This is a genomic window from Pseudomonas sp. CFBP13509 (assembly GCF_005233485.1).
GTDB lineage: Bacteria > Pseudomonadota > Gammaproteobacteria > Pseudomonadales > Pseudomonadaceae > Aquipseudomonas > Aquipseudomonas marginalis.
In genome coordinates this window covers 1-57,671 of the sequence record NZ_QGAA01000024.1, presented here as the reverse complement: position 1 = coordinate 57,671, position 57,671 = coordinate 1, and the positions used below count along the sequence as shown (strand labels likewise).

General features: G+C 60.3%; 47 protein-coding genes, 4 tRNA genes, 1 pseudogene and 1 riboswitch (1 of these 53 running past the window's edge). Of the genes and pseudogenes, 14 read left to right on the top strand and 38 right to left on the bottom strand.

Annotated features, from left to right (window positions below; translation table 11 throughout):
• Positions 1 to 750, bottom strand: partial view of an XdhC family protein gene (locus PspCFBP13509_RS27980; protein ID WP_065926172.1) — the 5' portion only. 237 nt of this gene lie to the left of the window's left edge; 750 of the gene's 987 nt are visible here — the first part of the coding sequence; it begins with the start codon at positions 748 to 750; its stop codon lies off the left edge, out of view.
• 170 nt (positions 751 to 920) lie between these two features.
• Positions 921 to 2,252: a dicarboxylate/amino acid:cation symporter gene (locus PspCFBP13509_RS27975; protein ID WP_074847492.1), complete on the bottom strand. Its 1,332-nt coding sequence runs from the start codon at positions 2,250 to 2,252 to the stop codon at positions 921 to 923.
• A gap of 339 nt (positions 2,253 to 2,591) precedes the next feature.
• On the opposite strand from PspCFBP13509_RS27975, the gene PspCFBP13509_RS27970 reads away from it, so the two are divergent.
• Positions 2,592 to 3,590, top strand: coding sequence for an AraC family transcriptional regulator (locus tag PspCFBP13509_RS27970; RefSeq protein ID WP_137212979.1), 999 nt, complete (start codon positions 2,592 to 2,594; stop codon positions 3,588 to 3,590).
• 151 nt (positions 3,591 to 3,741) lie between these two features.
• Here the strand turns inward: PspCFBP13509_RS27970 and PspCFBP13509_RS27965 are convergent, their stop codons facing one another.
• From PspCFBP13509_RS27965 to PspCFBP13509_RS27955, 3 genes are read right to left on the bottom strand one after another with little or no spacing between them, the layout of a single operon-like run.
• A complete protein-coding gene (locus PspCFBP13509_RS27965) occupies positions 3,742 to 5,088 on the bottom strand; it encodes an ATP-binding protein (RefSeq protein ID WP_065926175.1) in 1,347 nt (448 codons plus the stop codon).
• Complete coding sequence (locus PspCFBP13509_RS27960) at positions 5,085 to 5,762, bottom strand: response regulator (protein WP_017138377.1); 678 nt, start codon at positions 5,760 to 5,762, stop codon at positions 5,085 to 5,087. The genes PspCFBP13509_RS27965 and PspCFBP13509_RS27960 overlap by 4 nt, the downstream gene beginning before the upstream one ends.
• Before the next feature lie 18 nt (positions 5,763 to 5,780).
• Positions 5,781 to 6,089 (bottom strand): hypothetical protein, encoded by a 309-nt coding sequence (locus tag PspCFBP13509_RS27955; protein ID WP_065926176.1) that lies wholly within the window; start codon positions 6,087 to 6,089, stop codon positions 5,781 to 5,783.
• 136 nt (positions 6,090 to 6,225) lie between these two features.
• Between PspCFBP13509_RS27955 and PspCFBP13509_RS27950 the strand changes: the two genes are divergently transcribed.
• Positions 6,226 to 6,951, top strand: coding sequence for a 4'-phosphopantetheinyl transferase family protein (locus tag PspCFBP13509_RS27950; protein WP_065926177.1), 726 nt, complete (start codon positions 6,226 to 6,228; stop codon positions 6,949 to 6,951).
• Positions 6,952 to 7,056: 105 nt separating this feature from the next.
• Here PspCFBP13509_RS27950 and PspCFBP13509_RS27945 read toward each other — a convergent pair whose 3' ends face one another.
• Positions 7,057 to 8,667: an ATP-binding protein gene (locus PspCFBP13509_RS27945; RefSeq protein ID WP_065926178.1), complete on the bottom strand. Its 1,611-nt coding sequence runs from the start codon at positions 8,665 to 8,667 to the stop codon at positions 7,057 to 7,059.
• On the bottom strand, positions 8,664 to 9,389 hold the full coding sequence (locus PspCFBP13509_RS27940) for a response regulator (RefSeq protein ID WP_065926179.1): 726 nt from the start codon (positions 9,387 to 9,389) through the stop codon (positions 8,664 to 8,666). The genes PspCFBP13509_RS27945 and PspCFBP13509_RS27940 overlap by 4 nt, the downstream gene beginning before the upstream one ends.
• Before the next feature lie 736 nt (positions 9,390 to 10,125).
• On the opposite strand from PspCFBP13509_RS27940, the gene PspCFBP13509_RS27935 reads away from it, so the two are divergent.
• Positions 10,126 to 13,020: a ribonucleoside-diphosphate reductase subunit alpha gene (locus PspCFBP13509_RS27935; protein ID WP_065947763.1), complete on the top strand. Its 2,895-nt coding sequence runs from the start codon at positions 10,126 to 10,128 to the stop codon at positions 13,018 to 13,020.
• 138 nt (positions 13,021 to 13,158) lie between these two features.
• Here the strand turns inward: PspCFBP13509_RS27935 and PspCFBP13509_RS27930 are convergent, their stop codons facing one another.
• The 7 genes from PspCFBP13509_RS27930 to PspCFBP13509_RS27900 all read right to left on the bottom strand — a co-directional run bounded on the left by PspCFBP13509_RS27930 (position 13,159) and on the right by PspCFBP13509_RS27900 (position 19,361).
• Positions 13,159 to 14,244, bottom strand: coding sequence for a hypothetical protein (locus PspCFBP13509_RS27930; protein WP_137212978.1), 1,086 nt, complete (start codon positions 14,242 to 14,244; stop codon positions 13,159 to 13,161).
• 140 nt (positions 14,245 to 14,384) lie between these two features.
• A complete protein-coding gene (flgE, locus tag PspCFBP13509_RS27925; protein WP_065926182.1) occupies positions 14,385 to 15,689 on the bottom strand; it encodes a flagellar hook protein FlgE in 1,305 nt (434 codons plus the stop codon).
• A 31-nt stretch (positions 15,690 to 15,720) separates the two neighbouring features.
• Positions 15,721 to 16,446 (bottom strand): flagellar hook assembly protein FlgD, encoded by a 726-nt coding sequence (flgD, locus tag PspCFBP13509_RS27920; protein ID WP_027607786.1) that lies wholly within the window; start codon positions 16,444 to 16,446, stop codon positions 15,721 to 15,723.
• 16 nt (positions 16,447 to 16,462) lie between these two features.
• Positions 16,463 to 16,906, bottom strand: coding sequence for a flagellar basal body rod protein FlgC (flgC, locus tag PspCFBP13509_RS27915; protein WP_024076985.1), 444 nt, complete (start codon positions 16,904 to 16,906; stop codon positions 16,463 to 16,465).
• Positions 16,907 to 16,909: 3 nt separating this feature from the next.
• Positions 16,910 to 17,317, bottom strand: coding sequence for a flagellar basal body rod protein FlgB (gene flgB, locus PspCFBP13509_RS27910; protein WP_003175633.1), 408 nt, complete (start codon positions 17,315 to 17,317; stop codon positions 16,910 to 16,912).
• 242 nt (positions 17,318 to 17,559) lie between these two features.
• Positions 17,560 to 18,387: a protein-glutamate O-methyltransferase CheR gene (cheR, locus tag PspCFBP13509_RS27905; RefSeq protein ID WP_027607785.1), complete on the bottom strand. Its 828-nt coding sequence runs from the start codon at positions 18,385 to 18,387 to the stop codon at positions 17,560 to 17,562.
• 41 nt (positions 18,388 to 18,428) lie between these two features.
• A complete protein-coding gene (locus PspCFBP13509_RS27900; RefSeq protein WP_027607784.1) occupies positions 18,429 to 19,361 on the bottom strand; it encodes a chemotaxis protein CheV in 933 nt (310 codons plus the stop codon).
• A 93-nt stretch (positions 19,362 to 19,454) separates the two neighbouring features.
• Between PspCFBP13509_RS27900 and flgA the strand changes: the two genes are divergently transcribed.
• The 4 genes from flgA to PspCFBP13509_RS27880 all read left to right on the top strand — a co-directional run bounded on the left by flgA (position 19,455) and on the right by PspCFBP13509_RS27880 (position 22,048).
• A complete protein-coding gene (gene flgA / locus PspCFBP13509_RS27895; RefSeq protein WP_065926183.1) occupies positions 19,455 to 20,219 on the top strand; it encodes a flagellar basal body P-ring formation chaperone FlgA in 765 nt (254 codons plus the stop codon).
• Positions 20,220 to 20,359: 140 nt separating this feature from the next.
• A complete protein-coding gene (gene flgM / locus PspCFBP13509_RS27890; RefSeq protein WP_065939081.1) occupies positions 20,360 to 20,683 on the top strand; it encodes a flagellar biosynthesis anti-sigma factor FlgM in 324 nt (107 codons plus the stop codon).
• Between the two features lie 48 nt (positions 20,684 to 20,731).
• Positions 20,732 to 21,202, top strand: a complete 471-nt coding sequence (locus PspCFBP13509_RS27885; RefSeq protein WP_074847497.1) for a flagella synthesis protein FlgN — start codon at positions 20,732 to 20,734, stop codon at positions 21,200 to 21,202.
• Between the two features lie 96 nt (positions 21,203 to 21,298).
• Positions 21,299 to 22,048, top strand: coding sequence for a flagellar brake protein (locus PspCFBP13509_RS27880; protein WP_065926185.1), 750 nt, complete (start codon positions 21,299 to 21,301; stop codon positions 22,046 to 22,048).
• Between the two features lie 58 nt (positions 22,049 to 22,106).
• On the opposite strand, the gene PspCFBP13509_RS27875 is transcribed toward PspCFBP13509_RS27880, so the two are convergent.
• Both PspCFBP13509_RS27875 and PspCFBP13509_RS27870 read right to left on the bottom strand, forming a co-directional pair.
• Positions 22,107 to 23,489: an MFS transporter gene (locus PspCFBP13509_RS27875; RefSeq protein WP_065926186.1), complete on the bottom strand. Its 1,383-nt coding sequence runs from the start codon at positions 23,487 to 23,489 to the stop codon at positions 22,107 to 22,109.
• 288 nt (positions 23,490 to 23,777) lie between these two features.
• A tRNA-Arg gene (locus PspCFBP13509_RS27870) sits at positions 23,778 to 23,854 on the bottom strand.
• A 326-nt stretch (positions 23,855 to 24,180) separates the two neighbouring features.
• Here PspCFBP13509_RS27870 and PspCFBP13509_RS27860 point away from each other — a divergent pair.
• The 3 genes from PspCFBP13509_RS27860 (at position 24,181) to PspCFBP13509_RS27845 (ending at position 25,327) form a co-directional block, all read left to right on the top strand.
• A complete protein-coding gene (locus PspCFBP13509_RS27860; protein ID WP_137212977.1) occupies positions 24,181 to 24,411 on the top strand; it encodes a hypothetical protein in 231 nt (76 codons plus the stop codon).
• Positions 24,412 to 24,422: 11 nt separating this feature from the next.
• Positions 24,423 to 24,602 (top strand): PA3371 family protein, encoded by a 180-nt coding sequence (locus PspCFBP13509_RS27855; protein WP_027607777.1) that lies wholly within the window; start codon positions 24,423 to 24,425, stop codon positions 24,600 to 24,602.
• 398 nt (positions 24,603 to 25,000) lie between these two features.
• Positions 25,001 to 25,327, top strand: a complete 327-nt coding sequence (locus PspCFBP13509_RS27845; RefSeq protein WP_003175643.1) for an Arc family DNA-binding protein — start codon at positions 25,001 to 25,003, stop codon at positions 25,325 to 25,327.
• Positions 25,328 to 25,434: 107 nt separating this feature from the next.
• On the opposite strand, the gene mgtE is transcribed toward PspCFBP13509_RS27845, so the two are convergent.
• The 8 genes from mgtE to ltaE form a co-directional block, all read right to left on the bottom strand.
• Positions 25,435 to 26,877 (bottom strand): magnesium transporter, encoded by a 1,443-nt coding sequence (mgtE, locus tag PspCFBP13509_RS27840; protein ID WP_065926188.1) that lies wholly within the window; start codon positions 26,875 to 26,877, stop codon positions 25,435 to 25,437.
• A 340-nt stretch (positions 26,878 to 27,217) separates the two neighbouring features.
• Positions 27,218 to 27,294, bottom strand: a tRNA-Arg gene (locus tag PspCFBP13509_RS27835).
• 72 nt (positions 27,295 to 27,366) lie between these two features.
• Positions 27,367 to 27,443 (bottom strand) — tRNA-Arg (locus tag PspCFBP13509_RS27830).
• Positions 27,444 to 27,551: 108 nt separating this feature from the next.
• Positions 27,552 to 27,642 (bottom strand) — tRNA-Ser (locus tag PspCFBP13509_RS27825).
• A gap of 62 nt (positions 27,643 to 27,704) precedes the next feature.
• Entirely contained in the window at positions 27,705 to 27,893 is a 189-nt protein-coding gene (gene csrA, locus PspCFBP13509_RS27820; RefSeq protein ID WP_003233512.1) for a carbon storage regulator CsrA, read from the bottom strand.
• Between the two features lie 175 nt (positions 27,894 to 28,068).
• Entirely contained in the window at positions 28,069 to 29,310 is a 1,242-nt protein-coding gene (locus tag PspCFBP13509_RS27815) for an aspartate kinase (protein WP_027607775.1), read from the bottom strand.
• A gap of 94 nt (positions 29,311 to 29,404) precedes the next feature.
• Positions 29,405 to 32,023 (bottom strand): alanine--tRNA ligase, encoded by a 2,619-nt coding sequence (alaS, locus tag PspCFBP13509_RS27810; RefSeq protein WP_065926189.1) that lies wholly within the window; start codon positions 32,021 to 32,023, stop codon positions 29,405 to 29,407.
• 145 nt (positions 32,024 to 32,168) lie between these two features.
• On the bottom strand, positions 32,169 to 33,173 hold the full coding sequence (ltaE, locus tag PspCFBP13509_RS27805) for a low-specificity L-threonine aldolase (protein WP_137212976.1): 1,005 nt from the start codon (positions 33,171 to 33,173) through the stop codon (positions 32,169 to 32,171).
• A 191-nt stretch (positions 33,174 to 33,364) separates the two neighbouring features.
• Positions 33,365 to 33,534, top strand: a riboswitch (FMN riboswitch).
• 113 nt (positions 33,535 to 33,647) lie between these two features.
• Here ltaE and PspCFBP13509_RS27800 point away from each other — a divergent pair.
• A complete protein-coding gene (locus PspCFBP13509_RS27800) occupies positions 33,648 to 34,157 on the top strand; it encodes a 6,7-dimethyl-8-ribityllumazine synthase (protein ID WP_065926190.1) in 510 nt (169 codons plus the stop codon).
• Positions 34,158 to 34,228: 71 nt separating this feature from the next.
• Here PspCFBP13509_RS27800 and astE read toward each other — a convergent pair whose 3' ends face one another.
• The 7 genes from astE to PspCFBP13509_RS27765 form a co-directional block, all read right to left on the bottom strand.
• Entirely contained in the window at positions 34,229 to 35,233 is a 1,005-nt protein-coding gene (gene astE / locus PspCFBP13509_RS27795) for a succinylglutamate desuccinylase (protein ID WP_065926191.1), read from the bottom strand.
• 11 nt (positions 35,234 to 35,244) lie between these two features.
• The gene (locus tag PspCFBP13509_RS27790) at positions 35,245 to 35,535 is read right to left on the bottom strand and encodes a hypothetical protein (protein WP_027607770.1); all 291 of its coding nucleotides are present in this window, start codon (positions 35,533 to 35,535) and stop codon (positions 35,245 to 35,247) included.
• A gap of 38 nt (positions 35,536 to 35,573) precedes the next feature.
• Positions 35,574 to 36,920: an N-succinylarginine dihydrolase gene (gene astB / locus PspCFBP13509_RS27785; RefSeq protein ID WP_065926192.1), complete on the bottom strand. Its 1,347-nt coding sequence runs from the start codon at positions 36,918 to 36,920 to the stop codon at positions 35,574 to 35,576.
• Positions 36,921 to 37,076: 156 nt separating this feature from the next.
• Positions 37,077 to 38,546, bottom strand: a complete 1,470-nt coding sequence (astD, locus tag PspCFBP13509_RS27780; protein ID WP_161985743.1) for a succinylglutamate-semialdehyde dehydrogenase — start codon at positions 38,544 to 38,546, stop codon at positions 37,077 to 37,079.
• Positions 38,543 to 39,568: an arginine N-succinyltransferase gene (astA, locus tag PspCFBP13509_RS27775; protein WP_027607767.1), complete on the bottom strand. Its 1,026-nt coding sequence runs from the start codon at positions 39,566 to 39,568 to the stop codon at positions 38,543 to 38,545. The genes astD and astA overlap by 4 nt, the downstream gene beginning before the upstream one ends.
• Positions 39,569 to 39,617: 49 nt before the next feature.
• The gene (aruF, locus tag PspCFBP13509_RS27770; protein ID WP_003175655.1) at positions 39,618 to 40,637 is read right to left on the bottom strand and encodes an arginine/ornithine succinyltransferase subunit alpha; all 1,020 of its coding nucleotides are present in this window, start codon (positions 40,635 to 40,637) and stop codon (positions 39,618 to 39,620) included.
• A gap of 244 nt (positions 40,638 to 40,881) precedes the next feature.
• Positions 40,882 to 42,102, bottom strand: coding sequence for an aspartate aminotransferase family protein (locus PspCFBP13509_RS27765; RefSeq protein ID WP_027607765.1), 1,221 nt, complete (start codon positions 42,100 to 42,102; stop codon positions 40,882 to 40,884).
• A gap of 303 nt (positions 42,103 to 42,405) precedes the next feature.
• On the opposite strand from PspCFBP13509_RS27765, the gene PspCFBP13509_RS27760 reads away from it, so the two are divergent.
• A complete protein-coding gene (locus PspCFBP13509_RS27760; RefSeq protein WP_161985742.1) occupies positions 42,406 to 48,333 on the top strand; it encodes a leucine-rich repeat domain-containing protein in 5,928 nt (1,975 codons plus the stop codon).
• A gap of 10 nt (positions 48,334 to 48,343) precedes the next feature.
• On the opposite strand, the gene argR is transcribed toward PspCFBP13509_RS27760, so the two are convergent.
• The 7 genes from argR to acs all read right to left on the bottom strand — a co-directional run bounded on the left by argR (position 48,344) and on the right by acs (position 56,275).
• Positions 48,344 to 49,324: a transcriptional regulator ArgR gene (argR, locus tag PspCFBP13509_RS27755; RefSeq protein ID WP_065947832.1), complete on the bottom strand. Its 981-nt coding sequence runs from the start codon at positions 49,322 to 49,324 to the stop codon at positions 48,344 to 48,346.
• Between the two features lie 218 nt (positions 49,325 to 49,542).
• On the bottom strand, positions 49,543 to 50,307 hold the full coding sequence (locus PspCFBP13509_RS27745; RefSeq protein WP_010208310.1) for an ABC transporter ATP-binding protein: 765 nt from the start codon (positions 50,305 to 50,307) through the stop codon (positions 49,543 to 49,545).
• A 27-nt stretch (positions 50,308 to 50,334) separates the two neighbouring features.
• A complete protein-coding gene (locus PspCFBP13509_RS27740; protein WP_065926196.1) occupies positions 50,335 to 51,447 on the bottom strand; it encodes a succinylglutamate desuccinylase/aspartoacylase family protein in 1,113 nt (370 codons plus the stop codon).
• Between the two features lies 1 nt (position 51,448).
• Complete coding sequence (locus tag PspCFBP13509_RS27735; protein WP_053140043.1) at positions 51,449 to 52,147, bottom strand: ABC transporter permease; 699 nt, start codon at positions 52,145 to 52,147, stop codon at positions 51,449 to 51,451.
• Positions 52,144 to 52,833 carry an ABC transporter permease gene (locus PspCFBP13509_RS27730; RefSeq protein WP_010208305.1) on the bottom strand — a complete coding sequence of 230 codons (690 nt, stop codon included), beginning with the start codon at positions 52,831 to 52,833 and terminating at the stop codon, positions 52,144 to 52,146. Before PspCFBP13509_RS27730 ends, PspCFBP13509_RS27735 begins: the two co-directional genes overlap by 4 nt.
• A gap of 91 nt (positions 52,834 to 52,924) precedes the next feature.
• Positions 52,925 to 53,710 carry an ABC transporter substrate-binding protein gene (locus tag PspCFBP13509_RS27725; protein ID WP_065926197.1) on the bottom strand — a complete coding sequence of 262 codons (786 nt, stop codon included), beginning with the start codon at positions 53,708 to 53,710 and terminating at the stop codon, positions 52,925 to 52,927.
• A 609-nt stretch (positions 53,711 to 54,319) separates the two neighbouring features.
• The gene (gene acs, locus PspCFBP13509_RS27720; RefSeq protein WP_053140037.1) at positions 54,320 to 56,275 is read right to left on the bottom strand and encodes an acetate--CoA ligase; all 1,956 of its coding nucleotides are present in this window, start codon (positions 56,273 to 56,275) and stop codon (positions 54,320 to 54,322) included.
• A gap of 411 nt (positions 56,276 to 56,686) precedes the next feature.
• Here acs and PspCFBP13509_RS27715 point away from each other — a divergent pair, with 411 nt between their 5' ends.
• Together PspCFBP13509_RS27715 and PspCFBP13509_RS27710 are read left to right on the top strand one after the other, a co-directional pair.
• On the top strand, positions 56,687 to 56,956 hold the full coding sequence (locus tag PspCFBP13509_RS27715; protein ID WP_027607759.1) for a DUF2790 domain-containing protein: 270 nt from the start codon (positions 56,687 to 56,689) through the stop codon (positions 56,954 to 56,956).
• 510 nt (positions 56,957 to 57,466) lie between these two features.
• A pseudogene (locus tag PspCFBP13509_RS27710) lies at positions 57,467 to 57,671 on the top strand (ribonucleotide-diphosphate reductase subunit beta); the annotation flags it as partial.

Here is a 57,671-nt window from a genome sequence, read left to right as displayed (position 1 = left end):
GGAGTTCAGCGCCGTCAGCAACGCCATATCATCAAGGCGCGGATCATGGGTCAGACAGACGATGGCCGTGCGCTCGTCGGTCTGGATATTCAGCACCGCCTCATCAGGCATACCCGGCACGAAGCGGCCGTGCTGCTCTTCCCAGCCGTAGACAAACTCGCTACGCGGATCGCATATCAATACTTCGAAATCCAGCAGGCGCGCCATTTCCGCCACGTAGCGCGACAGTTGCCCGGCACCGATCAACAGCAGGCGCCAGCGCGGGCCGTAGATAGCCCGCAGGCGTTCGCCATCGAAGGTGACCACATCGGTCTTGTTCGCACTGCTCAACGTGACTTCACCGGAGACCAGGTCCAGTTCCCGCGCGACAATTTCATGCGCCTCGCAACGCTCCAGCAACTGCGCGACCCAGGCCCAGTCTTGCACCCGCTCCTCGGTCAAGCGCAGGGTGCCGCCGCATGGCAGGCCGAAACGCGCCGCCTCGTCGCGCGTCACGCCGTAGGTCACCAACTGCACCGGCGGCCCGTCGTGCGTCAGACGGCCATCCTGCAAGCGGGCGATCAAGTCGTCCTCGATGCAACCGCCGGACACCGAGCCGATCACCACGCCATCCCCCCGCAACGCCAACATGGCGCCCGGTGGACGCGGCGCGCTGCCCCACGTCTGCACAACGCTATACAACACCACCTGCTGCCCGGCGCGGCGCCATTCGAGCACGCTGCGCAGGACATTTAAATCAACACTGTCCATATATCCTCCTGCCAGTCTGCGTTTGGAACATGCTGCGTAGCGCGAATTTCATCAGTCGCTGACTCTAAGTGAAAATATTGCAAAAAAGTAATCCCGCACAAACGCAAACGCCCCGAACCAGTCGGGGCGTTTGCGGATAGCTGTCAGCGTGGGTTCACGCCATCAGCGGCTTACTTGATCACCGGTGCAGGGCCTTCGGCCACGCCCAGGTCATCTTCTTCACGGGTGTCGGAGATACTCCGACCACCGGAAGCCAACTCGCTTTGCAGTTGGTCGGTGTCCAGTTCCTTGACCCACTTGGCCACAACGAGGGTGGCAACGGCGTTACCCACCAGGTTGGTCAGTGCACGGGCTTCGGACATGAAGCGGTCGATACCCAGGATCAGCGCCAGGCCGGCAACCGGCAGGTGGCCGACAGCCGACAGGGTGGCTGCCAGTACGATAAAGCCGCTACCGGTCACGCCAGCAGCACCTTTGGAGGACAGCAGCAGCACCAGCAGCAGGGTGATCTGGTGGGTGATGTCCATGTGGGTGTCAGTCGCCTGGGCGATGAACACGGCCGCCATGGTCAGGTAGATCGAGGTACCGTCGAGGTTGAACGAGTAGCCGGTCGGGATCACCAGGCCGACTACGGATTTCTTCGCGCCCAGACGCTCCATCTTGATCAGCATGCGTGGCAGTGCGGACTCGGAGGAAGAAGTACCCAGTACGATCAACAGTTCTTCACGGATGTAGCGGATCAGTTTGATCACGCTGAAACCGTGGGCGCGGCAGATACCGCCCAGCACCACCAGCACGAACAGCAGGCAAGTGATGTAGAAGCAGATCATCAACTGGCCCAACTGCACCAGGGAACCTACACCGTAGGCACCGATGGTGAACGCCATGGCGCCCAGGGCACCGATTGGCGCGAGCTTCATGATCATGTTGATGATGTTGAACATCACGTGGGCGAAGCGATCGATGAAGTCCAGCACCGGCTTGCCGTAGGCACCCAGGCGATGCAGGGCGAAACCGAAGATCACCGAGAACATCAGCACTTGCAGGATGTCGCCGTTGGCGAAGGCGCCGACGATGGTGTTCGGGATCACATTGAGGATAAAGCCAACGATGCTCTGGTCTTTACCGGCAGTGACGTAGGCCGCCACTTTGGAGGCGTCCAGGGTTGCCACGTCGATGTGCATGCCGGCGCCCGGTTGCACGACGTTCACCACGATCAGGCCGATCAGCAGTGCGATGGTGGAAACGATTTCGAAGTACAGCAGCGCGTAGCCACCGGTTTTGCCGACCGATTTCATGCTTTGCATGCCGGCGATGCCGCTGACAACGGTGCAGAAGATGATCGGGGCAATGACCATTTTGATCAGCTTGATGAAGCCGTCACCCAGTGGCTTGAGCGCCACACCGGTCTGCGGGTAGAAGTGACCGAGCAAAATACCGATAACGATTGCAACGATCACCTGGAAATACAGGGATTTGTAGATTGGCTGACGAGTCGTCATTGCAAAATTCCTCAATCGTCCCGTGTGGCAAATATCCGCCATTGCCCACGACACTTGAATTGCGAACCCTCCTGCACTGGAGGGATTTGTTGTTTGCGAAGCCTGTAGGACCAGGCCTGCGCTGTAATCCTTATCGCAAACGCCGTGCCACTTTGCTGAAAACCCCTGGGGGCCTTAAGACATCAGGGCTGCGGATTTCAAAGCCCCCTCCGAAGAGCCGAATCGGCTGGCGGATTTCCGCCGCGCTGCCCAATCCCGTCCTACAATTTGGCGGATATCCGCCTTGTCGCCCTGCCAGGTGATGACTACCATCCGCCCTTCCATGGACGAGGGCCCCGCATGCGTGAACGTACCATCGCCAGCCATTACGCCCGGGCAGCCCTGGGCGGTGCGCGTCGAGCCGGTTACGACTATTCGGGCCTGTTGCAACAGCTGAGCATCCCCCCGGAACTGTTGACCGAACCTCGCGCCCGCATTGCGCCGGAGCAATTCACCCGGCTGCTGCAAATGCTCTGGCTGGCTTTGGACGATGAATACCTGGGGTTCGCCGACGGCCCGAGCAAACGCGGCACCTTCGCCATGATGTGCCATGCGCTGATCCACTGCCGCACCCTGGAGAAGGCTCTGGAACGCGGCTTATTATTTTATAGCCTATTCCCACAAGGCCCGCGCTGGCAGCTGACACGAGAAGGCGAAATGGCCCGCCTGAGCCTGGATGATTCTCACCTGTGGGACCCGGATCACTTCCTCAGCGAATGCCTGCTGGTGATCTGGCACCGCCTGGGCAGTTGGCTGATCGGCCAGCGCATTCGTTTGCACCAGGCCACGTTCAGCTACCCGATGCCGGCCCACGCCGCTGAATATGACCTGCTGTTCCCCTGCGCCCAGGTGTTCGGTGCCCCGCACAGCAGCCTGGTGTTTCCCGCCCGCTACCTGAGCCTGCCATTGTTGCAGGACGAACGTACCCTAAAGCATTTCCTTGAGCGTTCCCCCGCCGACCTGCTGTCACGCCCGGATGAAGGCGACAGCTTGAGCAGCCAGCTGCGACGCTTGTTGAGCCGCGACCGCACGCCTTGGCCAGACCTGGAGGCCATCGCCCAGCACTTGCACGTCAGCCCGCAAACCCTGCGCCGACATTTGCGCGAAGAAGGCACCAGCTTTCAGGCGCTTAAGGATGAATTGCGGCGGGACATCGCCATCTACCACCTGGGGCGGGCGGATTTGTCCTTGCAGGCGATCGCCGAGCAGCTGGGGTTCTCCGAACCGTCGGCGTTTCATCGGGCGTTCAAGAAGTGGACGGGACTGACACCGGGGGCCTATCGGGCGCAGGAGAATTAGAGGGGTGTTGTTTGTGAGGGCCTCATCGGGGTGCAAGCCCCCGATAGGCATAAGTATCTACACAACTTCAGCAGGATAACGCGTAGCAGGGGGCTCGGCTCAAGATGTGTAGATACTTATGCCCCGACAGGGCCAGCCCAGCCACTGAAGATCACACAGACGGAAAGTGAATCTTGAACGCCGCTCCACCCAGCGGCGAATCCCCCAGGGTCAGTCGTGCGCCGTAGCTTTCTATGATGTCCTTGACCACCGCCAACCCGATCCCCTGCCCCGGATGCTGACGGTCCAGGCGCTCGCCCCGTTGCAGAATCCGTGCACGCTGGTCCGGCGGCACCCCGGGGCCGTCGTCCTCGATGCACAACTCGAGCCCTTCGGAATTTTCCACCAGGCTGACGCGCACTTCACTCAGGCACAACCGATAGGCGTTTTCCAGCAGGTTGCCGAGCAATTCAAGCAGGGCGCCCTTCTCGATCGGTACATCGCATTCGTCCGGCAGTTCAAAGGACACCGCGACGCCCTTGTCGCGGTAGACCTTGCCCAGGGTATCGCAGAGGCTTTGCACTACCGGTTCCAGGCGCACCTGATGGCGCACCAGGCCGCTTTTGCGCAGGCTGGCACGCTGCAGCTGGTAGCCGATCTGCTGGCTCATGCGTTCGATCTGGGATTGCAGCACCCAGGCCTGGTCGCGATCTTCCGGACGTTGCGCCATGTCTTCGCTCACGCTTTGCAACACGGCGAGTGGCGTTTTCAGGCTGTGGGCCAGGTCATCGAGGGAGTCGCGGTAACGTGCCCGTTGTTCGCGCTCGCTGTGCAGCAGGCGGTTAAGGGAGCCGGTGAGACGCAGCAATTCGCGAGGGTGTTGCTCGGAGAGGCTTTCGCGGGTACCGCCTTCGATCTGGTCAAGCTCCTGGCTCAATCGCCGCAGGGCCTGCAGACCCCAGGTCAGGCCCAGCCACAGCAAGGTCAGCAGCACCAGCAGTGCCGCGCCGAAGCCCAGGTAGAGGTTTTCGCGCAGGCCTTCGAGGGTCAATTGGTATTCGCGCACCGGTTGCAGGGCCACGATACTGAACGCCGCACTCTTGCCGCCGAGCAGCCTGACCTCGACGTCGTAGACGAAGAACTCCTGGCCGTCGGCCTCGCGAATCCGCGCAAACTCATTGCCGCGCCCGTCATAGCGCGGCTTATAGTTGATGTTTTCGTCCCGGGTGGCCCGCGAACGCCACACCAGGTGGCCTTCGCGGTCATAGATATAGCCGAGCAACCGGCTATCGGTGAGGTTGAAGCGTTCATCCGGCAACTGCGCCGGCATCAGCAGGCGATTGTTTTCCACCCGCGCGGCGGAGATCAGGGTGGTGACGTCCGACGCCAGGCGCTGCTCGATGGAATCCTGCAATGCCAGGCTGAACGCGCCCTGCATGGCGGGCAACAGGCCCAGCATAAACAGCACGGCCAGGGTGGCGGCCGCCAGCATCAAGCGCACACGGAGCGAGCGAATCAACGGCAGCGCTCATTGAACAGGTAGCCCAGGCCGCGCACAGTGTCGATCGGCTTGAACCCCGCCGGGCCTTCCAGCTTGCGGCGCAGGCGGCCGACCAGCACTTCAATCACATTCGGATCGCGCTCATCGTCGTCGGGGTAGAGCTGCTCCATCAGACGGTCCTTGGCGACGACCTGCTGGTGATGGCGCATCAGGTATTCGAGGATGCGATATTCATAGGCGGTCAATGCCAGGGGCTGTTCATCGAGGGACGCCTGCTTGCGGTTGAGGTCCAGCAGCAAGGGCCCGGCGACGATGGTCGACTGGGTAAACCCGCTGGAGCGGCGCAGCAAGGCGTTCATCCGCGCCTCCAGCTCTTCGAACTGGAACGGCTTGACCACATAGTCGTCGGCCCCGGCGGCCAGGCCTTCGACCTTGTCCTGCCAGTTGCCGCGCGCGGTGAGGATCAGGATCGGAAAGGTCTTGGCCTGGCTGCGCAGTTGGCGGATCAGGTCCAGGCCGCCCATGCCGGGCAGGCCCAGGTCGATGATCGCCAGGTCATGGTTGAATTGACCGGTCTGGTACAGGGCCTCTTCGGCATTGGCCACGGCCTCGACCACGTGGCCGCTGTCGGTCAGGCGGGTAAACAGGTGATGGCGCAACAGCGCCTCATCTTCCACCACCAGCAATTTCATAAGGCTCTCCAAAGCAAATCAACTGTCCGACAGAGGGATATCATAGCGGCCCTGCAGGTCTTGCGGGCGCAGTTTAATACCGTTGAACCGGCCGCTCAGGTGTTCATAGCCGGCGCGATAGCTCGGCTGCGGGGTGGCCTGGCCAAGGGACTGCCCCCAGGGCGTGGGCTGACTGCCAGCATCTTCGATGCTGACGCGCTGCATCAAGATGCTGGACTTCTTGGTTTTCTCACGACCGAATGCGGCAAAGGCACCGTCGGAGGCCTGAACCCCGACGGTGGCACTGAGCATGGTTAAGGCCAACATCAGCTTCTTGATCGCAGTCATGGTGTTACCTCATTACGCGTTTGGCTGTGAGGCCAGACTACGCAAGCGCCCCTGAACTCCCCCTGAACAGGCTTTGAACCTCGCCTGAATCACGGCGGGCTATCCTCTTGCCCATCAACTCGGCAAAATACCGCCCATGACGCCCCTACCCGCTTGCTGCACCCCACTCGACGCCCATTGGCCGCTGCCCGACCCCTTGCCGGGCACGGTGTTTCTCAGCACCCGGTTCGATCCTGCATTGCTGGCACCTGGCGACTTCCAGCATTGCGCCGTGCCGCCACCGGCGAGTATCCAGCGTTCGGTGGCCAAGCGTCAGGCCGAGTTTCTCGCCGGCCGCCTGTGCGCGCGCGCGGCCCTGCAACAGCTCGATCAGATCAACTGCATCCCGGCGATCGGCGAAGACCGCGCACCGGTGTGGCCCGCCCACATCAGCGGTTCCATTACCCACAGCACCGGGCATGCCGCCGCGATTGTCGGGCACAAGGCGCAATGGCGTGGGTTGGGGATGGACCTGGAGAACCTGCTGAGCCTGGAACGGGCGGAGCGCCTGGCCGGGGAAATTCTGACGGTGCAAGAGCTGCAGCGTATGGCTGATGTGCCGCGAGAACAGATCGCCTTGCTGGTGACGCTGACGTTTTCGGTCAAGGAGAGTTTGTTCAAGGCGCTCTATCCGATCGTGCAGAAGCGCTTTTATTTTGAACATGCCGAGGTGGTGGAGTGGTCAGAGGCCGGGCATGTGCGCTTGCGCTTGCTCACCGACCTGTCCAGCGAGTGGTGCCACGGCAAGGAACTATCGGCGCAATACTCAGTGAATGATGGCCAACTGTTGAGCCTGGTAGCCGTAGCAGCTGTCGAGCCTTAGCGAGGCTGCGCCACGCGCAACTCGACGTTAGATCGGTAGCGCGGCCGACGCAGCCTCGCTTGCGCTCGGCAGCTGCTACGGATTTGCTCGGCGTGGGATAAGACGTCAGGGTTTGTCTTGATCTCTGGGCCAACTCAGGCTGAAGCAGGCGCCGCCCAGGTTGTTGCTCTTGCTGATCAACGCTCGCCCGCCGTGCCAATAAATGATGCGCCGCACAATCGACAACCCCAGGCCATGCCCGCCCGAGGCACGGGTGCGGCTGTCATCCAGGCGCAGGAACGGCGTGAAGATACGCTCCCAGGCACTTTCCGGGACACCGGGCCCGTCGTCCTCCACATCGATGCGACAGCGCACCTGGCCCACCTGATAACTGATCAACACCTGGCCCTGGGCGTGGCGCATGGCGTTGCTCACCAGGTTTTGCAGGGCGCGGTGCAAGTAGCGCGGTTCGGCATCGACCCAAGCGTCATCCCAATGTGCCGACGACAGGCAAATCCCCCTGGCCACAGTCACTTGCGGGCGCAGTGGCGATAATTCGCCGATCACTTGATCAAGCAGCGCATCGAGATCGACCCGTTGGAAAATCAACGCCGGCGCACCCTGCTCAAGCCTTGCGTAGGTGAGCATTTCATCCACCAGGCCGTCTAGGTCCTGGATATCACTGTCCATGCCTTCCAGGTACTTGCGCCGCGCTTCAGGCGTGGCGGCGTCGCCGATCATCTCCAGGCCGAAGCGCAGGCGTGCCACCGGTGTGCGCAGTTCATGGGACACCGCGCGCACCAGTTCGCGCTGGATTGCCAGCAGTTGCTGCAGGTGCTCGGCCATGCCATTAAAGGCCGCCGCCAGGCGCCCCACCGAGTCGGCACCCCGGGCCGGCACACGCACCTCGAGGTTGCCTTTGGCGATGCGCGTGGCGGCGGCTTCCAGGCCTCGGAGCCGGCGCTCAAGCTGACGCACCAATAGATAGACAATCAGGCCGATCAGGGTCAGGCCGATCAAGGCGATCAGGACCAACCATTGCGCCGGGTACGGGCTCATCTGGTACAGCGGGCCGAGCTCCAGCACCCAGGGCGTGCCGACCATGCCGGCAAACACGCGGATCGAATCGCCGCCCTTGCCCAGGGCCATGACCGTATCGCCCTCCGATACACGGCGGCGTTGGTCGTCGTCCATATCGGCCTGATCCAGGGTCATCAGGTGCATTTCGAAACCAAAGCCCTTGGCTTCCTTTATATCCGCCAGCCGTTGCGGCTGCTCGGCCACGGGGAAGCGCACCAGTTCATCGGCCAGCAGGTAAATGGTCGCGCGGGCCAGTTGCTCGCTGATCTGCTGCACCTCCCCCGTCAGCACCCACTGTTCCTTATCGCTGACCAGACGCAGCACCCGGGCGGCGTGGGGGCCGGTCTGTTCCACCAACACCTGGCCGCGTTGCAGGCGGGTGCGCTGGCTGAGGTCCAGTTGGGCATCGGTGAGGCCGCGCAATTCCAGGGGGATGCCGAGCAAGCGCTCCCACACGGCCAGGGCGCGCTGGCGTTCGATGGGGCTCATGGGCTGCAGGTTATCGCCCATCAAGGCAAAGGTGCCGTGGGCCAGGCGCTCGCGGTATTGGCCGCTGCGCACCTCGTTGAGCAGGTGCAGGGCCAGCACGCCGAGCAGCGCCACCAGAATCAGCGCCGCGCACATGCCGCCATAGATACGCAGGAAGATCGAGTTCACAACGGCATATCGGCAGCGGCTTCAGGGACGAACAGATAGCCTTTGCTGCGGATGGTCTTGATCAGCCGTGGGTGGATCGGGTCATCGCCGATTTTCGGGCGAATCCGTGAGATGCGCACATCAATGGAGCGGTCCTGGCCGTCGTAGCCTATGCCGCGCAGGGCGATAAAGATTTCTTCGCGGGACAGGATGCGCCCGGCATTCGCCACCAGCAGCCACAGCAGGTCGAACTCGGCACTGGTCAACTCGATACCGTCACCCTGCAGCCAGGCTTCGCGCAGGGCGTTGTCCACCAGCAGCGGGCCGAATTGCAGGCGGCGCTGGCTTTCCACGCTGGCGGGTTCCGCCGGCTCACTGCGGCGCAACAGGGCCTGGATACGCGCGAGCAACAGGCGCGGGCGCACGGGTTTGCACACGTAGTCGTCGGCGCCCATGTCAAGGCCGAGCACTTGGTCCATGTCGTCGGTGCGGGCGGTGAGCATCAGGATCACGCCGTCGTAGCGTTCGCGCACTTTGCGGCAAATGCTCAGGCCGTCTTCGCCGGGCAGCATCAGGTCGAGAATCACCAGGTCCGGTTGCTCGGCGAGGATCCGCGCCGCAGCCAGGGCGCCATCACCTTCCACGGAAACCCGCAGGCCGTTGCTTTCCAGGTAATCGCGGGTCAACTCGGCGAGTCGCTCGTCGTCCTCGACGATCAGGATGTGCCAGGCTTCTTGCTCCACGGGTGATCCTCGTTGTTATAAAGGGATGCGTTGGCCGAGGAGGCCACACCTTATTTGTAATGTTTTGAGGGCATAACAGAGGCCGATTGTAGTCATGCCCAAGCCCTCTCGCACAAGCCGGGAAATCCATTCGGTGATCGCGCTTTTCTGTGATAGGGTTCGCGCCCTCAAAAATCCAACCGACTGTTTTCAACTTGGAATATTCAGTGACAAACGGCCGAATCCAGCAGTGCTGCGGCCTACACGGGTGTTCCACGTTTCATACACATTTTACCCACAACGTTATCCACAGGCAGTACGTTGCTAAGCCCCCCAAAACGCATTATCTTGTAGCTCGGCGCTAAAAAAACCCTACATGTAGGGTTTTCAGCGAAAAGACCCAACACAAATCAGACAAGAAACTCAAGCCCTTTCTTGCTCCTGTTGGGTCTAATCCAAGCATTTTTTGAAAGCCCAAACCGCTCAAGCGGATGGCAGCCGTTTTCCAGCTCCAACAGCGGAAAACGGTACGGGTGTTGCAGTGCTTGAACCTGGCAACTGTCACCCACCAGGAATACGGCCAAGGGCGTTTGAGCCCCGAACCGAAGACTTCGGCATGGAAGCGGCGCGATCAGCTCCCTTCCTCCTGTCCCGAAGTTGTTATGCCAGGCCCAGGCCTGCTGTAAGTGCTTCAGGACGGAACGGTGGGCACCGTGATGGTGCCCAAATAAATATAGAAATGTGGAGACAACCCCCCATGCAAACCGACACAACTCGCGAGAACCCGCAAGGCTCCGTGCCGCAGGCCGCTGATTCGAATATGGATCTGTCCGCCACTGCACCTGGCCAATTGCGCGTGATCAAGCGTAACGGGACTGTCGTTCCTTACACCGATGACAAAATCACCGTCGCCATCACCAAAGCGTTTCTTGCAGTTGAAGGCGGCACCGCTGCTGCCTCGTCGCGCATCCACGACACCGTTGCCCGCCTGACCGAACAGGTCACCGCGACCTTCAAGCGTCGCATGCCGTCGGGCGGCACCATCCACATCGAAGAAATCCAGGACCAGGTCGAACTGGCCCTGATGCGTGCCGGCGAGCAGAAAGTGGCCCGCGACTACGTGATCTACCGCGATTCGCGCGCCAAGGAACGTGCCGTCCGCACCCCGGCCGAAGAAGCCGCCGTGCAAGCGCACCCGTCGATCCGCATCACCCTGGCCGACGGCAGCTTCGCCCCGCTGGACCTGGGCCGCCTGAACACCATCATCACCGAGGCCTGCGAAGGCCTGGAAGAAGTCGACGGTGACCTGATCCAGCGCGAAACCCTGAAGAACCTGTACGACGGCGTGGCCCTGACCGACGTCAACACCGCCTTGGTGATGACCGCCCGTACCCTGGTTGAACGCGAGCCGAACTACTCGTTCGTGACCGCGCGCCTGCTGATGGACACCCTGCGTGCCGAAGGCCTGGGCTTCCTGGGCGTGGCCGACAGCGCCACCCACCACGAGATGGCCGACCTGTACGCCAAGGCGCTGCCTGCCTATATCGCCAAAGGTATCGAATTCGAATTGCTGAACCCGATCCTGGCCACCTTCGACCTGGAAAAACTCGGCAAGGCGATCAATCACGAGCGCGACCAGCAGTTCACCTACCTGGGCCTGCAAACTTTGTACGACCGTTACTTCATCCACAAGGACGGGATCCGCTTCGAACTGCCGCAAGTGTTCTTCATGCGCGTGGCCATGGGCCTGGCGATCGAAGAGAAGCACAAGGAAGACCGTGCGATCGAGTTCTACAACCTGCTGTCGTCCTTCGACTACATGTCGTCCACTCCGACCCTGTTCAACGCCGGCACCCTGCGTCCACAGCTGTCGAGCTGCTACCTGACCACCGTGCCGGATGACCTGTCGGGCATCTACCACGCGATCCACGACAACGCCATGTTGTCCAAATTCGCCGGTGGCCTGGGCAACGACTGGACACCAGTGCGCGCACTGGGTTCGTACATCAAGGGCACCAACGGCAAGTCCCAGGGCGTCGTACCGTTCCTGAAAGTCGTGAACGACACCGCCGTAGCGGTCAACCAGGGCGGCAAACGCAAAGGCGCCGTGTGTGCCTACCTGGAAACCTGGCACATGGACATTGAAGAGTTCATCGAGCTGCGCAAGAACACCGGTGATGACCGTCGTCGTACCCACGACATGAACACCGCCAACTGGATCCCTGACCTGTTCATGAAGCGCGTCTTCGATGACGGCAAGTGGACCCTGTTCTCGCCATCCGAAGTGCCGGACCTGCACGACCTGACCGGCAAGGCCTTCGAAGAGCGCTACGAGTACTACGAAGCCCTCACCGAATACCCAGGCAAGGTCAAGCTGTTCAAGACCATCCAGGCCAAGGACCTGTGGCGCAAGATGCTGTCCATGCTGTTCGAAACCGGCCACCCATGGCTGACCTTCAAGGACCCTTGCAACCTGCGCAGCCCGCAGCAGCACGTGGGCGTGGTCCACAGCTCGAACCTGTGCACCGAGATCACCTTGAACACCAACAAGGACGAGATCGCCGTTTGCAACCTGGGCTCGATCAACCTGCCGAACCACATCGTCAACGGCAAGCTGGACACCGCCAAACTGGAACGCACCGTCAACACCGCCGTACGCATGCTCGATAACGTGATCGACATCAACTACTACTCGGTGCCACAGGCGCAGAACTCCAACTTCAAGCACCGTCCGGTCGGCCTCGGCATCATGGGCTTCCAGGACGCACTGTACCTGCAGCACATTCCCTACGGTTCGGACGCTGCGGTCGAGTTCGCCGACAAGTCCATGGAAGCGGTCAGCTACTATGCGATCCAGGCTTCCTGCGACCTGGCCGACGAGCGCGGCGCCTACGAGACATTCCAGGGTTCGCTGTGGTCCAAGGGCATCCTGCCGCTGGATTCGCAACAGATCCTGATCGAGCAGCGCGGCCAGAAATACATCGACGTTGACCTGAACGAATCCCTGGACTGGGCACCGGTACGTGCCCGTGTGCAGAAAGGCATCCGTAACTCCAACATCATGGCCATCGCACCGACCGCGACCATCGCCAACATCACGGGCGTATCGCAGTCGATCGAACCGACCTACCAGAACCTGTATGTGAAATCGAACCTGTCGGGCGAATTCACCGTGATCAACCCGTACCTGGTCCGCGACCTGAAAGCCCGCGGCCTGTGGGACTCGGTCATGATCAACGACCTGAAGTACTACGACGGTTCCGTGCAGCAGATCGAACGCATCCCGCAGGAACTCAAAGAGCTCTACGCGACCGCCTTCGAAGTCGACACCAAGTGGATCGTCGATGCCGCCAGCCGTCGCCAGAAGTGGATCGACCAGGCTCAGTCCCTGAACCTGTACATCGCCGGCGCATCGGGCAAGAAGCTCGACGTGACCTACCGCATGGCCTGGTACCGTGGCCTGAAAACCACTTACTACCTCCGTGCCCTGGCCGCGACCAGCACCGAGAAGTCGACCATCAACACCGGTAAGCTGAACGCTGTGTCCAGCGGTAACCACGGTGATGATTCGGTGCTCGCCGCGCCTGCCGGCCCGGCGCCAGTGCCAAAGGCCTGCGCGATCGACGAGCCGGATTGCGAAGCTTGTCAATAAGCTGAGCCGATCCCGGGGCTGAATGCCCAGGGCTTGCTCCCCCCCCCCCGATAGACCTGGATGCAGTAGGGTTTATCGGGGGGGGTTTGCAACAAACACCGCAACGACTTTATTTGGCGCCGGCATCCGCGGCACAAGTCATATGAAACCAAAGGCTATGCCTTCCGTTGGACGCCCTCCGACCTTCCCCCACAGCTCCTTTCTGCCGTGAACCACTGCCACCGAATGCAAAGACGTGTCGGCAGTACCGACGACCCCTTTGGCCAAATCGTCCAGGCTCACTTGCCTGACGTGGTTCTTCAAGCCCAGACGATCAAAGGCTTCCTTACTCCACTCCCCATCATTTAACGAAGCAAGCGCCTGCGCGTAAGTCATTCCCCCCTTACCATCGTTGCCTTCTTCTTGGGCGCGCTTGGCACTTACGGCAAACATAAAAATAGCTTCCTTCATCAGCTCCTTATCATCACCCTTGAAGTTCGCTGCGATGGCAGCCTGCCTCAATTCATCCTTAGTGAGATGAAGCTTATAGCCGTCCCGCATGGTTACGTCGTAGCCATCCCCAGCCTCTTTCACCTCCTTAAAAACATCAGTAGCCTTCTGACCAAAATGCATCATTGCCGCTTTGATCGCAGAGACGGTTCCACAGTTACCCTCGGCCCCCTGACTAAATCCGGTAAAGACGTCCTTGGGTTTTTTACCAGGGTTATCAAGAGACAAGTCGGGCCGATAATCACCGAGGTCTGCCCCACTGAAAAGCGGACCGCCAGAGTTACGTGGCCCACCACCAGAATCACGTGGCCCACCACCGAAAACACTACTGTTATTCCCGTAACCGCCACTCACCCCACCACTGCGGCCATGACTGCCGCCGCCTCCCGGCGCCACACCTGACTCAGAGAACCATTCCCTTAACTGCTCCCTGAGAAACCCATGGGACGCACGAGGCGCATTAGATGTTTCATTCGCCCCGATCAACTCATTAAGGATGCCCTTGAACCTTACATCGCCGAGCTCCTCGCGTTTTTCATAAAGTTTGTCGCGCAGCTCTCTGACAAGTTGGCTCTTGCCAGTAATTTTCGCATCCTCAAGTGCCCTGAGCAGGTTTCCGACGCTGTCCTTATGCGCAGTCGGCCCACCCCCCCAAGCCGGATACCACCCCGGTCCTACAGTATGAAAATGCGAATTGCTGCTGTGATGGCCAACCTCCGATAATAAGCTCCCCATGCCCCCTCTCCCGATGTCAGATAGCTCAATGGCTTTCGGATGATGGGTGACGCGACAGGCACAGAATGTTCCATTCGATTCTTGTCAAAAAAAAACCCCTCGATCGAGGGGTTTTTAAACAAGCGCATTACGCCATGGCATCAGGTCATCTGAATGATGGTCTGCATGATGGTGCTCTGGGTGGAGATGGTCTTGGCGTTCGCCTGGTAGTTGCTCTGGGCCTTGATCAGGTCCACCAGCTCGTTGGTCAGGTTGACGTTGGAGTTCTCCAGGGAGTTGGCCACGATCGAACCCAGGGTACCGGATTGCGGGGCATCGTAACCCGGCTGGCCCGAGGCGAAGGTCTCTCTCCAGGTGGTGCCGCCCGAGGGCTGCAAGCCTTGCTCGTTGTTGAAGCTGGCCAGGGAGATCTGGCCGATGGCCTTGCTCTGCTGGTTGCTGAACGTGGCGAACATTACGCCATTGCCGTCGATTTTCAGGCCGGTGATCTGGCCAGTGGCGTAACCATCGGTGGTCGGCGGGTTGCGGTAACTGGCGGAGTTGTACTGGGTGATATTAGCCATGTTGACGGCAATGTTTGGCGCTGTAGCCTTGTTAGCCGTCCATACGCCGTTGGTCACCGAGCCCGGGATCCAACCGGTGAGCGTCAGGGTCGTGCCCGCCACACCACCGGTGCTGATACCCGTCAGTTTACCTGCACCGTCAAAGCTCAATATCGACGGCACGGGAGCAGTAGTACCGGTGGTGGTAGGCTTGGAGCCATCCAGGTTACGACCGTCAATCAGCGTGTAGGAACTCCACTGGTTGGCGTCGGTTTTCACCATGTACTGCACCATCTCGTGGGAGTTGCCCTGGGAGTCATAGAGGGTGGTGCTGTACTGGGTGGTGAAAGTGGTGGTGTCGGTCGGATCGAACGGCTTGGTGGTCTGGTTGATCACCGGCTCCGACGAGTTCAGGTTACTGGTGGAGTCCACTTTGGTGGACGCCTTCGGTGGCAGGTACGACAGGTTCAATTGCAGGTCGGTCAAGCCGCCTTTGATGATCTTGCCGTCATCATCTGCCGCGTAGCCCTGCAAGCGCGAGGTACCGGTGTTGTTGGTGATGTAGCCGTCTTTGTCGGCACGGAAGGCACCGCTACGGGTGTATTCCAGCGAGCCGTCACTGCCCTTCTGCACGAAGAAGCCACCGCCCTGGATCGCCATGTCCAGCACGCCGCCGCTGTTGTTGACGTCACCCTGGGTGAACTGCTGGGACACCGCTGCCAGGTTCACACCATTGCCGATGCTGTTCTGGCCGGTGCCCAGTTTGGACGCGGCGTAGATATCCGCGAATTCCGCACGGGACGACTTGAAGCCAGTGGTCGCAACGTTGGCAATGTTGTTGCCGGTTACGTCCAGTTGTTTGTTGGCCGCATAGAGGCCGCTAAGGCCGATATTAAAAGACATGTTTCTCTCCCTCTGCCGTATTTAGCCGGCTCTATGTACCGATAGTCTGAATTTGCGACAGCTTGACGCTGCCCATGCCACCTGCAAGGTTCAGCAGCATTTCGCCGCCGGTCTTGCTCAACGTCACGCTGGTCACCGTTGCCGGCAACGAAGTCGCCATGGCCACCGACTCACCCTTGTCGTTCTTGGTCGTCGCCGCGAAGGTGTAGGTGCCGGCCGGGGCGACCTCACCGTTCTCGTTCTTGCCATCCCAGATAAAGTCTGACGAACCCGCGCTTTGGGCACCCATATCGATAGTGCGCACCACGTTGCCGTCTTTATCGGAGATCTTGATCGAGACGTTGCCCGTCGCCGCAGTCACCGCCACCGAACCGGTCATGCTCTTGCTCGTGTCCACCAAGGCCTTGTTGGTCTGGGTAATGATCGAGCGCCCCACCAGCGACGAAGCCTGCAGCGCCTGCGAGGAGCTGAAGTTACTGGAGATCGCATTGACCGAGTCGTTCAGGGTGTTGATGCCTTCCAGGCTGCTGAATTGCGCCAGCTGGGCCACGAACGCACCGTTGTCCTGAGGCGACAGCGGGTTCTGGTTTTTCAGTTGGGTCACCAGCAGTTGCAGGAACGCATCCTTGCCCAGGGACTGGCTGCCCGTCGCCGTCTTGGTAGCGTCGGCGACGGTGGTGTTGTCGGTGGCGGTCTTGACCTTGGAGTTGAAAAGGTCCTGGACTGCCGTGTTGGTCGTGGTATCAACGATGGCCATTATTTGGCGCCCCTTATCACTGACCCAAGGTCAGGACCTTCTGCATCATGGTTTTGGCGGTGTTCATCATTTCCGCGTTGGTCTGGAACGAGCGGCTGGCGGATATCATGTCTGCCATTTCCTCGACCACGTTGACGTTGGGGTAATAGACATAACCCTTTTCGTTCGCGGCAGGATGGTTCGGCTCGTAACGGGCCTCGAGGTTGCTCTGGTCTTCGACCACACCGAGGACCTGCACGCCCTGGCCGGCGGCGTCCTGGTTCTGGAACAGCGAATCGCTGCCACCGCTCTGGCCGCCCTGGAACATGGTGGCGAACACCGGGTGACGGGCGCGGTAGGTCTGGTCGATGCTCGAAGACACGGTCTCGGCGTTGGCGATGTTACTGGCGACGGTGTTCAAGCGCGTGGTCTGCGCGCTCATGCCACTGCCGGCAATATTGAAAACACTGGACAGGGACATGGCTTACTCTCCACGCAGGGCTGACATCAGCCCTTTGAATTTACTGTTGAGCAGGGTAAAGCTGGCCTGAAAGTTCACCGAGTTCTCGGCATAGGCCGATTGCTCCAGCTGGGCGTCGACGGTGTTCTGGTCGATCGACGGCTGCATCGGCGTGCGATACAGCAGCGACTCGTCACCACTGCTCAGGCCTTGCGCTTCGATATGACGGCTGTTGGTCATGTTCAAGGCGAAGGTGCCGTTCTTGGTCTTGTCCTGCTGTGCGGCGAGCACGGCGGAAAAATCCAGGTCCCGAGCCTTGTAGTTCGGGGTGTCGGCGTTGGCAATGTTGTTGGCCAGGACTTCGGCACGCTGGGCGCGGAAGCCCAGGGCTTGTTCGTGGATACCGAGCGCTTTATCGAAGCTGATGCTCATGGCGGAAACCTTTAGGCTGACCTGCTGTTAACAGGGTTATAGCAAGGCGCATGCCAATATCTGATACCCCCGTAAATCAAGGGGTTGCGAGGAGCTTGCCGGCGGCAATGCCAGAAAAGCGGCAACGGGTTTCCGCGTGGCGCCAGTAAAGCGGCAATGGGGAGTTGCCGCTTTCTTTAACTTTGCCGCAGAAACAAATATGGGAGGGGGCAAGCCCCCTCCCATATTATTATGTGGCCTGATTATTTAGCCTGGTAGATGATCCCAGGGCTGCATTGCACCATCTGGAAGTGATCCGGCAAACCATTGAGCGCCTCGGATGCACCGAGAAACAGGTAGCCGCCACGCTTGAGGGTGCCGTGGATGCGCAACAGGATGTCTTTCTTCACCTCGGCCGAGAAGTAGATCAGCACGTTGCGGCAGAACACCATGTCGAACTTGCCCAGGCTGGCGTAGCTGTCGAGCAGGTTGAACGAGCGAAACTCAACACGGTTCTTGATCGGCGCCTTGACCGCCCAACGCCCTGCCCCTTTCGGGTCGAAGTAACGTTGCAGGCGTTCCTGGGACAAGCCACGGCCCAGGGCCAGACTGTCGTACTCGCCGGTCTTGCAATTGGTGAGCATGGTGCCGGACAGGTCGGTGGCGACGATCTGCGCCCCAGCTTTAAGCTGGCCCATGTTGGTCCGCTCGAACTCATCGATGGACATCGAAATCGAGTACGGTTCCTGACCCGAAGAGCAGGCGGCCGACCAGATACGCAGGCGCTGGCCCGGGCTGGCCTTGATGGCCTCCGGCAGCACTTTGCTCTTGAGCACTTCAAAGGGGTAGGTATCGCGAAACCATAGGGTTTCGTTGGTGGTCATGGCATCGACCACCATCTCTTTGAGGCCACTGCGCGGCTGGCCCTGGATCCGTTGAACCAACTCGCCCAGGGACTTGATGCCCTGCTGCTCCATCAGTTTGTTAAGACGGCTGGATACCAGGTATTGCTTGTTTTCACCGAGCAATATGCCACAGGCTTTTTCCAGGAAGACCCGGAACTGTTCAAAATCCAAATTACCCGTAGACACTGATACCGCCTCTAAAATCGTATGACCGCCAGGGGAAAACCCTAGCCGTGATCTGCTGCCTTGATCCGGTCGACTACCCGGGATGCCAGGTCATCAGGGCGGAATTTGGCCAGGAAGTCATCGGCACCGACTTTCTTGACCATCGCCTGATTGAATACGCCCGACAACGAAGTATGCAGGATGATATGCAGTTTTTGCATGCGTGGATCGCTGCGTATCTCAGCAGTGAGGGTATAGCCGTCCATTTCCGGCATCTCGATGTCAGAGATCATCATCAAGAATTCTTCTTCCGGCTTCTTGCCTTCATCCACCAGCTTACGCAGGTAATCCAACGCCTGGCGCCCGTCATTGAGGGCGACAACGTCCACGCCGACGGTTTGCAGGCAGCGAGTCACCTGTTTGCGCGCCACCGAGGAGTCATCCACCGTCAGCACACGCAGCGAGACCGCCTTGTGGGCCGTTTCGGCGTCGACCACACCCACGGAAATCGACTCCGAGGTGGGCGCCACTTCGGCGAGGATCTTCTCCACGTCGATGATCTCCACCAACTGGTTATCGACCCGCGTCACCGCCGTGAGGTAGTGATCGCGACCAGTGCCCTTGGGCGGCGGATGGATCTCTTCCCAGTTCATGTTGACGATGCGTTCCACCGAGCGCACCAGGAAACCCTGGGTCTTGGTGTTGTACTCGGTAATGATCACGAACGGGTTCTCGCGATCCTGCAGGCCAGCCGAACCGGTGGCCAGGGCCAGGTCAAGAATCGGGATAGTCGCACCACGAATATTCGCCACACCGCACACCACCGGACTGGACTTGGGCATGATCGTCAGCTTGGGACATTGCAGCACTTCCCGCACCTTGAATACGTTGATGCCATACAGCTGCTTGCCATCCAGGCGAAACAGCAGCAACTCCAGGCGATTCTGCCCTACCAGCTGTGTGCGCTGGTTTACTGAATCCATTACTCCTGCCATGCCATGACTCCTACGCTAAAACCTTTGGCTATACCTACAAGGGCGGCGCGCCCCCAACACTAAAACGGCACGAGCTTTGCTATTTGTTGAATTATGGACATTAAAACGACAGTTTCCCGACGCCTTCACCTGACACGGTTTTGCAGATTGCTCTGCGTACCGCTGGCGCTGCTTGCCTTCAGCCTGGGCACCACGGCCCGTGCAGAGAACGTCACCTTGCCTGATCTACTTATCGGCGTCACTCAAGGCTTTCTTGAGTTCACTGTAGAAGATTATCTGGCAACCACACAGACGCCGGGGCGTTATGAAATCCAGGTCAACCAGTTGGACCCGCGTCTGCGTATGCCGATGTGCGACAAGGAATTGACAGCGACCCTGGAAAGTCCCGCCCAACCCATCGGGCGCGTAACGGTAAAGGTACGCTGCGAAGGCGCCTCGCCCTGGACCGTGTTCGTACCGGCCCAAGTCAAATTGTTCCGTGATGTGGTGGTGGTTGCCCGCCCGCTGAAGCGCACGGGCATCATCGATTTCGAGGACGTCGTACTGCGTGAGCGCGACATCAGCCAGATCAGCCAGGGCTACCTGACATCCCTGGACCAGGCCATCGGGCAAAGATTGACCCGACCAGTGGTCACCGATCAAGTGATTACCCTGGTGCACCTGGAACAGGCCGAGGTCATCCGCAAGGGCGATCAGGTGGTGATTTCCGCGAGCAGCGGCGGCTTGAATGTGAAAATGCCGGGCGAAGCACTGTCCAACGGCGGCATGAGCGAACAGATTCGCGTCAAGAACCTCAACTCCAACCGCGTGATCAAGGCGCGGGTGACAGCCCCAGGGCAAGTCGAGGTCGCTTTATAGATTACTGGTACAGGACGCTGGGTTTTCCTACACTGTGCACGAGAGGCCCCGTGCGGAGATTTATTGTCATTCGCGCCTAAAGTTTGTCCGGGTATGGCCGAAAACATGGCAAGCGTCCAAATACCCAGAGGTTTTTTATCATGGTCATCGATTTCAGCCGTTTGAATAACACCCCGACGACGTCAGGCACTACGCGCACCACCAGTCCCAAGGACAACGTAGAAGCCAAGGCCCCGGCGCTGCCCGCCAAGGCAGAACAGGCCAGTGCCAGCCAGAGCGGGGAATCCGTACACCTGAGCAATGAGGCTCAACAGTTGCAGAAGGTCACTGACTCGCTGCGCGATCAACCGGTCGTCAATAAAGCCCGCGTGGCCGAATTGAAACAGGCGATCGCCGATGGCAGCTATAAAGTCGACAGCAACCGTGTAGCCAGCAAGCTGCTTAACTTCGAAGCCGAGCGCTAGGCAAAGGCCTGCGCAGGGCTTTTGGACGCTTAAAACCCAAGGCCAGCCATGCATCACGACGAACATTTGCTTCAACTGATCATTGATGATCTAGCGCCGACGCAACAATTGCTCGAGCTGCTCAAAGAAGAATCACTGGCCCTCTATGGCCGGGACATGCCGCTGCTGGAAGAAATTCTGGCACTCAAGCAGTCGTTGATCGTCCTGCTGGAACAGCACGGCAAAAAACGCAGCCAGATCCTCATCAGCCTCGGCCTGCCGGCAGACCACGACGGCCTGGCGCAGTTGGCCAGCCACTCCTCGGTCGGCGATCAACTGCTGGCCCAGAGCAAAGAACTCAACCAATTGCTCGCCCAGTGCCAGGAAGCCAACCTGCTTAACGGTCAGTCGATCCAGCTTCAGCAAGCCACGACCGCCAACCAGTTGCGTATACTCCACGGCGGAGAGCCTCCGGCACTCTATAACGCCCAGGGCTCCACCTCGCGCCTGGTCAAGCCAAGCACCCGCAGCCAAGCCTGACACCGGTTTACAGCGCGCCCTATCCAAGGCGCGCCACATGCTGGCAAAATGCCGGTTCTTGCGTGTAGTCGTATTTTGTCTGGAGATGGAAGAACCGTGTTCAACGCCCTTAATGCGGAAGATGCCCCGCAGCCACCCAAGGTCCTCACCACGCCTCTGGAAATCGCCGGCACCTTGCGGATGCTGCAAGACAGCCATGATCCGCTGATCATCACTTTCCACGAACGCAGCCAGCGCTTCCAGAGCTACCTGGTGGACGTCAACCGCGACAGCAACATGCTGGCGCTGGACGAAATGATCCCCCGCGACGGCGAGCGCCACCTCGAAAACGGCGAACCCTTTCGCATCGAAGGTTTCCATGATGGCGTACGCGTCGCCTGGGAAAGCAAAGGCACCCTGACCATCAGCGAAAAAGGCGGCCACCGTATCTACACCGGCAGCCTGCCGGACGAGGTGGTCTACCATCAGCGCCGCAATGCCTTCCGCGCCGCGTTGAAGCTGGCGCAACTGGTGAATATCGAGCTGGGCGGCGAGAAACTTCAGCTGCCGGTCAACGGCAAACTGCTGGATATTTCCGCCACCGGCTGCAAATTGCGTTTTGAAGGGGATATTTCCGAGCGCCTGCAACTGGGCCAGGTCTACGACCGTTTTATCGCAGCCCTGCCGTTTGGCAGCATGACCACCGCCGTCGAACTGCGATACCTGCACTTCGAAGAAAGAATCAACACGACCTTTGCCGGCGTGCGCTTCCACAACATGAGTGGTTTGGTGCAACGCCAGGTCGAGCGCTTTGTGTACCAGCTGCAGCGTGAAGCACGACGGTTCGACAAAGACGACGATTTTTGATCCTTAACGATCGCAGAAAAAAACGGGCAGACCCTTTGGGATCTGCCCGTTTTTATTTTCAGGGGCGCGCCCTGCTCAATTCGTGAGGATGCTCGTCCGGCCCCAGGGGCTCAGGTGGCCCTTCGAAGACGGGCTCATCCACCGGCGGCTCCGGATCGACCTGCGGCTCGGGATCAGGGACAGTCTGCATCTGCTCCTGCACCACCTGCTCGTCGACCCGCGGGTCCAGCGCCGCCACCAGCGGTGAACTCGACATACTGTCGGGCATTGCCACGTGATGCAGGGGGGCATCTTCCACCTGGTGCAGATTGGTCACCGCCTTAGGCCGGATTCGCCACACCAGGATCAGCGCGCACAGACTGAAAAACGCATACAGCATCTGGCTGCCGAACAGCTTCATCACCACACCCGCCAGCAACGGCCCGACGCTGGCGCCGATACCGTAGGTCACCAGCAGCATGGCCGTCAGCGATACCCGGCGATCCCCTTCCACATGGTCGTTGGAAAACGCCACCGCCAAGGGATACAGGCAAAACTGCACGAGAGAACACAGGAAGCCCGCCACGAACAGCACCTCCAGCGGCACCTGGGTCATGATTGCCAACGGCAGTGCCGCCACCGCCAGGCACAAGGCAAAGCAGCGGATCAGCAGCGCGCGATCATAACGATCCGACAACCAGCCCAGGGGCCATTGCACCAGCAACCCGGCAAAAATGCAGCTACCCATGAACAGACCCACCTGTTCGGTGCTCAGCCCTTGCTGGGAGGCATACAGCGGCGCCAGGCCGTAGAACGAACCGACGATCAACCCCGCCCCCAACACCGTACTCAACGACTGCGGCACGCGCTTGATAAAGAAGCGCGGCTCCATCGGCGCAGGATGCAAGGCCGCCGGGTGAATGCGCCGGGTCATGGCCACCGGCACCAGGCACAGGGCGAAGCACAGCGCCACCAGCATCAGCAGCTCAAGGCCAAGCTGGGGATGCATCACCAGTATCAACTGGCCCAATACCAGACCCAGGTAGGAGGCGATCATATAACCGCTGAACACTACGCCACGCTGCTTGGCATCTGCCTGCTCATTGAGCCAGCTCTCGATGACCATGTACTGGCACATCATCCCCAGGCCCACGATTATCCGCAGCACAATCCAGGCCGGCAGCCAATCGACCAGGCCATGGCCCAGCACCGCCGCACCGACAATCCCGGCACAGGTGGCATAGGCGCGGATATGCCCGACCCGGGCAATCAGGCGATGCCCGATCTTGCCGCCCAGTACCAGGCCAAAGTAGTTGGCCGCCATCAGCGCACCCACCCAAAGGCTGTCGACATGGTCGGCCGCCAGGCGCAAGGCCAGGTAGGTACTGAGCAGGCCGGAGCCAATCAGCATCATCAAGGAGGCGAAATAAAGGGCTCGAAAAGATTTCCAGATCTGGCGCATCGGCGTTCCGAGCGGCTCCTTGCGGTGAGAGACAGGGCTATCGGCATGATAGTCCGGGGTGACCGGGTCCGGACAGGCAACATGCGCTGTTTCCGGGGATTATTTTGCTTAACAGCTCAGACGCTGTCGGATGGCGCGCAAGGTACATGGTTGCGACAAATACATCACGGCACCTGCTGTGAACCTTGATCGGCGGCAAGGTTCGACCTGCGTGCAAAAAGATCGAGCACGCACAAAAAAGCCCCGCCAGGAGGTTCTGTACGGGGCTTTCTCTATGGGCTACGAATCTGGTGTCCCAGGGCCGGTTCGAACGGCCAACCTTCCCCTTAGGAGGGGGATGCTCTATCCAATTGAGCTACTGGGACAAATGACAGCCATCAGGCCAAGGGCACTGCGACGGACGGCGTGCATGTTAACGGCCGAGGTGGGTTTTGTCATGTCGTCCGTGGGCTTTTTAAGTGTAGGCCGAGCCTTGCCCGGGCAATTGCGGTTTCGCCCCGCGAATACGGGCACCTGGCCTCATCGTGCAAAATGCAACCACCCAAAATGCCAGCATTGCAAATTGCAATCCTTCAGCCCGCCAAATCAAACTCAAGCCATTGATTTTATTGAATTAATACATTGGCACGACACCTGCAACAGTTCTCCTGCAAACCCCATTCAGCCAGTGCGTTAAACGGAGAACATGACCATGAACAGTGCCATTCTGTTAGCTCTCAACACCGTCGCCCTGGCTGCACTGGTGATGTTCCACTTTCAATCGACTGGCAGCAACGACCCCGCCCAGATCAGCCAGCAGGCAGTCCCCCACCACTTGCAACAACGTCCGCAACTGGCCGTGATGACACCGAATGCACAAGCGCCAGTACGCCTGACTCAAGGCACCCAGGCCACGCCGGCATCTGAACACTGGGTTTTTTAAGGACGCTGATCATGAGCAAATTTGCCTGGCTGTTCCTGAGCCTGACCATCGCCACTGGCCTTATGGGCCTGAGTGCAAGCTCCCAGGATGGGCAAACCAGCGCATTCGTCGCCGCCGGCGTTTTCGCAGGCCTGCTTCTGTTGACGCTCGTCGTGGGTCGCCGAATCAAATTTGACCCGGTTTTACGCTGACCCCTCCCTTCTCTGCACTGCCCTCCCCCTACCTTATGTCGCCTCGTCCTAGTAAATCGGCAAATTGCCACTAGTCTTAAAACTAAGGGCAAAAGGCCACTTTGCTATAGGATGTGCGACCTCAAACCCTGTGGTGGCCTGGACTTACGGGAAGTTCCCTCGTGGAATCACTCATGGAAAAGTTTTCCAACCAGTCCGCAAAAATGCAAATGAGTGCTGGCATAAAGCCTCTAGGCAGTTCAATATTTGTCACAGAATTGACGCCAAGGAACTGGCAAATCTGAGGCATGATGCGGCCTCTTTGCAATTCGGGTTGAACTTTGGTCGTGAGTCTTGTCTTAACACTCATCTTGCGGCCAATTCCAATAACCGCTCCCCTGAACTAACCGGTTAAATATATGCGCCCATTGAAACAGGCAATTTATTCCAGCCGTACGGCTGACAAGTTCGTCGTACGTCTGCCAGACGGAATGCGGGAACGCATTGCCGAGGTGGCTCGCAATCATCACCGCAGCATGAACTCCGAAATCATCGCGCGCCTGGAGCAGAGCCTTATTCAGGAAGGTGCGCTGGGTGACGAACTGAGCATGCGCCTGGACAGCCCCGAGCTGTCGCTGCACGAACGCGAACTGCTGCAGCGTTTTCGTCAGCTCTCCCACCGCCAGCAAAATGCCCTCGTCTCGCTTATCGCGCACGACGTAGAGGCGGCCGCAGAAGCCAATTGATCCGCCACTGAAAGCCGAAGCCAGCCCTGTGCTGGCTTTTTTTTTGCCCGGGATTCACAGGGCTCGACATTCTTATCACGTAGCAGAGGGCGCCCGGCCGAGACAGATCAGAGCAGGAAGATCGTCGCCAAACCGAGGAAGATGAAGAAGCCACCACTGTCGGTCATGGCCGTGATCATCACGCTGGCGCCCATGGCCGGGTCGCGCCCAAGGCGTGCCAGGGTCATGGGGATCAGCACCCCCATCAGGGCCGCCAGCAGCAGGTTGAGGGTCATGGCAGCGGTCATCACCACCCCCAGGGACCAACTGCCGTACAGCAAGTAGGCCACCACGCCAATCACCCCACCCCACACCAGGCCATTGATCAGGCCCACTGCCAACTCCTTGCGCAGCAGGCGCGAAGAGTTGGCGGTACTGACCTGGTCCAGCGCCATGGCGCGTACGATCATGGTGATGGTCTGGTTGCCCGAGTTACCACCAATGCCTGCCACAATCGGCATCAATGCCGCCAGGGCCACCAGCTTCTCGATGGAACCTTCGAACAGCCCGATCACACGGGAGGCGATAAACGCGGTAATCAGGTTAACGGCCAGCCAGGCCCAGCGGTTATGCAGGGAACGCCAGACTGACGCAAAAATATCTTCCTCTTCACGCAAACCCGCCATGTTGAGGACTTCGGTTTCACTCTCTTCACGAATCAAGTCGACGATTTCGTCGATGGTCAGACGGCCGATCAGCTTGCCGTTCTTGTCGACCACCGGGGCAGAGATCAAGTCGTAACGCTCAAAGGCCTGCGCTGCGTCGTAGGCATCCTCATCAGGGTGAAAGCTCACGGTATCGCTGGCCATCAGGTCAGCAACCTTTTTCTCCGGATCGTTGACCAACAGGCGCTTGATCGGCAGCACGCCCTTGAGAATGCCTTCATAGTCGACCACGAACAGTTTGTCGGTATGACTCGGCAGCTCTTTCAGCCGGCGCAGGTAACGCAAGACCACTTCCAGGCTGACGTCTTCGCGGATGGTGACCATCTCGAAGTCCATCAGTGCGCCGACCTGATCCTCGTCATAGGACAACGCGGAGCGCACGCGCTCACGCTGCTGGCCGTCAAGAGCCTCCATCAACTCATGGACAACATCACGCGGCAACTCTGGAGCCAGGTCGGCCAGTTCGTCAGCGTCCATCTCCCTGGCGGCCGCCAGGAGCTCGTGATCGTCCATGTCGGCGATCAGGGTTTCACGGACCGAGTCGGATACTTCGAGCAGGATGTCGCCGTCGCGGTCGGCCTTGACCAACTGCCAGAGGGTCAGTCGATCATCCAGGGGCAAGGCTTCGAGAATGTAGGCAACGTCGGCGGAGTGCAGGTCATCGAGCTTGCGTTGCAACTCGACGAGGTTCTGGCGGTGGACCAGGTTTTCGACAAGGTCGTTATTCGGACCATCCTGGCGGTGCGTGAAATCTTCGACCACGCGCTGGCGCTGCAGCAGCTCGATGACTTGAGCCAGGCGATCCTGCAGGCTTTCTTGTGTTTTCTTTACTTCTACTTCGGTCATAGGCGAACTCCACTCCCAGCAGCGGGGCACGCCGGAAGGATCAATCAGTCAATTCATGATTGGTAAAACGGGGTACTGAGTAACTACTGGGTAAGTCCATGGAGGTATTCCATAAGCCCCGGCGGGGCTGACGGGCGCAATGATACACCGTGCGTCCGGTTTTAACGTCAAAAAACTGGAAAGAACAAGCGCTTGCGAGCCAAAGTTGAGTATTGGCCACACCTATTCAACTGCGACGCCATCACCGGAATGGAAAACACATAAGGAAGGAGAAAAAGATAAGGATCCACACAAACCCCAGACGGCAAAAAGCCCGCACTAGGCGGGCTTTTTGTTTGTATGGTGCACTCGACAGGATTCGAACCTGTGACCGCTCGGTTCGTAGCCGAGTACTCTATCCAGCTGAGCTACGAGTGCATATTGTGTTTTTAGACCAGATCACAACTGGTTGAAGCCGAGCTACCTGCATTACTGCAACTAACTCTTAAATGGTGCACTCGACAGGATTCGAACCTGTGACCGCTCGGTTCGTAGCCGAGTACTCTATCCAGCTGAGCTACGAGTGCATTTGTTGCCGCGCATTATAGGCCGTTCAATCTCTATGTAAAGCTATTTTTTCGTTTAATTTCAACAACTTAACGAAAAAACCAGATTGCAACGTACTAAGCAAATAATGGCGGAGAACGGGGGATTCGAACCCCCGACACCCTTTTGAGGTGTACTCCCTTAGCAGGGGAGCGCCTTCGGCCACTCGGCCAGCTCTCCGCAACACGGGGCGTATATTAACCACGTTCATCCCCGTTTGCAAACATAAAAAACGATAAAAATTAAAGGCTTGGTTCTTCGTCCTTCTCTTTCTTGATCCGCAAGAAGATTTCCTCGCGATGAACCGCCACCTCTTTCGGAGCGTTAACCCCGATACGCACTTGATTGCCTTTGACGCCGAGCACGGTCACGGTGATTTCGCCATCACCGATAATCAGGCTTTCTGCGCACCGACGAGTCAGAATCAGCATACCTTTCTCCTCACGCATTTCATTTCAGGAACAACAGTCTGCAAAAAAAAGGCGTTCGACCTACGACTCGATAGCCATAGCCCTAACGGCCTAAGTATTGTCGAGCGCACGCAAAAGACCATGCGCCCTACAAAAAAATGAAAGGCGCGGTAAACCGCGCCTTCCTGGCATTGCATCACTCGCCCTGTCGGGCCGGAGCATCCAGCTCAAAAGCGGTATGCAGCGCGCGTACAGCCAGCTCCAGGTACTTCTCTTCAATCACCACCGAGACTTTGATTTCCGAGGTAGAGATCATCTGGATATTGATGCTTTCCTTGGCCAAAGCCCCGAACATGCGGCTGGCAACGCCGGCATGGGAACGCATGCCCACACCTACGATCGAGACCTTGGCAATCTTGGTATCGCCGACCACTTCACGGGCGCCAATTTCGCTCGCGGTGTTCTCCAGGATTTTCAACGCCGCATCGTACTCGTTGCGGTGCACGGTGAAAGTGAAATCGGTGGTGTTATCGTGCGAGACGTTCTGCACGATCATGTCGACTTCAACATTCGCATCGCTGATAGGGCCCAGAATCTTGAAGGCCACGCCCGGGGTGTCTGGCACGCCACGGATCGTCAGCTTGGCTTCATCGCGGTTGAAAGCGATGCCGGAAATGATCGGCTGTTCCATGGATTCCTCTTCATCAATAGTAATGAGGGTGCCCGGACCCTCCTTGAAGCTGTGCAATACGCGCAGCGGAACGTTGTACTTGCCGGCGAACTCCACCGCGCGGATCTGCAACACCTTGGAACCGAGGCTGGCCATTTCCAGCATCTCTTCAAAGGTGATCTTGTCCAGGCGCTGGGCCACGGACACCACACGCGGGTCGGTGGTGTAGACGCCATCCACATCGGTGTAGATCTGGCACTCGTCAGCCTTGAGGGCCGCAGCCAGGGCCACACCGGTGGTGTCAGAACCGCCACGCCCGAGGGTGGTGATGTTGCCGTGCTCGTCCACACCCTGGAAGCCCGCTACAACTACCACGCGACCGGCTTTCAGATCAGTGCGAATTTTCTGGTCGTCAATCTGCAGGATCCGCGCCTTGGTGTGCGCGCTGTCGGTGAGGATGCGCACCTGGCTGCCAGTGTAGGACACGGCAGGCACGCCACGCTTGTTCAGGGCCATGGCCAGCAAGGCGATGGTCACCTGCTCGCCGGTGGACACGATCACATCCAGCTCACGCGGCAGCGGCTGTTGCTCGCCACTGATGGCCTTGGCCAGTTCGATCAGGCGATTGGTCTCGCCGCTCATGGCCGACAGCACCACGACCAGGTCGTCACCGGCATCGCGGAATTTCTTAACCTTGTCGGCCACCTGCTCGATTCTTTCGACAGAGCCGACCGAGGTGCCTCCAAATTTCTGTACGATCAAAGCCATTTCCAAGCCGCCTCAGCCCGTAAAGGGGCGCCTAATATCCAATCAACCAGCACAGAACAGCCCGTGACTAGACCACGGGCAGGTTAACAGTGCCTTAAATACCTGCCTCGACAAATGGCACGGTCAGGGCCAGGGCCGCGTCCAGGGCACTGGCGTCTACACCACCGCCTTGCGCCATGTCCGGACGACCGCCGCCCTTCCCGCCCACTGCCGCAGCGGCTTGCTTCATCAAATCACCGGCCTTGAGTTGGCCAGTCAGGTCCTTGGTTACACCGGCAACCAGCACGACCTTCTCCTCATGGACACTGCCGAGCAGGATCACTGCGCGGCCGAGCTTGTTCTTCAACTGATCGACCAGGGCCAACAGCGCCTTGCCGTCCTGACCGTCCAGGCGTGCAGCCAGGACTTTCACGTCCTTGACGTCAACGGCCGAAGCCGACAGATCGTCGCCCGCAGCGCTGGCCGCCTTGGCTTGCAACTGCTCCAGCTGTTTCTCCAGCGCACGGTTGCGCTCCAGAACGGCGGACAACTTGTCGATCAGGTTGTCGCGGCTGCCCTTGACCAGGCTGGCCGCTTCCTTGAGTTGTTCTTCAGCGGCATTCAGGTAGGCCAGGGCCGCAGCGCCGGTCACCGCCTCAATACGACGCACACCCGACGCCACGCCGCCTTCGCTGATGATTTTCAGCAGGGCGATATCGCCGGTACGGTTGGCGTGGATACCGCCACACAGCTCCACCGAGAAGTCGCCGCCCATGCTCAGCACGCGCACGTTGTCGCCGTATTTCTCGCCGAACAGCGCCATGGCGCCCTTGGCCTTGGCCGTCTCGATGTCGGTTTCTTCGGTTTCTACCGGGGAGTTCTTGCGAATCTCAGCGTTGACGATGTCTTCCAGGGCCTTGATCTGCTCAGGCTTGATCGCTTCGAAGTGACTGAAGTCGAAACGCAGGCGCTGGCTGTCGACCAACGACCCCTTCTGCTGGACGTGCTCGCCCAGCACCTGGCGCAGCGCGGCGTGCAGCAAGTGCGTGGCCGAGTGGTTCAGCGCGGTGGCATGGCGTACGTCGGCATCGACCTGGGTGTCCACCGGCGCACCGACGGTCAGGTTGCCCAGCACCAGCACGCCGTGATGCAGGAACGCACCGCCGGTCTTGGTGGTGTCGCGCACCTCGAAACGACCGGAGGTCGAACTCAGGAAACCACAGTCACCGACCTGGCCACCGGACTCGGCGTAGAACGGCGTCTGGTCCAGGACCACAACCGCTTCTTCGCCTTCGCTCAACACGTCGACCGACTTGCCGTCTTTATAAATGGCAACGATCCTGGCCGCGCCGACGGTCGCCTTGTAACCGGTGAACTCGGTGGGCACGTCAACCTTGACCAGGGTGTTGTAGTCCAGGCCAAAGGAACTGGCAGAACGGGCGCGCACGCGCTGGGCTTCCATCTCACGCTCAAACCCGGCTTCGTCGACGGTCAGCTCGCGCTCACGGGCGATGTCGGCGGTCAGGTCCATCGGGAAGCCATAGGTGTCGTACAGCTTGAACACCACGTCGCCTGGCACCACGGTGCCTTTGAGCTCGGCCAAGTCCTGTTCCAGAATCTTCAGGCCGTGCTCCAGGGTCTTGGAGAACTGTTCCTCTTCAGCCTTGAGCACACGCTCGATGTTGTCCTGCTGCTGCTTGAGTTCCGGGAAGGCATCGCCCATCTCGGCAACCAGTGCGGCGACGATCTTGTAGAAGAAGCTGCCGGTGGCGCCCAGCTTGTTACCGTGACGGCAGGCGCGACGGATGATGCGACGCAGCACGTAGCCACGGCCTTCATTGGACGGCAGTACACCGTCGGCGATCAGGAAACCGCAGGAACGGATGTGGTCCGACACCACCTTGAGGGACGACTGGCTTTCATTGGCACAACCAATGGCCGCGGCCGACGCGCTCAGCAGGTTGGTGAACAGGTCGATCTCGTAGTTGGAGTGAACGTGCTGCATCACCGCACTGATCCGCTCCAGGCCCATGCCGGTGTCCACCGACGGCGCCGGCAGCGGATGCAGCACGCCATCGGCGGTGCGGTTGAACTGCATGAACACGTTGTTCCAGATCTCGATGTAACGGTCGCCGTCTTCTTCCGGCGAGCCCGGTGGGCCACCCCAGATGTCGGCGCCGTGATCGTAGAAAATCTCGGTGCAGGGGCCGCATGGGCCGGTATCGCCCATGGTCCAGAAGTTGTCGGAAGCGTAAGGCGCGCCCTTGTTGTCGCCGATGCGAATCATGCGCTCGACGGGCACCCCGATTTCCTTGGTCCAGATGTCATACGCTTCGTCGTCCGTCGCGTAGACAGTCACCCAGAGTTTTTCCTTGGGCAGCTTCAACACGCCGGTCAGGAAGGTCCAGGCGAAGGTAATCGCGTCTTTCTTGAAATAGTCACCAAAGCTGAAGTTACCCAGCATTTCGAAGAACGTGTGGTGGCGGGCGGTGTAGCCGACGTTTTCCAGGTCACTGTTCTTGCCGCCGGCACGCACGCACTTCTGGCTGCTGGTGGCGCGGGTGTAGGCGCGTTTTTCCTGGCCCAGGAAGCAGTCCTTGAACTGGTTCATCCCCGCGTTAGTGAACAGCAGGGTTGGGTCATTGCCTGGGATCAAGGAGCTGGAGGAGACACGGGTGTGACCTTGCTCTTCGAAGAAGCGAAGGAAGGCTTCACGGATTTCTGCGCTTTTCATAGGTTCTTCCACGGAGGCTGCGGCCAAAGGCCAGTGCGCAACATCATCAGACGGAGCGACGGCAAAAGGCCGCATTATATCGGCCCTTTGCCGGTGGTACAGCGTGTTTATGCGATAGAGAGGTTCAATTAGACGGTCTGCACACTCATTTGCGCGAAAAATCGACGAATGCCTTGAGCACTTGCTCGATCTGCGCCCGGCTCACATCCAGATGCGTCACCATGCGCAGGCGCGGCGCAGCACTCAACTTGATCCCACGCTCGGCGGCAAACGCCTTCAAGGCCTGGGCCTGGTCGCCGATCTGCACGTAGACCATGTTGGTCTGCACCGGCTCCACCGCGTAACCGGCGTTGCGCAGCTCATCGCCCAGCCATTGCGCATTGGCGTGGTCGTCGGCCAGGCGCTGCACCTGGTGATCCAGGGCATACAGCCCTGCTGCCGCCAGGGAACCGGCCTGGCGCATGCCACCGCCGACCATCTTGCGCAAACGGCGTGCCTTGGCGATCAACGCCGTGGAGCCGCACAGCACCGAGCCGATCGGCGCACCGAGGCCCTTGGACAGGCACACCGACACCGAGTCGAAATGCTGGGCGATCTCCCGTGCATCGACCCCAAGCTTGACCGCCGCGTTGTAGAGTCGCGCGCCATCCAGGTGCAGGGCCAGGCCATGTTCGCGGGTAAACGCCCGCGCCTTCGCCAGGTAGTCCAGCGGCAGCACCTTGCCCTGCATGGTGTTTTCCAGGGCCAGCAGGCGGGTGCGGGCGAAGTGGAAGTCGTCGGGCTTGATGGCCTCGAGCACCTGACTCAGGTCGAGGGAGCCATCCGCCTGCACGTCCAGCGGCTGCGGCTGGATCGAACCCAGCACGGCCGCGCCGCCGCCCTCGTATTTGTAGGTGTGGGCCTGCTGGCCGACGATGTACTCCTCGCCACGCTCACAGTGGGCCATCAGCGCCAGCAGGTTGCTCATGGTGCCGGTGGGCACGAACAGCGCGGCCGCAAAGCCCAGGCGCTTGGCCAGCTCGGCCTCCAGGCGGTTGACGCTGGGGTCTTCGCCGTAGACGTCATCGCCGCTGGCGGCATTGGCCATGGCGTCGAGCATGCCGGCGGTGGGTTGGGTCACGGTGTCGCTGCGCAGGTCGATCACAGACATGAAACAAGCCTCGAAGGGGTTCATTAAGATTCTTATGAGGATGATTACTGCGGGCAAAGCCGCGGAATATCAAGCCCCACGCGTTCTCAATCGAATACCAACCAAACAAACCGATATAGCTTATCGATACGACGCTCGTGCAGTTTATGAAAAACCATGTTAAAAACTCTCCGCCACCAGGGTTCTGGTGGCAACGTTCTCAGGGCGGGGTGCAATTCCCCACCGGCGGTAATTGCACGCAAGGTGCATAGCCCGCGAGCGCTTGGCGCCTCGAACTGCTCACGCAGGACGGCGACAAGGTCAGCAGACCCGGTGTGATCCCGGGGCCGACGGTCATAGTCCGGATGAAGAGAGAACGGGATTGGCACCTAAGGGCCGCACGCTGAGCGCATGCCTGCATGACTCGGCGGTTCGTACCCTTAAATCCCATTCGATTCATAACGCCCTGTTTTTTTCTTAAACAGGAGTCAGAACATGCAACCCACCGCAATCGACAGCAAAAGCAAAAATCATCACGGCGAGCGCGTCGCGTTTATCCAGGCCTGCTGGCACAAGGATATTGTCGACCAATCCCGCAAAGGCTTCCTCGCCGAAATGATCGCCCAGGGCTACCAGGAATCGGACATCGATTTCTTCGAAGTCGGCGGCGCCTTTGAAATGCCCCTGCACGCCAAGCTGCTGGCCAAGACCGGTCGTTACGCCGGTATCGTGGCCGCCGCGCTGGTGGTGGACGGCGGGATCTACCGTCACGAGTTCGTGGCCCAGTCGGTGGTCAGCGGCCTGATGCAGGTGCAGCTGGAAACCGAAGTGCCGGTGTTCTCGGTGTCCCTGACGCCGCATCACTTCCATGCCGGCAGCGAACACACCGCGTTCTTCCATGAGCACTTCGTGCACAAGGGCCAGGAAGCTGCACGTACATGCGCCGACACCCTGCACAAGGTGCGGGCGATCCGTCGCAGCGAGCCACGGGCGGTAGCGGTCTAAGCAACACTGCAAAACAAGATGAGGGAGGGGGCTACACCCCTCCCACATTTGGACCAGGTTAAGGCTCAGATCTACGCCAGCCCGGCCTCTGTGGTTGGCACAATCAATATCCCCGCCCGCAAGCCATTCTTCACCTTCGGGTTGGGGAAGATGATGCGCGCCCCCTCCTCCTCGATCACCCAACGGGTCTTGGCCACGTCTTCGGCCAGCAGATAACCCTTTTCCAATTCCGAAAAGTTTTCCACGTCCGCCGGCAAGTGCAGCAGGAATGCATCGCTGTGCTTGATGACTTCCCGCGACACGGCGAACAATTTCAACCCGTCCAGGCTGTCAGTCTCAGGCTCGGTGCCTTCGATGATCTGCTTGAGGCGCAGCTCCAGGCGGGAGACATTCACGCCCTGGTTGTGCCCGAACGGCCGTGCCTTGCCCAGTTCCAGGGTGAAAGCCTCGGCCTCCAGCTGCTCATAGGTAAACGCGGTAAAGGTGATCGAGCTCTTGTTCTGCAGCAGCACCGCTTCCATGCCAGCGGCGTTCAGGCGCGCCAGTTCGTGACGTGAATGCTGGCGCCCCTCCTTCCAGGGGTACAGCGCAAACTGCTCGATCTTCGAGCCGCGGATGGCGGTGTGCAGGTCGTAATGCAGGCGCGAACGGCCAGGCAAGCTGAAGAAGCTGCGGGCCAGTTGTTCAAGCTCGGCGGCGCGCATGGCTTCAGGGCCGATGTTTTTTTCATGCCGGCCGTTGAACAGCCGGTTGACGTCCAGTTCAAGGTAACGCTCGCCGCGGCGCATGGCCTCAGGGTTGCCGAACAGGAACAGAATACGGGTGCGGGGCTTGATCTCCCCACGGGCGATGCCATGCAACAGGCGGTCGAGCAATTCGATCGGCGCGGTTTCGTTGCCATGGATGCCGGACGACAGCAGCAGGTCGCTGCCATTGTCCGTTGCCTGCGGCGGGCGCACTTCGAGTGCGCCCTCGCTGAGCCAGCGCATCTGCACGCCGTCGACAGTCAGTTGAATTTTTTGCGCCGGTTCGCGACCGGCGAGGGTCAGTTCAAGCAGTTTGCCGAGGGCGAGCATACGCAGCTTCCTTAGTGGTTGCAGCCTGGGCCATGGACGTGATCGTCGTCATCACCTTCAACGTCGGCCGGTTCCATTTCCAGTTGCAGGCTCATCAGGTTGGTGGCCAGGGGGCGCATCAACAGGTTGGCGTATTCGGCGTCGCCTTCTTCCACGTCCACGCCGATCAGCAGTTGGCCACGGCCGTCGTGCTGGATCCAGATTTCCTTGCCCTGCCAGACCACGGCGACGCGGGTGCAGGAGGTTTCCAGCTGGGTACCGTCGGTGTCTTCAAGGATCAGTTGCAGGGTGTCGGTGCTCATAAATAATTCTCAGCCATAGGGTGTAAAAAGAGGTGGCGTTAATTGATCTGGAAAGGATAAACCGAGCCCAGTTTAAGGATTTGCGTCAGTTCATCCAGTGCCGTCCGGCACTCAAGCAGCAATTGCGGGTCAGCCAGGTCGGTTTCGCGCAGGCTGTCGCGGTAGTGCTTGTCGACCCATTGGGTCAGTGTGTCGTACAACGGCGCGGTCATGATAACCCCTGGGTTCACCGCTGCCAGCTCGGTTTCGTTCAGGGCCACGCGCAGGCGCAGGCACGCCGGGCCTCCGCCGTTCTGCATGCTTTGCTTGAGGTCGAAGACTTTGACTTCGCGGATCAGCCCAGCGGACGCCGTCAGGCCTTGCAGGTACTGCCAGACGCGCTCGTTGGCGCGGCACTCCTCCGGCACGATCAGCAACATCGAACCGTCGGCGCGGGTCAGCAACTGGCTGTTGAACAGGTAGGAACGCACCGCGTCCTCGACGCTGACCTGGGCACGCGGCACACACACCGCCTGGAAGTTGCCGCCCAGCTTGCCCAACTTGCCCTGCAACTCGGCCAGCATCTGTTCGGTATTGAGGAATGCGTCCTCGTGATAGAACAGCACCTCGCCGTTGCCCACCGCGATCACGTCGTTGTGGAACACGCCGGCATCGATCACCGCCGGGTTCTGCTGGGCGTAGACCACGCCTTCATCCTTCAGGCCATGCAGGCGGGCGACGGCCTGGGAGGCTTCGAGGGTCTGGCGCGCCGGGTACTTCTGCGGGGCCGGGTAACGGGGGTCGAACGCGCTGCGCCCGAACACGAAAAACTCCACGCCCGCGTCGCCGTACTCACGGCAGAAACGCGTGTGGTTGGCCGCACCTTCGTCGCCGAACTGCGCCACCGCCGGTAACGCGGCGTGGTGGGCAAAGTGCTTCTGGTCGGCAAACATCGCCCCCAGCACTCGGCTGGTGGTGGGGTGTTCGATGCTGCGGTGGTATTTGCAATTGAGGTTGGCGGCGGTGAAATGCACGCGGCCATCTGCCGTGTCGGCGCTCGGGCTGACGGTGGCGGCGTTGGCCACCCACATGCTCGATGCCGAGCAACTGGCGACCAACAACGGCATGGCCTGCTTGGCCGCCTGCTGGATGACCTGGGCGTCGGTGCCGCTGAAACCGAGGTTGCGCAACGCCGCTACGTCCGGACGCTCCTGGGGCGCGAGCACGCCTTGCACAAAGCCCATGTCCATCAGGGCTTTCATTTTCTGCAGGCCCTGCAACGCCGCTTCCCTGGGGTTGGAATGCTGCTGGCTGTTGCTCTGGGACGCGACGTTGCCGAAGGACAAACCGCCGTAGTTATGGGTCGGCCCCACTAGACCGTCAAAATTGACTTCATAGGATTTCATCGGCGAGGCTCCACGAACATCTGTTTTTATAGGCTTCAAAAATCTTCAACACACCACAAATCCAGTGTGGGAGGGGGCTTGCTCCCGATAGCAGTCTGTCAGTTGATCAATCAGGTGACTGACACATCGCCATCGGGAGCAAGCCCCCTCCCACATTTAGATCAGCGTAATGCCGGGGGTTAGCGTGGCCGGTACCACCAGGCTTGGCGTTTCAAGCGACGCCACCGGGTACGCACAATAATCCGCCGCGTAATACGCACTGGCGCGATGGTTGCCCGAGGCCCCTACCCCACCAAATGGCGCGGTGCTGGCGGCGCCGGTCAGCTGTTTGTTCCAGTTGACGATGCCAGCACGGCTTTCCAGCCAGAATTGCTGGTAACGCGCCTCGGAATCGGACAACAGGCCCGCGGCCAGGCCGTACTGGGTGTTGTTGGCTTCGGCAATCGCCGCCGCGAAATCGGCGTAGCGGATCACCTGCAACAACGGGCCGAACAGCTCTTCGTCTTCGCGCTCGGTCACGCCGGTTACGTCGATGATGCCTGGGGTCAGCAAGGCGGCCTGGTCCTGGGGCTGGGTCATCTCCAACAGTGCCACGGCGCCATTGGCCAACATCAGTTCCTGGGCCTCCATCAGGGCTTTTGCCGCTGCCAGGGAAATCACCGAGCCCATGAACGGCGGCGGTTGCTGGTCGAACGCGCCGACTTCAATAGTCGCACTCACCGCCACCAGCCGCGCCAGCAGCGCATCGCCCCAGGCGCCTTCCGGCACCAGCAGGCGACGGGCACAGGTGCAACGCTGGCCGGCGGAGATAAACGCCGATTGGATGATGGTGTAGACCGCCGCATCCACGTCGGCCACTTCATCCACCACCAGCGGGTTGTTGCCGCCCATTTCCAGGGCCAGGATCTTGTCCGGGCGCCCGGAGAACTGCTGGTGCAGATGATTGCCGGTACGGCTGGAACCGGTGAAGAACAACCCATCGATACCGGGGTTGGCGGCCAACGCAATGCCGGTCTCGCGCGCACCTTGCAGCAGGTTCAACACGCCCGCCGGCAAACCGGCGTCGATCCAGCACTGCACGGTCAGCTCGGCGACTTTCGGGGTCAGCTCGCTGGGCTTGAACAGTACGGTGTTACCCGCCAGCAACGCCGGGACGATATGCCCGTTGGGCAGGTGACCGGGGAAGTTGTAAGGACCAAACACCGCCACCACGCCGTGGGGCTTGTGGCGCAATACGGCGGTGGCGTCGCCCAGGGGGCCGCTCTTCTCGCCGGTACGCTCGCGGTAGCTTTGCACCGAGATCGCGATCTTGTTGGCCATGCTGGTGACTTCGGTGGCCGACTCCCACAGCGGCTTGCCGGTCTCCTCGCCGATGCAGCGGGCGATTTCATCGGCGCGGCTTTTCAGGCTCGCGGCGAAGGCTTCCAGCACGCTGATGCGCTCTTCCAGCGGGCGCCGGGCCCAGGCCGGGAACGCCTGGCGCGCGGCCTGCACGGCCGACTCGACCTGCTCGACCGTGGCGCCATTACCGACCCACAGCACCTGCTGGGTCACCGGGTTACGCGATTCAAACAGTTCACCCTGGCCAGCCAGCCAGCTACCTGCGATATACAACGAATTCATTATTTCGACTCCCGAGCAGCAGACAACGGTACGGCACGCACTTGATCACCCACCACCAGTTGCAGGCGCTTGGCGGTTTGCGGATCGACCACCAGCGTGCCTGCCGCCAGGCGCGCCGGTGCGGCGGTGATGCGGCAATCTTCGCGTTTGCGGTTATGGATCAGGAACGGCGTGGCGTCGTCCCCCGGTGTGCCGATGGCCAACACCAATGATTGGCTGTCGCGCACCGCACGGATCTTGGCGGTCTCGCACTCCACCGCCGGGCCGGCGTCGAAAATATCGACGTAGCCCTGGTAGCTGAAGCCTTCGCTCTTGAGCATGCTCAACGCCGGCTCGGTGTCCGGGTGGACCTTGCCGATCACGTTGCGCGCGTCCTCGGAAAGGAAGCAGCTGTACAACGGAAACTTGGGCATCAGCTCAGCGATAAACGCCTTGTTGCCCACGCCGGTCAGGTAGTCGGCCTGGCTGAATTCCATCTTGAAGAAGTGCCGGCCCAGGCTTTCCCAGAACGGCGAACGGCCGGCGTCGTTGGACACGCCACGCATCTCGGCGATGATCTTGTTGCCAAACAGCTGTGGGAACTCGGCGATAAACAGCAGGCGCGCCTTGGCCAGCATGCGGCCGTTGAGGCCGTTGCGGTAATCGGCATGCAGGAACAACGAGCACAGCTCGGAATTGCCGGTGAGGTCGTTGGCCAGGAACAGCGTCGGAATTTCACGGTAGATATTCAGTTCCTGGGAGGCGCTGACCGTCAGGCCGACCCGGAAGTTGTACCACGGCTCGCGCAGGCCGACGGCACCGGCGATGGCGGAAATCCCCACCACGCGGCCTTCGTCGTTTTCCAGCACGAACAGGTAGTCGGCATCACCGCGCCCGGCGTCGCCACGAAAGGTTTTTTCCGCCCAGCCAACCCGGTGGGTCAGGCGCTCTTCGTTGGCCGGCAAGGTGGTGAGGCCGGTGCCGGTGCTGCGCGCCAGATCAATCAGGGCCGGTAAATCGCTGCTGCGTACGGGACGAACGATCATGCTATCTCCTCAGACGGGCCGCTGCTGCCAGCCACCCGCGACACTCTGTTTATACCGCTACCAGGCGCACACTCGCACCTTCACCAACACCCAGGGCTTCGGCGGCTGCCAGGTCCAGGGTCACCGGTTTGCCCGGCGCGTAGTCCAGCTCCAGCATGACCGCGCGGTAATCCTGCAACTGCGCGTTGCTCACCAGGTACTGGCGGCCGACACCCTTGACCATCTCGCCGATCTTCACCGGCACCACGCGGCTCTGGGCGATGGAGCGAATGCCCGAGACCCGTGCGTGCAGCGTCGGGCCACCGTCGAAGATGTCGATGTAGTGGTCGGTCTCGAAGCCTTCGCGCATCAGGATGTCGAAGGTGATCTGCGCACGCGGGTGCACTTGGCCCATTGCCTCTTGAGCTTCGTCCGGCAACAGCGGCACGTAGATCGGGTAATGCGGCATCAGCTCGGCGAGGAACGTACGGCTTTTCAGCCCGCACAGGCGCTCGGCGGCAGCGTAGTTGAGGTCGAAGAAGTTGCGGCCGATGGCATCCCAGAACGGCGAATCACCGTTCTCGTCGCTGTAGCCGACAATCTCGGTCACCACCGAGTCGGCAAAGCGCTCGGGGTGGCTGGCGACGAACAACAGGCGGCCACGGGAATTGAGTTCCGACCACGGCGAACCGACCAGCTCCGGCACTACGTAGAAGCTGGTGAGCAGGCTGTTTCCGGTGAGGTCATGGCACTGGGAAAGCACGTGGATCTTGTTGTGGATCTTCAGCTCGCGGGAGGCGTGCACGAAGGTCTCGTTACGAAAACTGTAGAACGGCTCCGAGTAACCGGCCGAGGCGACGATGGCCGAGCAGCCGGCGAGCTTGCCGGTCTCGGTGTCTTCCAGCACGAAGAAATAGCTTTCTTCACCGTTGAAACTCACCTCGGCCGCGAAGGACGCTTCGCTGGCGGCGATCTTGTCGCTCAGGCGTTCCACATCATCCGGCAAGGAGGTGACACCAATCGGGCTGTCCGCAGCCAGACGCTGTACCTCGCCCAGATCAGCCATTTGCGCGGGGCGCATCACCAGCATGGTGTCACTCCTTAACTCTAGAACTCACAGGAAAAAAATACCGAACAGGTCAGGAACACCCCATATCTTCATGTGGGGCATATTCCAGTGTGGGAGGGGCGGTGCGACGATTCGACTTGCCCCCGATAGCGGTGTATCAGTCACCAGATGCATCAACTGACAGATTGCTATCGGGGGCAAGTCGAATCGTCGCACCGCCCCTCCCACATTTTTGACCCAGTCCAGCCGGCAGAAGGTGTCGCTATCAGGCTTGGGTCAGCGTTTTTACCGCACGCTCGAAACGATCCAGGCCTTCGTTGATGTCCGCGTCTTCCACCACCAGGCTCGGCGCAAAACGCACCACGTCGGGGCCGGCTTGCAGGATCATCAGGTTTTCTTTCTCGGCCGCGTTGAACACGTCCTTGGCCTTGCCTTTGAACGCATCGCTCAGTACGCAACCGATCAGCAGGCCCATGCCGCGCACTTCGGTGAAGATGCCGTACTGCTTGCCGATCTGCTCCAGGCGCGCCTTGAACAGGTCGTGCTTGGCGTTGACGCCGGCCAGCACCTCAGGGGTGTTGATCACGTCGATGACCGCTTCGGCCACTGCGCACGCCAGCGGGTTGCCGCCGTAGGTGGTGCCGTGGGTACCGACCACCAGGTGCTTGGCCAGGTCTTCACGGGTGAGCATCGCCGCGATCGGGAAACCGCCGCCCAGGCTCTTGGCGCTGGTGAGGATGTCGGGCACCACGCCGTAGTGCTGGTAGGCAAACAGATGGCCGCTGCGGCCCATGCCGGTCTGCACTTCGTCGAAAACCAGCAGCGCATTGTTGGCGTCGCACAGTTCGCGGGCACCTTGCAGGTAAGCCAGTTCGGCCGGCAGTACGCCGCCTTCGCCCTGGATCGGTTCCAGCACCACGGCGCAGGTCTTGTCCGATACGGCGGCTTTCAGCGCTTCCAGGTCGTTATAAGGGACGTGGGTGATGCCGGTGATTTTAGGCCCGAAACCATCGGAGTACTTCGACTGGCCACCGACGTTGACGGTGAACAGGGTACGGCCGTGGAAGCTGTTCAGCGCGGCAATGATCTCGTACTTCTCGCTGCCGAAACGGTCGAACGCCACGCGACGGGCCAGCTTGAATGCGGCCTCGTTGGCCTCAGCGCCCGAGTTGCAGAAGAACACGCGCTCGGCAAACGTGGCGTCGATCAACTTATGGGCCAGGCGCAGGGCCGGCTCATTGGTGAAGACGTTGGAGACGTGCCACAGCTTGTTGGCCTGCTCGGTCAATGCACCGACCAGCGCCGGATGGGCGTGGCCCAATACGTTGACCGCGATGCCGCCGGCAAAGTCGATCAGCTCGCGACCCGCCTGGTCCCATACGCGCGAACCTGCGCCGCGCACGGGGATGAACGCAGCAGGGGCGTAGTTGGGAACCATGACCTGGTCGAAATCGGCACGTTGCACCGGGGCTTGCTCAACGGACATCGGAGTCTCCTGAAGAGGAACGCCTGCCTGGAACTGGCGGGCGATGCAGGGATTGTAAGGACAGTTTTCAGAGCGGCCTTGCCGCCAAGCGACAACTTCTTATAGCGCCAACCCGCGATTTAGGCGGGTTTACGCCAATGCGACAAATAGCGTCGCAATGGCGCAGTTTAAACCGTGTGCCGGCTCCATGGGCAGTTGATGTTCGCGAATCCGCAGAAGCACACCGCACCAACTATCTACCGCCGTCGATCGCGTGCCGACTGGTCTGCTGAAAAGACACTCACACTGTCAAGGATCGATCCCATGCCTCCCCTCCCCGCACCCGCCAACGGCGAAGTTCGCCACACCATTGTCATGCAGGCCATTCCCCACTGGCTGGGTGAAGCCACGCCAGCCAGGCGCTCCACCCTAGGCGAAGTGTCCGGGAGTTTTCCCGACTGGTACAAAAACGCCTCCGCCACCCAGCACGCCGAACTCAAGCGTCTCAACGGCGAAGCCTGGACCCGGCAGAATCAGGTAGACAAGGCTCTGGCCGGCCTCAAAAGCCCGCAAACCTTCGGCGCCGAACTGCTGCAACCGGCGCTGAAGCGCCAATACAGCGTCGATCTGGATGTGCGCAGCACCTGGCTGCAACTCTATGTGCCATTGACGCTTGCGGGGTTTCGGGTTCAGGCCGGGGCCTCGCGTACGTGGAGCGTTTCACTGCTCAACGCCGCGCTGCACAACTTCGAGCCCGCCGAAGCACAGCCCGATGCCTACGAGCGCAACTCCGGTTTCAGCAGCCAACCCAACGCCGCCGGGCATTTCCAAAGCCTGCCGGCGGTTGACGCACGCATCACCATTGCCCAATTTGCCACCCTCTGCCGTGAATTGGATATCGGCGGGCGCTATCAGCGCTATCTCGAAGATTACCTGGGGCTGGACAACCCTGTGGCCATGGCCGCCCTGCAATACAAGGTCGAGCAGAGCCTGAGCAGCGCGCTCAAACGCTCGCTGTACATGGCACTGCTCAAGGGCGACATCCCGCAAACCGGCTACGACGCGGTCCACAGCCTGATTGATCACGGACAGCACTGCCCGATGTGGGTCGCTCATGAGCTGGTGATCATGTCCAGCCGCCTGACCGGGATCGTACTGTTTTCCCAGGACCTGGATGCAAGCCGCGAGCCGGTGCCGGTGATCGTCTATATCCCTGACGACCCGCAGCACCCCATCAAGCAATACGCCAGCACGCAGGCGTTTATCCAGGCGCTCACCGCACGGTTGCGCGCCTCGGACTTTCAGCACTTCTTCAGCCGCTTTGTCGACCATGCCGACCTGGGGCGTTTTTTCGCCGACCTCACGGGCCGCCTGAGCCAAGTGACCTGGCACTCGCATACACCGGGCGATCCGCTGCCCAGTTGGCGCGGCAGCGAGGTGGAGCGAGCAAACCTGCAGTTTCGTGGCATTCCCATCAAGCAGCCGCTGTTCCATTACCTGCATCAGATGAAGTTGAGCAAACTGCTGAACGACGCGCGCAGCCAGGCAGTGAGCACCGCCAGCGCCAACCAGAAAGCGCGCTGGGAGCGCTGGGACCTGGTGCAAAAAATCGCCTCGGCACTGCTGCAAGTCGTCGCCCTGATTGCCACCCCCTTTGTGCCGCCACTGGGCATGCTCATGCTCGGCTACACCGCCTACCAATTGCTGGACGAAGCCTTCGAAGGGGTTATCGACTGGGCTGAAGGCCAGGTGCAGGAAGCCTTCGGACATGCGATGGGGTTTATCGAGCAACTGGTGCAATTGGGCCTGTTTGCCACAGGCATCCCCATCGCCCAGGGCATTCTGCGCAAAGTGCTGCCGAGTGAGTGCCTGGGGTTTCTGGATGGCCTCACACCCGTGACCAGACCCGATGGCGGCGAACGCCTGTGGAAGCCCGATCTTGAGCCTTATCGTCTCAAACAGAGCCCGCCCAGCGGCGTACGTCCTGATGAGAAAGGCGTGTACCGCTTCAACGGCAAAAACCTGCTGCAGGTGGGCGACGACTATTACACCGTCCGGCAAGACCCCATCAGCCAGCGCTATTTTGTGCAGCACCCCAGCCGTGCGTCGGCCTACCAGCCGCAGGTGATCAGCAACGGCCAGGGCGCCTGGATTACCGAGTTGGACCGCCCGCTGAGCTGGGACAGCGCCACACTGATGCGGCGTCTCGGCTACCCGGCCGAAGGCCTGGATGACGCGCGCTTGCAGCAGGCGCGCAGCGTCAGCGGTACCCACGACAACGCGCTGCGCCAGATGCACCACACCGGGCAAACGCCGCCGCCGCTGCTGGCCGATACCCTCAAGCGCTTCAAGATCGATCTAGCGCTGCAAGACTTCATCACGCAACTCAACAGCGATGACCCGCTCATCTATGGCCAGGCGGACGTTCAGACACAGTTGCAGATACTCACCAGCTACGGCCTGTGGCCCGCCTCCAAGACCTTGCGGTTCCTGGATACCCAAGGGAAAACCCAATGGGAGTTTCTTGGCCGGCCCGACGCTAGCGTGGTACAGATCCATGAAAGCCAATTGGAAAATGGTGATCTGCTACGCGTGCTGGTGGAGAGTTTGGATGAAGCCGAGCGCAAAGCACTGCTTGAAGAACCCGCCGACCAGCCCGCCTCCCATGCGTCTATTCGCGCCGCGGCCCTGCGCAAAAAGATCGCCCGCCTTGCCCACGAAAAACGCTTCTCGCTGTTCGATTCCCGCTACCGCAGCGAAGAACATAGCCCGGGGGCAGCGCTGCAAAAAATCATCGACGCCGCCCCCGAGCCCGGCCTGCCCGTCAGCGTCGCCCATGAACTGCTGGCCAATGCCACCGGCGACGAGTTGCAAGCCATCGACCAAGGCAAGGTGCCGACGCATATAGCCGAGCAAGCCGCAGCCGCCCAACTGGATGTGCGCACCACCCGTGCTTACGAAGGGCTCTACCTGGACGCCGTCGACAACCCCGACACTCACCTGCTCGCGCTGCTGTCCCTGGAGCGCCTGCCCGGATGGTCGACGCGCATGCGCCTGGAAGTCCGGCAGTACCGTAGCGACGGCCCGTTGCTGGAGGCTATCGGCGCCGAAGACGCGCCGCTCAAGCGAATCGTCATCCATACCGAATCGGGCCGCTATACGCCTGTCGATGAAAAGGGCCCGGTGTTTGGCGACACCGATTTCTTCACCGCCATCCTCCAGGCGATCCCCGATAGCCAGCGCGACGCCCTGAACATCCACATCGGCCAGGGCGAGCGCCTGCGCCAGGCGATTGGCGAGCACGTGCTCGATCGCGAGCGGCTGCGCACCTTGCTCAGCGCAGACACTTACCGCAAACCGACGTTCGACCCCACAGTCATGCGCCTGCGTGGCGGCATGGACGGTTATCAGGCAGCAGGGCCGTCACAGCCACCAGCCGCCGAGCCGCAGCCCACGCTTGAGCAGCGCGCCCAGCACTTGCTGCCCAGCCTCCCTGCGGAACAGATCGCCGACCTGGTTCAGACCCTGGAAAGCCGTCCCGGCGGCGCCTTGGCGACCCTGATAACCCTGCAGGTCGAATACAACAAACTGGACACCGACCTCGCCGTCTGGGAACACATGACGCCCACCTTCCACCCCATCACTGAAGCACCACTGACGCCCCGGGAATACCAGTACGTGCGACGCAACCGTGCCCTGTGGGCCCAGGAGGTCAGGCGCGGCTGGCGCCAGGAAACCGCGATTGATCACTACCATGACCAACTGCTCCTCAATGGCCACAAGCTGCAACTGACGATCCCGATCTACGGCGAACTGCCCAGGCTCACGGCACGCTTCGAGCACATCAGCCTGCTGGAGCTCAAGGGTCAGCACACCGCACTGCAGATCAATGACTTCGTGCAGTTGTTCCCACGCCTGCGTCACCTGAACGTCAGCCAGTTTTACCTGGGTGGCCTTGCGCCAAGCATCGCGCAACTGCCCAGCCTCGACGCGCTGATATTGAGCGACTGCAACATTACCCTGACCGAAGAAACTCGGGTGGCCCTTGGCAGCATGACTCGCCTGAAGACCCTGGACCTGTATAACAACCCTCTGGGCCTGACGCCCAGCGTTACCCACATGGCCCACCTGCAACACTTGGACCTGAGCTACACCGGCATCCGTGATTTGCCGCCAGGCCTGCTGAACCGTCCACAGTTGGAACTGGCGGTTTTGTCCAATAACCAGATCCGCGAACTGCCTCCGGCGCTGTTCGAGTTGCCGGTAGAAACCAGCCGCAAGTTCGACCTCTCCAGCAACCCGCTGTCGGGACCCACGCTGGAGCGGGTCAAGGGGTACTACCAAAGAACCGGTGGCCGCTGGGACATTGACGCGCCCGGCACCGAAATCCAAAGCGCCAGACGCCTTTACCCAACGCTGTCGGACAATGACATCAATCAGCTCATCTTCGATTTCCCGGGCAACCTGGACGCAGGCCGCGCAGCGCTGGCGCAGCTTGAAATCGACTACCCGCAGATTCGCCAAACGCTGGCACCTTGGGCCGACGACGAGCAAGTGTCCGCCCAGGAGCGCACCTATCGCTCACTGTTCGTGGACACGCTCGAAGCCGGCTGGCGTCGGGAAACCGAGCAGGACACACACGCCCCAGGGCGTCTCCCGCGCTTCACACTCAACCTGCCCTACCCCATCAGCGGCGATATTCCCGCCCTGAGCACGCCCTTCCCCCATGTCTCATCACTGAGCCTGTCCGGCAATGCATCCACCCTGCAGCCCAACGCGTTTCTGCGCAGCTTTCCACAGTTGGAGCGCCTGTCCATCGAGCGCTATACCCTGATGCATTTGCCCAGGACCCTGCCGCAACTGGAGCGGCTGACCCATCTGCGCCTGGATCGCTGCGCCATTGAACTGAACCCCGCCAGCGCCCAGGTGCTTTCCAGCATGACCCACCTCCAACACCTGGACCTGGCCAATAACCGCCTGGTCTGGCTACCGGACTTCAATCGCCTGACAGCCCTGACCAGCCTGTCACTGAGCAACACCGGCCTGCGGGAAATTCCACCGGCGCTGCTGGCGGGCAACATCGCCCGGACACGGGTAGACCTGAGTCACAACGCCATCGAGCAGATTCCCGATCAAGGCTTCCTACTGCCCGCCACCCTCAGCGCAGCCTTTGACCTGTCGGATAATCCGTTGTCACGGCACACCCTCGCCCGCATCAAAACCTACTGCCAGGCCACTGGCGAGCACTGGAACGCGCCGGCCCCCCAACCCCAACTGCAACAGCTACAAGCACTGTACCCAAGCCTCAACAACCGCGAGGTCAGCCGTGTGTACTTCCAGTTACCAGGCGACCTGGACGCTGTAGACCTGCACATCACGCGCCTGGATGGCGAGTATCAGGACCTGCAGGCACACCTCCAAGCCTGGGCTATGGAGGTCCCCTCCAGAGACCCACTGCTCGACACCGTGCTGGACGAGGGCGCGCGGGCCGAAGAACAAATCCGTCGCCTGGGCTTCAAGGATTTGCTCGAACGCTGCTGGCGCCGGGAGGGCGAGTTGGACGACTCCAACGGTTTCACCCGCCACAGCCATAAACTGGTGTTCCACGGCCAGTTATTGGGGGACATGCCGATGCTGAGTGCGCAGTTCGATCACGTGAGCCTGCTGGAGATCATCGGAGACGGTACCAACCAGCAAGTGGACGGTCTGCTGCGCTGCTTCCCCAACCTTGTCAGCCTGACCCTCGAACGCCACACACTGCTGGATATCCCCGCCTCGGTGTTCGGCCTCCGACGCCTGCGCTATCTGAAGCTGGCGGAAAACCATATCCGTCTGACCCGCGAGAGCAAAGAGCAGCTCTCACGCCTTATCCACCTGGAATACCTGGACCTGAGTGACAACCCGCTGATATTTATTCCCGACATCCGCAACCTTGGACGGCTAGTGTCGATCTACCTGCACAACTGCGGGCTGACACACGTGCCGGAAGGCGTCTTTGCCCTGGGCCGCCTGCGGGTGCTGGACTTGAGTGACAACGAAATCGTCGACGTGCCCAGCGACCTGTTGGAAATGCCGTTGCCACTCAACGATGACTCCGACCTCAGCGGCAACCCACTGTCCGATCAGAGCATCGAGCTGCTGCGCGACTATTACCGCCAGACAGGCTACGAACTGGGCGTGGAAGAGGCGATGTTCGACGAGTTCGGCGTGGCGCTGATGGCCCCGGGAACCCCGAGACCCATGGAGGAATAAGCGAGGATGCTCAGCCGCGCTCGGACGGCACTGACGACAACTCGAACGGGCTGCTGCTGCGCCGCTGGTTGCGATCTTCACGTGGGGTGGCGCCAAAGAAGTTGCGGTAGGCGCTGGAGAAATGCGGCCCCGACGAGAAGCCGCAGGACAGGCCGATCTGGATGATCGATTTGCTGGTTTGCATCAACATCTGGCGCGCCTTGTTCAGGCGCAGTTCCAGGTAGTACTGGCTGGGAACGCGATTGAGGTATTGCTTGAAGATCCGTTCCAGTTGTCGTCGCGACACGCACACGTGCTGGGCGATCTCGTCGGTGGTAAGCGGTTCTTCGATGTTGGCTTCCATCAGCAACACCGCCTGGGTCAGCTTCGGATGGCTGGAGCCCAGGCGATTTTGCAAGGGAATGCGCTGGCGCTCGCCGCCTTCGCGGATGCGCTCCACCACCAGTTCTTCCGACACCGCGCCCGCCAGCTCGGCGCCGTGGTCGCGGGCCAGCACCGCCAGCAACAGGTCGAGTACCGACATGCCACCGCAGGCGCTCAAACGGTCACGGTCCCAGTCGAACAGGTGGCTGGTGGCAATGACCTTAGGGAAGCGCTCGGCAAAATCGTCCTGCCAGCGCCAGTGCACAGCGGCGCGGTAGCCATCCAGCAGACCCAACTGAGCCAGCGGGTACACACCCGCTGACAAGCCGCCGATCACACAACCAGCACGCACCAACTGCTTGAGCGCAGTGCTGAGCTGGGAGGCAATAGCCGTGGGCGGTTCGTCAGCCAACAGGAACAGCTTCTGGAAACCTTCCAGCTTGCCGGCCCACGGCTCACCCGGCAATTGCCAGGCCCCTTCGGTCGCCGGTTCTGCGAGCAGAAACGACAACTCGTAGACCACATCCGGATGCACCCGCTGAGCAACGCGCAAGGCCTCCTCAGCCAGCGCAAGCGTGAGTGCTTTTGTGCTGGGCCAAATCAGGAAACCAATTTTATGGGCGGTCATGGAGTGCTATCCGAAGCGAGTAACAGTAATGAAGACAGAGGCCAATGCTAGCCCGTAAACCAACACAAAGCTCAAAAACGATAAAGACCTGCTTTCCTGTAGGAGCGAGCTTGCTCGCGAAAAACCTGAGAACACCACGGGGCATCAGGCTTCCCGCGTTATCGTTGACGATCTTCGCGAGCAAGCTCGCTCCTACAGGGGGAAAGCAGCGGCCTTGATTATTTCAAGCTGCCGGACAGGAACTGCTGCAACCGCTCGGACTGCGGGTTGACCAGCACTTCCCGCGGGTTGCCACGCTCTTCGACGATGCCTTTATGCAAGAACACCAGCTGGTTGGACACTTCACGGGCAAAGCCCATTTCGTGGGTCACCACCACCATGGTGCGGCCTTCCTGGGCCAGGTCCTGCATGACCTTGAGCACTTCGCCGACCAACTCTGGGTCCAGCGCCGAGGTGGGTTCGTCGAACAGCATCACCTCAGGCTCCATCGCCAGGGCACGGGCGATCGCCACGCGCTGCTGCTCGCCCCCGGACATGTGGCCGGGGAACGCATCCTTGCGATGGCCCACGCCGACCTTGGCCAAATAGTGCTCGGCCTTTTCACGGGCCTCTTTCTTCGACACGCCCAGCACATGCACCGGGGCTTCCATCACGTTTTCAATCGCGGTCATGTGCGACCACAGGTTGAAATGCTGGAACACCATCGACAGGCGCGAGCGCATGCGTTGCAGTTGCTTAGGGTCGGCGGCCTTCATGGCGCCGTCCTTGTTGGCCACCAGTTTCAGCTCTTCGTTATTGAGCAGGATCTTGCCGGCGTGGGGTTGCTCCAGCAGGTTGATGCAGCGCAAAAAGGTACTTTTGCCCGAACCACTGGAACCGATGATGCTGATCACATCACCGGCCGCGGCGGCCAGGGACACGCCTTTGAGCACTTCATGACTGCCATAGCGTTTATGCAGGTCTTGGACTTCAAGTTTGTACATGCGGTCGGTTCTCACAAAAACAGGTGGTCAGTCGTTGAGCAAGCGCCCGTGACGCAGCGCTTCGCGCCCCGCCACCTTGGCCAGCCAGAAACCCGCTTGGGCATAACGTAGCCGTTCAACGGCAAACAACACCCCCGAGGTGCCTGCGCAGATAATGCTCACGCGGTCTTCCAGGGGGTCAATCACTTCAAAAATCGGCTCGCCCTTCTCGATCCAGTCGCCGGCTTTACGCAGGTAACTGATCACCCCGGCGTGGGGCGCGAACAGCAATTCGGTGCCTTCGAAGGGCACGCCTTCGCACGGTTCGTGTTGCGGCGCCGGCCATTCGCCCTTGATCAGGCCTTGCTCGGCGAGAAACGCGAGGATGCCTTCGGCGTGGAAGATCGCTTCGTCACGACCGGTGTCCGCTTGACCGCCCAACTCCAAGGTAGTCGCCAGGCAGGCCAGCGGGATCTGCGCGTCAGGGAAGGCGCGGGACAGACGCAGCCACGGCAACGAGCAGGCCTCATCAAACGAGCTGCCGCCGGAATCTTCCGCGAGCAGACCGACTTTCACATTCAAGTGCGCCGACAGCGAACGCCACTGCGGCCAGTGCTGGGGCAGCGCGTACATGTGCAGTGCGGCTTCGGCGTCGCAGTGCAGGTCGAGGACGATATCGGCGCTGCACGCATGGCTCAGCAGGATGCGTTGCATGCCTTGCAATTGGCTGCTCGGCTCGGGCAATGCGTTGAGCGCATCGGCCATCGCTTGGCGAATCATGCGCACGTTGGCGTGAGCATCATCCCCCAGCTTGCCTGTGAGCAACTCGGCCACCGGCTCGCTCAACTCAACGAAATCGCGGTTGAAATTCTTGCCGCTGCCCACTTCGAAACGGCCCTGGTGGCTGCCTTGCAGCAACTGGCCCAGGCCCATCGGGTTGGCCACCGGCACCAGCTCGATCACGCCGTTGAGGGCACCTTGCGCTTCAAGTTCGGCGAGGCGTTTTTTCAGCTCCCACGCGGCGCGCATGCCGGGCAATTCATCGGCGTGCAGGCTGGCCTGGATATAGGCCTTGCGCTCGCCACTGCCGAAACGGAACACGCTCAGTTGGCGCTCGCAGCCCAGGTGGCCCCAGGGCAACAGGTGATCGATACGTTCCATATCAGTGCTTCCGTGGAGCCAGGTAGCTCAGCCAGCGGCGCTCGGCCAACTTGAACAGGCGCACCAGGATAAAGGTCAGGCACAGGTAGAACACGCCGGCGGTGATGTAGGCTTCGAACGGCAGGTAAAACTGCGCGTTGACCGTGCGCGCGGCACCGGTGATGTCGATCAGGGTGACGATGGACGCGAGACTGGTGGTCTGCAGCATCATGATCACTTCGTTGCTGTACTGCGGTAGCGCGCGGCGCAGGGCCGACGGCAGCAGGATGCGGCGGTACAGCTTGTAGCGCGACATGCCCATGGCCTTGGCCGCTTCGATCTCGCCATTGGGGGTGGCCTTGAGGCTACCGGCAATGATCTCGGCGGTGTAGGCGCTGGTGTTGATCGCAAAGGCCAGGCACGCGCAGAAGGTCGCACTGGACAGCAGTGGCCACAGGAAGCTCTCGCGCACCGCTTCGAACTGCGCCAGGCCGTAGTAGATCAGGAACAGCTGCACCAGCATCGGCGTGCCGCGGATCACGTAGGTGTAGAGCCAGGCAACGCCGTTGACGACCGGTTGCTTGGACACACGCATCAAGCCCAGGGGCAAGGCGGCGAGCAGGCCGAAGAACAGCGAGATGGCGAGCAGTTTCAGGGTGGTCAGCAGGCCGCCAAGGTACAGCGGCATGGCCTCCCAGATGACGTTGTAGTCGAAGATCATAGATCAGCCGCCCTTACGCCTACCGAGTAGCGCTTCTCAAGATGACGCAGGGCCAGCAACGACACGCTGGTGATCACCAGGTACATCGCCGCCACTGCGAGGAAGAAGGTAAAAGGCTCGCGGGTGGCATCAGCCGCCTGCTTGGCCTTGAACATCATGTCTTGCAGGCCCACCACCGAGATCAGCGCGGTGGCCTTGGTGAGTACCAGCCAGTTGTTGGTAAACCCGGGGATCGCCAGCCGGATCATCTGCGGCACCATCACCCGGAAAAACACCTGGAAGCTGCTCATGCCATACGCCAGGCCGGCTTCGGCCTGGCCCTTGGGGATGGCCATGAAGGCGCCACGGAAGGTTTCCGAGAGGTAGGCGCCAAAGATGAAACCCAGGGTGCCGATACCGGCGGCCAAGGGGTTCAAGTCGATATAGTCGTCATAGCCGAGCATCGGCGCGACGCGGTTAAGCAGGTCCTGACCACCGTAGAAAATCAGCAGGATCAGCACCAGGTCGGGGATCCCGCGGATCACCGTGGAGTACAAGTCACCCAGCCAGGCCAACCAGCGCACCGGCGACAGGCGTAACGCGACCCCGATCAGACCCAGAACAATGGCCAAGGCCATGGACGACAAGGCGAGCTGAAGCGTCAACCATGCGCCATCGAGGATGACGGCCCCGTAGCCTTTCAACATGATTCAGGTCCTCGAAAAGGGGGATGAAAAAATGGCGCAAACCGCAGGAATTCTGTTGCTTGCGCCATTTCGGACAGATCGCTGCGACGATTTACTTGGCGTCAGCGCCGTAAATATCGAAGTCGAAGTACTTGTCCTGGATTTTCTTGTATTCGCCGTTGGCACGGATCGCGGCAATGGCTGCGTTGATGCGGTCGAGGTTTTCCTTGTCGCCTTTGCGTACGGCGATGCCGATGCCGTCACCGAAGTACTTGGCGTCGGTGAACTGTGGGCCCACGAACGCGTAGCCTTTACCGGCTGGCGTCTTCAGGAAGCCGTCTTGCAGCAGGGTGGCGTCGGCCACGGTGCCGTCGAGGCGACCGGCTTCCACGTCCAGGTAGATTTCGTTCTGCGAGCTGTAAGGCACAACAGTGGCGCCTTTAGGAGCCAAGACTTCCTTGGCGAAACGATCGTGGATCGAACCGCGTTGCACACCGATCTTCTTGCCCTTCAATTCATCCAGGCTGTCGCTGACGGTGGTGCCTTCCTTCATCACCAGTTGCGCTGGGCTGAGGTAGTAACGGTTGGTGAAGTCCACGGACTTCTTGCGGTCTTCCGTGATGGACATGGACGACAGGATCGCGTCGATCTTGCGCACTTTGAGCGCCGGGATCAGGCCATCGAACTCTTGCTCGACCCAGGTGCACTTGACCTTCATCTCTTCGCACAGGGCGTTGCCGATGTCGTAGTCAAAACCGACGATGCTGCCATCCGGTGCCTTGGAGGCAAACGGAGGGTAGGCCGCTTCGATACCAATTTTCAGGGGCTTGCCTTCAGCGAAAGCCTGCATGGACAGCACGGACAGCGCCAGGGCGCCCAACAGCACGAGTTTCTTCATCTTGGGACTCCATCGGTATAGGGCAAAACAGCAGTATGAGCCATGGCCCACGATGCGACTGAGTGAAACCGAATAGCGGTGCTGCGTCCTACACCAATTCAACAGTGGAGACGACGAGCGAGTGATCGGCATTCTAACGACAGGCCGGAAGCCGATATTTCCTCAATGCGACAACAATTTACAGAAGCACTGAGAAAGCGGTTCCAGCACATTGACAGCCTCTGGATTTTATGCAGAGACAAAAGATATTAAACCTGTTGATGCTGCAAATTGCGGGCCTATTATTCGCAAACCCTTCTAGCACGGCAAGTGTGGCGTTTAATCTTATGGCTCGGGGTGTCTAAGGCGCGGTTTTTCGGGGCATAAGCGTAGCCCTTTGCCTCAGGTTTGGGCGATGGGTTACACATTTGTGCCACTCGGTAACATTCAGAAACTTCCTACGCGAAAAACCGATATTTATTTGCCTGATGATCATGCGGGCCTGTCAGACCCTCCCCCCTACCCACCTTGGATTGCAATCCAAATGTAGGAAAGGCGGTGATTTTGAGAAATCATAAAAAAGCCCCACTCGGCATACACCGAATGGGGCTCTTTCCCACCTACCCCGCCTTACGCGACATTCATGGTCTTGTGTGTCTCAATCAAATGCGCCACTACACCTGGGTCCGCCAGGGTGGAAATATCGCCCAGCCCGTCGTACTCGGCCGTGGCAATCTTGCGCAGGATACGCCGCATGATTTTCCCCGAGCGCGTCTTCGGCAAGCCCGGTGCCCACTGGATGACGTCCGGCGAGGCAATCGGCCCGATTTCCTTGCGCACCCAGTTCTTCAGCTCCAGGCGCAGGGCTTCGGTGGGTTCTTCGCCATTCTTCAGGGTCACGTACACATAGATGCCCTGGCCCTTGATGTCGTGCGGCACACCCACCACCGCCGCTTCGGCGACTTTAGGGTGGGCAACCATGGCGCTTTCGATCTCGGCGGTGCCCATGCGGTGGCCGGATACGTTCAACACGTCATCCACACGGCCGGTGATCCACCAGTAGCCATCTTCATCGCGACGGGCGCCGTCACCGGTGAAGTACATGCCACGGAAGGTCTTGAAGTACGTGTCGACAAAACGGTCATGGTCGCCGTACAGGGTACGGGCCTGGCCTGGCCACGAGTCGAGAATCACCAGGTTGCCTTCGGCGGCGCCTTCGATGATGTTGCCCAGGTTGTCCACCAGCGCCGGCACCACGCCGAAGAACGGCCGTGCGGCAGAACCCGGCTTGAGTGCATGGGCACCCGGCAGCGGGCTCATCAGGGTGGCGCCGGTTTCGGTCTGCCACCAGGTGTCGACGATCGGGCAACGGGATTGGCCGACATTCTTGTAGTACCAGTCCCACGCTTCCGGGTTGATCGGCTCACCCACCGAGCCCAACAGGCGCAGGCTGCTGCCATCGACGCCTTCGCAGGCAGCGGTGCCGGACGCCATCATCGCGCGGATCGCGGTCGGGGCGGTGTAGAGGATATTGACCTTGTGCTTGTCGACGATCTTGCCCACCCGGGTAATGTCCGGGTAGTTCGGCACACCTTCGAACAGCAAGGTGGTCGCGCCATTGGCCAGCGGGCCGTAGACAATATACGTGTGGCCGGTGACCCAGCCGACGTCGGCGGTGCACCAGTAGATTTCGCCCGGGCGGTAGTCGAATACGCGCTCGTGGGTCAGGGCCGCGTACAACAGGTAGCCGCCGGTGGTGTGCTGCACGCCTTTCGGCTTGCCGGTGGAACCTGAGGTGTAGAGGATGAATAGCGCTTCTTCGGCGCCCATCTCTTTGGGCGCACACACGGTGCCCGCCACTTTCATCAGGTCTTCGTACCAGATGTCGCGATGCTGGTTCCACTTGATCGAACCATTGGTGCGCTTGCACACGATGACCTTCTGGATGCTGCTGGTTTCCGGGTTGGTCAGCGCGTCGTCGACGTTGGCCTTCAGCGGAATCTTCTTACCGGCGCGAATGCCTTCATCGGCCGTGATCACCACCTTCGACTTACAGTCGATGATGCGACCGGCCAGGGCCTCCGGCGAGAAACCACCAAACACCACGGAATGGATCGCACCGATGCGGGTACACGCCAGCATGGCGACCACGGCTTCGGGAATCATCGGCATATAGATGGTTACCACGTCGCCGCGGTGTACATCCTGGCCACGCAGGGCGTTGGCGAACTTGCAGACTTCTTCGTGCAGCTCGCGGTAGGTGATGGTACGGCTCTCGGCCGGGTCATCGCCCTCCCAGATGATCGCCGCCTGGTCGCCGCGCTCGGCGAGGTGACGGTCCAGGCAGTTGTAGGAAACGTTCAGGGTGCCATCGGCGAACCACTTGATGTCGACATGGTGATCGTCGAAAGAGGTCTGCTTCACTGCGGTGAAAGGCTTGACCCAGTCAAGGCGCTTGGCTTGCTCGCGCCAGAAACCGTCGGGGTTGACCACCGACTGCTGGTACATGGCCTTGTAGGTTGCCTCGTCGGTCAGCGTGTTGGCTGCTACTTCGGGGCGAACGGGGTACAGGGAAGCCGCACTCATCTTTCTTACCTCGGTGACATAGTTGTTGTTGTATGACCCAGTTGTATCCGGGGTGGGCCTATAGAACCATTCGACGATGGTAGTAACAAGACCCTACAAAATGCCCTGCTATCCCCGTTTACCGCTCTGGCCCGCAGCCTGAGGGGCTTTGCGGGTGGGTGAAAAAACCTTTATCACGGGATTGTTACAAAAACCGCCAATAGTCTTTATCAAAAGCACGGGTATATGAATATAACCCGCAGGCCTAGAATCACTTCCGCCAACCAAGGCATTGTGATTAACACAACAGTGATTAACAACGTAACAGCCCCCACGAAGGCACGTTAATCCGAACTAACCAATCCTAAGTTACACACGTGGCCTCACAAGGGCCCCGTGACCCCTTTCGCCCTGAAGAAGGTAAGTAAAGAAATGAAAGCTCTCGTAGTTATGGCCCTCAGCAGCTTGTGCGCCACCGCCGCCCTGGCCGACGAGGCCCCGACCGAGCTGGCCGGCCAGAACGCCCCGATTGTCGAGGACTACACCTATAGCACCAAGCTGGACGTGGCCAAAGTATTGTCCATGAGCACAATCCCGGAAGTCTGCGAAGTTGTGCCGGTAAAGATGGAATATGAAGACTCCCAGGGTCAGCGCCATATCCTTAATTACCATGTCATGGGTAATGGTTGCTCTAACGGATAACAACTTCGTTAGTTGGAACAGACCCGGATCTTATTCGCCGCAAGAAATCGTTCTTGCGGCAAAGAACCGGTCCTCCCTTCCCGCCCTCAAAAAGCCCTCCCCTCTTCCCCACAATAAATAGCCCACCGCCCGTCAAAAATTTCCTACCCCATCAACCCCCCGCAAACCCTCACTCTGGCTCAAATAGCCGCCTTTTTGTCTCTGATCCGAGACCATCCGCCGCAACACAAAGCCGAATTTTTCCCTATAATGCGCGGGTAAATCGGGCCTGCAATATCCCTTTACACAGGGACGAAGAGCCAGATCTTGAGCCTGCGCTGGAGTATGCATCCACCGCTCCGCCCCTCAAGCCTCATGCAGTACCCGTTACCCAATTCCGTTTATTTGCCTGCGCGAGCTGTTGCAACAAACGATTCCTTAAGATCCACCGCGGCCCGAGGGCCGTGTGAACACCCAACCATCCGGTTTCACACGGGCACCTTTGAGCCCTCACGCAGGAGACGACACGTCATGCTGAGCTGGGACGAATTCGACAAAGAAGAAGACGGTGAAGTAGCCACCAAAGGCGCCAACGCCGGCCACGCCACCGAAGCCAACATGGACCGCCTCGACGGTGCCGGTGCCGCTGCCGCCATCGAAGCACGCGCCGTCACCGCCAGTGACTCCGCCGCCATCGTGCGCGCCAAGGCCGCCCTGGACAAACTCGACGTCGCCG

Excerpts from the sequence above, each read along its gene's own strand:
- PspCFBP13509_RS27735 (WP_053140043.1), bottom strand. The coding sequence starts at position 52,147 with ATGATCTTCGACTACAACGTCATCTGGGAGGCCATGCCGCTGTACCTT.
- ltaE (WP_137212976.1), bottom strand. The coding sequence starts at position 33,173 with ATGTCTGTGATCGACCTGCGCAGCGACACCGTGACCCAACCCACCGCC.
- PspCFBP13509_RS27730 (WP_010208305.1), bottom strand. The coding sequence starts at position 52,833 with ATGTTGAAAGGCTACGGGGCCGTCATCCTCGATGGCGCATGGTTGACG.
- aruF (WP_003175655.1), bottom strand. The coding sequence starts at position 40,637 with ATGCTGGTGATGCGCCCCGCGCAAATGGCTGATCTGGGCGAGGTACAG.
- PspCFBP13509_RS27855 (WP_027607777.1), top strand. The coding sequence starts at position 24,423 with ATGAGCAAATTTGCCTGGCTGTTCCTGAGCCTGACCATCGCCACTGGC.
- alaS (WP_065926189.1), bottom strand. The coding sequence starts at position 32,023 with ATGAAAAGCGCAGAAATCCGTGAAGCCTTCCTTCGCTTCTTCGAAGAG.
- astE (WP_065926191.1), bottom strand. The coding sequence starts at position 35,233 with ATGCTCGCCCTCGGCAAACTGCTTGAACTGACCCTCGCCGGTCGCGAA.
- flgD (WP_027607786.1), bottom strand. The coding sequence starts at position 16,446 with ATGGCCATCGTTGATACCACGACCAACACGGCAGTCCAGGACCTTTTC.
- PspCFBP13509_RS27745 (WP_010208310.1), bottom strand. The coding sequence starts at position 50,307 with ATGTACAAACTTGAAGTCCAAGACCTGCATAAACGCTATGGCAGTCAT.
- flgM (WP_065939081.1), top strand. The coding sequence starts at position 20,360 with ATGGTCATCGATTTCAGCCGTTTGAATAACACCCCGACGACGTCAGGC.
- PspCFBP13509_RS27930 (WP_137212978.1), bottom strand. The coding sequence starts at position 14,244 with ATGGGGAGCTTATTATCGGAGGTTGGCCATCACAGCAGCAATTCGCAT.
- PspCFBP13509_RS27760 (WP_161985742.1), top strand. The coding sequence starts at position 42,406 with ATGCCTCCCCTCCCCGCACCCGCCAACGGCGAAGTTCGCCACACCATT.
- astA (WP_027607767.1), bottom strand. The coding sequence starts at position 39,568 with ATGATCGTTCGTCCCGTACGCAGCAGCGATTTACCGGCCCTGATTGAT.
- flgC (WP_024076985.1), bottom strand. The coding sequence starts at position 16,906 with ATGTCCCTGTCCAGTGTTTTCAATATTGCCGGCAGTGGCATGAGCGCG.
- argR (WP_065947832.1), bottom strand. The coding sequence starts at position 49,324 with ATGACCGCCCATAAAATTGGTTTCCTGATTTGGCCCAGCACAAAAGCA.
- PspCFBP13509_RS27740 (WP_065926196.1), bottom strand. The coding sequence starts at position 51,447 with ATGGAACGTATCGATCACCTGTTGCCCTGGGGCCACCTGGGCTGCGAG.
- PspCFBP13509_RS27845 (WP_003175643.1), top strand. The coding sequence starts at position 25,001 with ATGCGCCCATTGAAACAGGCAATTTATTCCAGCCGTACGGCTGACAAG.
- PspCFBP13509_RS27900 (WP_027607784.1), bottom strand. The coding sequence starts at position 19,361 with ATGGCAGGAGTAATGGATTCAGTAAACCAGCGCACACAGCTGGTAGGG.
- PspCFBP13509_RS27885 (WP_074847497.1), top strand. The coding sequence starts at position 20,732 with ATGCATCACGACGAACATTTGCTTCAACTGATCATTGATGATCTAGCG.
- acs (WP_053140037.1), bottom strand. The coding sequence starts at position 56,275 with ATGAGTGCGGCTTCCCTGTACCCCGTTCGCCCCGAAGTAGCAGCCAAC.
- PspCFBP13509_RS27790 (WP_027607770.1), bottom strand. The coding sequence starts at position 35,535 with ATGAGCACCGACACCCTGCAACTGATCCTTGAAGACACCGACGGTACC.
- csrA (WP_003233512.1), bottom strand. The coding sequence starts at position 27,893 with ATGCTGATTCTGACTCGTCGGTGCGCAGAAAGCCTGATTATCGGTGAT.
- astB (WP_065926192.1), bottom strand. The coding sequence starts at position 36,920 with ATGAAATCCTATGAAGTCAATTTTGACGGTCTAGTGGGGCCGACCCAT.
- PspCFBP13509_RS27765 (WP_027607765.1), bottom strand. The coding sequence starts at position 42,102 with ATGTCCGTTGAGCAAGCCCCGGTGCAACGTGCCGATTTCGACCAGGTC.
- flgB (WP_003175633.1), bottom strand. The coding sequence starts at position 17,317 with ATGAGCATCAGCTTCGATAAAGCGCTCGGTATCCACGAACAAGCCCTG.
- PspCFBP13509_RS27860 (WP_137212977.1), top strand. The coding sequence starts at position 24,181 with ATGAACAGTGCCATTCTGTTAGCTCTCAACACCGTCGCCCTGGCTGCA.
- PspCFBP13509_RS27935 (WP_065947763.1), top strand. The coding sequence starts at position 10,126 with ATGCAAACCGACACAACTCGCGAGAACCCGCAAGGCTCCGTGCCGCAG.
- PspCFBP13509_RS27975 (WP_074847492.1), bottom strand. The coding sequence starts at position 2,252 with ATGACGACTCGTCAGCCAATCTACAAATCCCTGTATTTCCAGGTGATC.
- PspCFBP13509_RS27715 (WP_027607759.1), top strand. The coding sequence starts at position 56,687 with ATGAAAGCTCTCGTAGTTATGGCCCTCAGCAGCTTGTGCGCCACCGCC.
- flgE (WP_065926182.1), bottom strand. The coding sequence starts at position 15,689 with ATGTCTTTTAATATCGGCCTTAGCGGCCTCTATGCGGCCAACAAACAA.
- PspCFBP13509_RS27950 (WP_065926177.1), top strand. The coding sequence starts at position 6,226 with ATGACGCCCCTACCCGCTTGCTGCACCCCACTCGACGCCCATTGGCCG.
- PspCFBP13509_RS27875 (WP_065926186.1), bottom strand. The coding sequence starts at position 23,489 with ATGCGCCAGATCTGGAAATCTTTTCGAGCCCTTTATTTCGCCTCCTTG.
- mgtE (WP_065926188.1), bottom strand. The coding sequence starts at position 26,877 with ATGACCGAAGTAGAAGTAAAGAAAACACAAGAAAGCCTGCAGGATCGC.
- PspCFBP13509_RS27960 (WP_017138377.1), bottom strand. The coding sequence starts at position 5,762 with ATGAAATTGCTGGTGGTGGAAGATGAGGCGCTGTTGCGCCATCACCTG.
- PspCFBP13509_RS27955 (WP_065926176.1), bottom strand. The coding sequence starts at position 6,089 with ATGACTGCGATCAAGAAGCTGATGTTGGCCTTAACCATGCTCAGTGCC.
- PspCFBP13509_RS27970 (WP_137212979.1), top strand. The coding sequence starts at position 2,592 with ATGCGTGAACGTACCATCGCCAGCCATTACGCCCGGGCAGCCCTGGGC.
- flgA (WP_065926183.1), top strand. The coding sequence starts at position 19,455 with ATGGACATTAAAACGACAGTTTCCCGACGCCTTCACCTGACACGGTTT.
- PspCFBP13509_RS27800 (WP_065926190.1), top strand. The coding sequence starts at position 33,648 with ATGCAACCCACCGCAATCGACAGCAAAAGCAAAAATCATCACGGCGAG.
- PspCFBP13509_RS27815 (WP_027607775.1), bottom strand. The coding sequence starts at position 29,310 with ATGGCTTTGATCGTACAGAAATTTGGAGGCACCTCGGTCGGCTCTGTC.
- PspCFBP13509_RS27725 (WP_065926197.1), bottom strand. The coding sequence starts at position 53,710 with ATGAAGAAACTCGTGCTGTTGGGCGCCCTGGCGCTGTCCGTGCTGTCC.